Source organism: Microbulbifer variabilis ATCC 700307 (genome assembly GCF_000380565.1).
Lineage (GTDB): Bacteria > Pseudomonadota > Gammaproteobacteria > Pseudomonadales > Cellvibrionaceae > Microbulbifer > Microbulbifer variabilis.
The window spans coordinates 115059-172729 of record NZ_AQYJ01000022.1; the positions used below are offsets into that span (position 1 = coordinate 115059).

Genomic DNA, 57671 nt, shown 5'->3' on the forward strand with positions numbered 1-57671 from the left:
GCTGGGTCGATCGCCGTCGAGATCACGGCGGTGTGATCTTCATCGACCTGCGCGATCGCGAGGGTATTGTTCAAGTAGTATTTGATCCGGATGCTGCCGAGCATTTCGAAATGGCCGACCGCGTGCGCAGTGAATATGTGCTTAAGGTCACTGGGCGTGTGCGTGCCCGCGCTCCAGAGGCATTGAATCCAAATATGGATACAGGTGAAGTCGAGGTATATGGCACCGAGCTGGAAATTCTCAATGCAGCGGAAACCGTACCTTTCCAGTTGGATGAGCATACCGAAGTAGGTGAGGACGTACGTCTTAAGTACCGTTACCTGGATCTGCGCCGCAATGAGATGCAGAGCAATCTGTATTTCCGCTCCAAGTTGACCACTGCTATCCGCAATTACCTGGATGAACACGGCTTCCTCGATATTGAAACTCCAATCCTGACCCGTGCCACCCCGGAAGGCGCGAGGGATTATCTGGTCCCAAGCCGGACCCACGAAGGTAAATTCTTCGCCCTGCCGCAGTCTCCACAGCTGTTTAAGCAGTTGTTGATGGTTTCCGGCTTTGACCGCTACTACCAGATAGCCAAGTGTTTCCGAGACGAGGACCTGCGTGCGGACCGCCAGCCGGAATTTACCCAGATCGATATCGAGACTTCCTTCCTCGACGAGGAAGAGATCATGGCGATCACCGAAGGTATGGTCCGCAAGCTGTTTAAGGAATTGAAGGGCATTGAATTGGGCGAGTTCCCCCGCATGACCCACTATCAGGCCATGTTGCGCTACGGTTCCGACAAGCCGGATCTGCGTATTCCGCTGGAAATGGTAGAAATTAAAGACCTGATGACCGAAGTGGATTTCAAGGTATTTTCCGGACCGGCTAATGATCCTAAGGGCCGTGTGGCTGCGATCAAAGTACCTGGTGGCTGCGATAAGCTGACCCGCAAGCAGATCGATGACTACGGTAAGTTTGTCGGCATCTATGGCGCTAAGGGGTTGGCCTATGTGAAAGTCAACGATCGCGCTGACCTTGAAAACGGTCTGCAGTCTCCAATTGTTAAATTCCTGCCCCTGGAAACACGCGCGGCAATCCTCGACCGTTTGCAGGCGCAAGATGGAGATATTATTTTCTTCGGAGCGGATACGGCTAAGGTGGTTTCTGAAGCCCTGGGTGCATTGCGCTGCAAGCTGGGTGAAGACCTGGATCTCTATACCAGCGAGTGGGCTCCCTTATGGGTGGTGGCCTTCCCGATGTTTGAGGAAAATGATGACGGTAGCCTCACCGCATTGCACCACCCGTTTACTGCGCCCTCTTGCAGCCCGGAAGAGTTGGAGAAAAATCCGCTCGAAGCTTTGTCGCGCGCTTACGATATGGTGCTAAATGGCACTGAGCTGGGTGGTGGCTCTGTACGTATCCATGATCAAGAGATGCAGCAGGCGGTATTCCGCATTCTCGGCATTGATGAGGAAGAGCAGCGCGAGAAATTTGGCTTCCTGTTAGATGCGCTTAAATACGGTGCGCCCCCCCACGGTGGCCTTGCCTTTGGTTTGGATCGTCTGGTTATGCTAATGACCGGCAGCGACTCTATCCGCGATGTGATCGCTTTCCCAAAAACCCAGAGTGCGGCCTGTGTGATGACAGATGCACCGGGAACGGTGGACGCCAAGCAGCTGCGTGAATTAAGCATCCGCCTGCGCCAGAAAGAAGAACAAATCAGCTGATTTTCCCCGGTGGGCTATGCGAAGCGAGCCCGCGAAATCGTGTAGATGGACAACTCGCTTCGCTTACTGGTCCATCCCACGCACAGACTGAAGAGAGACGACAATGGCCGGACATAGTAAATGGGCCAATATCAAGCACCGCAAAGCGGCCCAAGATGCCAAGCGGGGCAAGGTTTTTACCAAGATTATTCGCGAATTGACGGTTGCAGCGAAAGCGGGGCCGAACCCAGATGATAACCCGACGTTAAGGGCTACCATTGATAAAGCTCTGGGCGCCAATATGAAGCGCGATACCATCGATAAGGCGATCGCCCGCGGGGCCGGAAATGCTGAGGGTGAAAACTACGAAGCGGTTGTATACGAAGGGTACGGTGTTGGTGGTGTAGCGGTGTTGGTAGAGTGCCTGACCGACAACCGCAACCGTACGGTGGCCGAAGTGCGCCACGCTTTTTCCAAGCGCGGTGGAAACCTGGGTACAGATGGCTCGGTAAGTTACCTGTTCACGCGTAAAGGTCAGATGTTCTACGAGACTGGGGTCGATGAGGATTCGCTGATGGAAGCGGCCCTGGAAGCGGGTGCTGAAGATATCGAGACCAATGACGATGGCAGCGTTGAAGTTACCACTGAATTCCAGGACTACCTGACAGTAAAAGACGCGCTGGTAGAAGCTGGTTTTACTCCGGATAGTGCCGAGATTGCGATGATCCCCTCCACCACAGTTCCCCTGGATAAAGAAGGTGCGGAGAAGGTGCTGGCGCTGGTCGAGATGCTGGAGGATCTCGATGATGTGCAAAACGTTTACACCAATGCGGATATTCCTGCAGAGGTCATGGAAGAGTTGGACTAACTCCCGCTCACTGCAGGGCAGGGAGCGTCCTGCCTTGCCCCATGAGATTTTCGATACGCTCCTCGCAAGCTCTCCCTTGACGCTTTCATCTCACCTTGGGACACTCCCACCACTATATAAACATACAGATACCTGGGGAGCTGCCTCTTGACCCGAATCTTAGGTATTGACCCCGGCTCGCGTAAAACGGGCTATGGAATTATCGATGTGGAGCGGGGTAAGGCTCGCTATGTGGCTAGTGGGGTTATTCGTATTCCCGAGGGACCTCTGCCGGAACGCCTCAAGCTGATTTTCGATGCGGTGTGCCAGATTGCACAGCAATACCAGCCTGCACAGATGGCAATTGAAAACGTATTTATGTCCAAGAGTGCAGGCTCCGCCCTAAAACTGGGGCAAGCCCGTGGTGCCGCTATTGTGGCTGGGACCAATAGCGGCCTCGAGGTTGCCGAGTATGAAGCGCGCAAGGTCAAACAGGCGGTGGTGGGCAATGGCGGTGCAGATAAATTGCAAGTTCAGCATATGGTAAAAACCCTGCTGTCGCTGCCAGCGGCGCCCCAGGAGGATGCCGCTGATGCGCTCGCGGTGGCGCTGTGTCATATGCATACAGAGCAGACATTGGCATTTACCGCTGGAGATGGGGGGGCGCGCAGTCGCTTCCGTCGCGGGCGTCTCAGTATGTGAATGGCTCCTGCCGCTCTCCCTCTTTCGTTGGGGCAGGTATAACAAATTTGGAATAACACATGATTGGACGATTGAGCGGCTCTCTGGCCGCAGTGCAGCCGCCGCTGCTATTGGTGGATGTGCAGGGAGTTGGCTACGAAGTGCTCGCTCCCATGACCACTATCTTTGAGCTCCCGGCCCTGGGTCAGCAGGTGCAGTTGCACACCCATTTGGCCGTTTCAGAGACTGCCCAGCAGTTGTATGGCTTTATCCGTGATGCCGATCGTAAGCTTTTTCGGACCCTGATAAAGGTAAGTGGTGTTGGACCCAAAATGGCACTGGCAATTCTGTCTGGACTCGACGGTGCGGCGTTGGCGCGCTGTGTTGCAGAAGACAATGTTGCAGCTCTGGTAAAAGTGCCTGGTGTGGGTAAGAAGACTGCTGAGCGTTTGATAGTGGAGCTGCGGGATAAGTTGACCCCGGACTTTGGTGATGCCAACGATATCCCCTTGATAGCCGCGACTGCCAGCCCCAGGGCAGATCATGCCGGAGAGGCTGAAAGTGCCCTGGCGGCATTGGGCTACAAGCCAACTGAAGCCAGTAAAATGGTTGCCCGCGCCAGCAAGGAGCAGCCTGATGCAGATAGTGCTACCTTGATTCGCTTGGCCCTGAAGGGCATGGCGCCCGCGTAAATTGAGTGCCCTGGAGTTGTTGCGATGATAGAAGCTGATCGCCTGGTAGCACCAGATCCGGTAGGCCCTGCAGGCCACGAAGAGCAGTATGACCGCGCTGTGCGCCCCAAGACTCTGTCGGACTATGTGGGTCAGCCGGTGGTGCGTGAACAGATGGAGATCTTTATCCAGGCCGCCAAACTGCGCAAAGAGGCCCTGGACCACACTCTGGTGTTTGGCCCGCCCGGCCTGGGTAAAACGACCCTTGCGAATATTATTTCTGCGGAGATGGGAGTGGCTATCAAGACCACTTCCGGGCCCGTGCTGGAAAAGGCGGGCGACCTGGCCGCCTTGATGACCAATTTAGAGCCGGGTGATGTGTTGTTTATCGATGAGATTCACCGCCTGAGCCCACATGTGGAGGAAGTCCTGTATCCGGCGATGGAGGACTACCAGCTGGATATCATGATTGGTGAAGGGCCTGCGGCACGCTCAATCAAACTGGATTTGCCACCTTTCACCCTGGTGGGCGCCACAACCAGGGCAGGCTTGCTCACCTCCCCCCTGCGCGATCGCTTCGGCATAGTTCAACGCCTTGAATTCTATAACGTGAAAGACCTCACCAGCATCGTGCGCCGCTCCGCGGGCCTTATGGGGGTGGATATGGATGAGGGGGGAGCCCTGGAGGTGGCGCGGCGCGCCCGCGGCACCCCGCGGATTGCAAACCGCCTGCTCCGCCGCGTCCGCGATTATGCCGATGTTAAGGGCAATGGCTCTGTGGATTCGGCCACCGCGGATGCCGCGCTCAATATGCTCAATGTGGATGCCCGCGGCTTCGACCAGCTCGACCGACGCATGTTGCTAGCCATGATTGAGAAGTTTGATGGCGGCCCTGTTGGGGTAGACAGCCTAGCAGCTGCGGTGAGTGAGGAGCGCGATACCCTGGAGGACGTAATTGAGCCCTACCTGATTCAACAGGGCTATATCGCTCGCACACCTCGCGGACGGGTGGTTACAGGGCTCGCCTATGAACATTTCGGCATACCAGCGCCGGATAAAAAGCAGTGAGAGGAAACGGGGTGAAGGGAGACTTCAGTATTCCCATGCGTGTGTATATCGAAGATACAGACGCGGGCGGCATTGTGTATTACGTGAATTATTTGAAATATATGGAGCGCGCGCGCACAGAACTGTTGCGCTCCCTCGGTTATGATAAGCCGGCGATGCCGGCGCAGGGACTCTTACTGGTGGTGCACTCCGCCGAGATCCAGTACCGCCGCTCCGCTCTACTCGATGATGCATTGCGCGCTACAGCGACGATTGGCAAACTGGGGCGAGCCGCAGTGACTTTCGAGCAAAAAATCTGGCGCGGCGATGAGCTAATTTGCGAAGGTGTGGTCAAAGTTGCCTGTGTCGCTGACGACAGCCGCAGGCCCTGTGCCCTGCCGGAACCTATTTATTCAGCATTAAAGGCAGTTATTTAAGAAGATGAACGCCGGTGAACAACTTTCTCTTTGGGGGCTAATCCAGAACGCCAGCCTGTTGGTACAGCTCGTGATGCTGTTGCTTTTATTGGCCTCTGTGGTGTCTTGGGTCATGATTATCCAGCGCGGGCTTTACCTGTCCCAGGCCAAGCGCGGCCTCAGTAGCTTTGAGCGTCGCTTCTGGTCCGGTGCGGACCTCAACAAGCTGTTTCGCGAGGGGAGTGAGCGCGCCGAAAAAGGCAAAACCGATGGGGTCGAATCCCTGTTTCGCGCCGGCTTTACCGAGTTTACCCGCCTGCGACAGCAGGGCAGCAGTGGCCCTGAAGCGGTTATGGAGGGTACTGAGCGGGCGATGCGCGTGGCCATGTCACGTGAGCAGGAAAAGGTGGAAATGAATCTGCCGTTTCTGGCTACTGTTGGCTCTGTCAGTCCCTATATCGGCCTGTTTGGCACCGTTTGGGGGATTATGAATTCTTTCCGCGGTCTCGCCACGATGCACCAAGCCACCATTGCCACGGTTGCCCCAGGTATCAGTGAGGCACTGGTGGCCACGGCTATGGGCCTATTTGCGGCAATACCTGCAGTGATGGCATACAACCGCTACTCGGCCAAAGCGGAGTGGCTGTTATCCAGCTACGAAACTTTTGCCGAGGAGTTTTCCTCGATCCTGCACCGCAAAGTGCACTCTGGCTGAGTAGTGAGTAGGCGAACCCTATGAGTGTGTTTCGCAAAGGAACCAAGAAGAAGCTGGTATCCGAAATCAATGTGGTGCCCTACATCGATGTGATGCTGGTGCTTCTAATTGTCTTTATGGTCACGGCACCATTATTGATGCAAGGGGTCAAAGTCGACCTGCCCAACGCGCCTTCGGCGCCGATGGAGGATACCGACGAGGAGCCGTTGATCGTGTCTGTACGATCCGACGGTACCTATTACCTGAACCTGGGATCAGAGGAAAAAGAAGCTAAGCCACTGTCTGAAATCAAGGAGACGGTGGGCAAGGTTTTGCGCCAAAAGCCAAAAACCCCGGTGTTGGTATGGGGCGATACCGATGCCAGGTATGGCCTGATCGTGAATGCCATGACTGAGCTGCAACAGGCGGGAGCGCCCAGTGTCGGTCTGGTGACAGAGCCACCGCAGGGGTAGTGTGTCGGTGAATAAAGGCTTTTATGCACTGGCGATTATAATCAGCCTCCTGTTGCACGGAGCGCTGATTGCTGCCATCACTTATGGCTGGGAAGCCAGCAGTATGCCCGAGCGCAAGGCTATGCCGAAGTTTGTGCAGGCCAAACTGGTGACTATCGAAGCAGCCACGCCGCAGAAAAAGCTGCCAAAGAAGGTGGATAAGATCCAGCAGCGCGCCCAGCGCGAGGCAGAGCAGAAGCGCAAGGCAGAGGTTGAGCGCAAGCGCCGCGCGGCCCTGGAGCAAAAGAAAAAGCTCGAGGCTGAAAAGAAACGCAAGGCCAAAGCTGAGGCCGATCGCAAGGCTAAGCAAGAGAAGGCCCGTCGCGAGAAAGAGCGTAAGGAAAAGGAGCGCAAAGAGAAAGAACTGAAGGAGCAGTTGGCTAAAGAGCGCCAGAGTTCTTTTGATGAAGCACTGGAGGAAGAGCAGGAGTTATTGGATGCCAATGAGGGGCAGCAGGCAGTAATGTCTGTTGGTCAGGCAATCCAGCAGCGTATTGAATCAGTATGGAGTCGCCCGCCGAGTGCTCGTAACGGTATGCTGACCAAAGTGAAAATTAATTTTGTCCCCACCGGTCGAGTAGTGGCAACTAATATCGTCGAGGGCAGCGGCAACGCCGCCCTGGACCGTTCGGTTCTTACAGCTATTCGTCGGGTAGAAGTTTTCCCTGAAGTGGCTGAGCTGGCCAGGGAAGAACCAGTAATTTTCGAGCGGGAAGTCCGCACTACTATTTTGAACTTTAAAGTCGAAGATCTGCGCCAATGATCAAGAGATTACTGAAAACAGTCGTCATTATTGCCATCGCCTCGGTGAGCCTGGGGGCTCGGGCCCAGCTGGTGGTAGATATCACAAGCGGTATCGATGATCCTACTCCTATTGCGATATCTCCTTTCAGCTGGTCCGGCAGCGGTGTGCTGAAAGAGGATGTCTCCGGGATTATTTCCGCAGATCTGCGCCGGAGCGGCCTATTCTCGCCGGTGCCCAAAGAGGACATGCTGTCTTTTCCTAAAACCCCGGAGGATGTGGTGTTTCGGGACTGGCGTATTCTCGGTACCGAATACATAGTGACTGGTAGAATCGAGCCCCAGGCTACCGGTTACCTGCTCACTTTTGACCTTGTTAATGTGTTCGGCCAGCACAAGATGTTTACCAAGCAAGTGCGCGGTGGCCAGACCCAGTTGCGGGATATCGCCCATCGCGCCGCCGATGAAATTTTTGAAGCCGTTACCGGTATTCGTGGTGCCTTCTCTACCGAAATGGTATACGTGCAGGAAGAAACCCGCGGCGGTAAACCCAGCTATGTGCTGATGCGCTCAGATATCGATGGCGCCCGCGCCAAGCAGATTCGCCGCTTTAATGCGCCGGTGATGTCTCCCATGTGGTCGCCAAATGGACAGGAGCTGGCTTATGTTTCTTTCGAGACCGGCCGCCCGGCGATATTCCGCGAGAACCTGCGCACCGGTGCGCGCAAGCAACTGACTAACTTCAAGGGCATCAATAGCTCGCCGACGTGGTCCCCCGATGGAACCAAGTTGGCCATGGTGCTCTCCAAGGACGGCAACCCGGAGATCTACGTACTGGATCTGGTGAGCAACAAGTTCACCCGTATGACCAGACACTTCTCCATTGATACCGAGCCAAACTGGATGCCTGATGGTAAATCGTTGGTTTTCACATCCGATAGGGGAGGAAAACCACAAATTTACCAATTGACTCTTGCCACTGGTCAAGTCGACCGCTTAACCTTCGATGGCGACTACAATGCGCGGCCGCGTGTTTCTCCTGATGGGAAGACGTTGGTCATGGTACATCGCAACCGGGGAACCTTTACCATCGCCACGATGGATATTAATTCGGGCAGAATGCGTGTCCTCACGGAGACCACACTGGACGAATCCCCTAGCATTGCACCGAATGGGGCAATGTTGATGTACGCAACCAAGCGCGGAGACAAAGGTATTCTGGCTGCGGTATCGCTGGATGCTGGGGTGAAGTACAACCTGCCCTCACAAAGAGGTGATGTCCGGGAACCGGCATGGTCGCCATACTTTGATTGAGGCGGGGGCCCGACGCGTTGATGCGTAGGGTGTTTAAAAGACCAATTTTAAAAATCTTTCAGGATTTTCGATAACACAAAAAAGCGGAGTAGCTTATGTTGAAATCAGTTAAAACAGGTTTTGGACTGGCCTGTGTATTTGCAGTAATGGCCGGTTGTAGCAGCACTGACAGTGAGCAGAGCGGTCAGGAAGTTGTAAACCAAACCGATATTGAAGCTCCGGTTGAGACCAATGTTGTAGACGATGGCGAGGCTCTGGCTCCTCTGGAAAACGTAGTTTACTTCGACTTCGACCAATCCCTTCTGAAGCCGGAAACCCGTGAGTTACTGATCCGCCATGCTGACCGTATGCGCAGCGCTTCTGGCTCTGTGCGTCTGGAAGGCCACGCTGATGAGCTGGGTACCCGTGAGTACAACCTGGCTCTGGGTGAGCGCCGTGCTAATGCTGTACGCGACTTTTTGGTACTGCAAGGCGTAGATGCAGCTACTCTGGAAGTGATCAGCTACGGTGAAGAGCGCCCGGCTCAAATGGGCTCTAACGAAGCTGCCCGTGCGATGAACCGTCGCGTTGTTATTAACTAATCGTCAAAATGGATGCCAATGGCTTTTACGATTAGAAAACTGGCGATTACCGCAGCATTAATGGCTGCGGCATCGCCCGTATTCTCCCAGGCTCCGATTGTGGATCTGTCTGCCAGCAGTCAGGAGCAGTCGATTTCCCCGAGCGATAGTGACGCTGCGGAAATGCAGCTCGCCCGTGCCGGAAGTCCGGCCCCGAAAGCCAAGACTAACCCCCAGGCCGAAGCCTACTACCAGATGCAAGTGCTGCAGCAGGAAGTACGTGAACTGAGGGGGACGGTCGAGGAGCTGCGCCACGAGATCAAACGTCTCAAGCAGCAGCGCACCGAGGACTATATGGACCTGGATCGGCGTATTGCCCGCCTCAGCGGTACAGAGCCCTCGTCTCAGCCGCCAGCCAATGCCGACGATGGCGGAGCAACTTCCGCTCAGGGCGGTAGCGCAATGCCTGTCAAGCCTCAGGGCCCAAAAGACGGCAAGAGTGAGCGCGATCGCTATCAGGCCAGTTTTGGCCTCGCTCGCAATGGCGACTACGGTGGTGCCAGCGCTGAGTTCAAGAGTCTGCTGCAAGACTTTCCCAATGGGCAGTACGCTCCCAATGCCAACTACTGGCTGGGTGAGATAGCACTAGTGCAGGGAAACCTGGAAGAGGCTCGAGAATGGTTTGTGGCACTGCTTGATGGCTACCCCAACTCCAATAAAGTCTGGGACGGTCGTTACAAGCTGGGTACTGTTTACCACCAGCTTGGTGACCAGCAGAAAGCCCGCAACCTGCTTGAGCAGGTTGCTGCCAGCGACGCCAGGGCATCAAACCTGGCGAAGAAGTATCTCCAGGAGAACTTTTAGTAGCGGATAATTCGTTACTCTCAAAGTACCATCGCTGGTTTTTTGAGCAGAAAAAGCCTATGATCCCGCGCCCGGATGGCATGTGCCCTCTGGGCGTTTTTGTGTCGGGTGTATATGTCCAGTCTGTCTAAAGAATCACTGAGAATTAGTGAAATTTTCTACTCCCTTCAGGGGGAAGCACGAGAAAGTGGCCTGCCAACAGTGTTTGTTCGCTTAACTGGCTGCCCGCTGCGCTGTACCTATTGCGACTCCGAATACGCTTTTTATGGTGGAGAGCGTATGACCCTGGAGCAGATATTACAGCAGGTAAAGAGCCATCCTGCGCGACATGTCTGTGTGACTGGCGGTGAGCCCCTGGCGCAACCCAATTGCCTGCCCTTGCTTGAGTCCTTGTGTGATGAGGGTTACTCAGTAAGCCTGGAGACCAGCGGGGCCATGCCTGTGGACCAGGTAGACCCGCGTGTCTCCCGGGTTGTGGATCTGAAGACACCAGCTTCTGGGGAGCAGCACCGCAACCGCATGGAAAATATGCAAGTGCTCACCCGCGATGACCAGATTAAATTTGTGATCTGCGATCGCGGCGATTACGAGTGGGCCAGATTTACGCTGGATCAGTACAGCTTGCCAGAGCGAGTAGGAGAAGTGCTCTTCTCGCCCAGTTATGAGCAGCTGCAGGCGCGGCAGCTAGCTGAGTGGATACTGGCGGATGGCCTGCCGGTGCGTATGCAGATGCAGCTACATAAGTTGCTCTGGGGAGATATTCCTGGGGTTTAATTCCATGCCCGGGTTTGCCGTCTGCTGCGTATAAATAAATGAGGAACTGATGACTGCAAAGAAAGCGGTAATTTTGCTATCTGGAGGCCTGGATTCAGCCACCGTACTCGCTATGGCGAATGCTGAGGGCTATGAATGCTACGCATTAGGGTTCGATTATGGTCAGCGCCATGAGGCCGAACTGTTAGCCGCGGAAAGGGTTGCCAAGGCCCAGGGTGCCCGTGAGCACAAGGTAGTCAAGCTGGACCTGCGCGCTATTGGCGGCTCTGCTCTGACCGATGACTCTATTGAGGTACCGGAAGAGGAAACTGCTGGCATCCCTGTCACCTATGTACCTGCACGAAATACGGTTTTCCTTTCTATTGCCCTCGGTTGGGCTGAGGTTCTGGGGGCGCAGGATATTTTCGTTGGTGTTAATGCGGTGGACTATTCTGGGTATCCCGACTGCCGCCCAGAATACATTGATGCCTATGAAAAAATGGCAAACCTTGCCACCCGTGCTGGCGTTGAGGGGCACAAGCTCTCAATCCGCGCGCCTCTGATGCAGATGAGTAAAGCGGATATTGTGCGTGAAGGGACGCGTCTTGGGGTGGACTACAGTTTGACGGTATCCTGTTACCAGGCGCGCCCGGATGGAGCCGCCTGTGGGCGTTGCGATAGTTGCCGTCTGCGCGCAGCGGGTTTTGCAGATGCAGGCCTTGAAGACCCTACAGTCTATGCACAGTGACCGGTACCTGGTGCCAAATTTCAAAGAAAATACCTAACTCCTTAAATTTGTTGGATTTTTTTTCGAATTAGGTATTGTCTTTTCGGAATAGATCCGTAAGATACGCAGCTCCTCACATTGAGGCACGGAAAAGGGTCGTTAGCTCAGTTGGTAGAGCAGTTGGCTTTTAACCAATTGGTCGCTGGTTCGAATCCAGCACGACCCACCATTTTCCACCGGGTAAGCACACAATTACCCAGTATGCTTTTTATATCTCCGCGCGAGAATAAAAGCTTCCTGAGTTGGGACATACCAAGATAGCCCAACGTTAAAGGGTCGTTAGCTCAGTTGGTAGAGCAGTTGGCTTTTAACCAATTGGTCGCTGGTTCGAATCCAGCACGACCCACCATCTCCAAAACCTCTCAGAATTCAGCGATTATGAGAGCATCTGAATTTCTCTACAGTCTCCTTCTGTCATCCGATTCCCGAGAGATTATTGCATAACTACATTTCGTCAACATGATTCCCCTCTTTGGCATAGTTTCCAATATTCTTATGGTGAAACTTAAATTCAGTTATGCCAGTGCGAATGTTGAAGTTGAATAGGGAAGTGGGCACAAATTTTTTTCCTATACTTTCAGTGCTTCTTTCTCATGGCGATATCCCTCTCGTTCAATAAAAATTAGCTCAGTGGTTGATCGGCCCAGGATCAGCCGATTTGAGAATAGTTTCTAAGTATTTAGCTTTTCTGTATCTCAATTGATTCAGTGCTATGGGGCGTAAGTCTCTCGTAGTCAGTTATCCACATTCCGATCTGTAATTCTTATCGCGCATTGACCTTAGTGAAAATCAGCGCTGTTTTATAGCTGTATTCTGCAAAGAGCGATTGCTTTGGCTTTTTGGGTGGTTAATAGTACCTGTTTAGGCCATGCAGAATTTAGTGATAAAACTTTAGTGGAATTTTATTGCCAGGAATTGTTTCCGGGTTCATGAGACTTACTGAAAAAATAAAAAATTCTATAGTCTGAGAATTATCATTGGGCCGGTTAAAGTTGTTGCGAACTGATTTGGAATTACCGGTAAAGTGCCGCTGGTAGACTGGAGCAAAGCCTAATGGCGACTGATATTCTGACTGAAAATCCAATGTAGAGTTGTGGTACGAATATTGGATCTATTATCCGGTCATTTCAGCCATATCTTTAGGGTAGGGGGTGAAATGAATGTTGCTGAGACCGAGCAGAATGCTATTAGCGGAGGTGCTGTAATGGTTAATCAACTAGGGGGTGACAATTTACAGTTTGCTTCCCAGACAAATGGCAGCCAAACCGCCCAGGTAACACAAAATGGCAGTGGAAATATGGGGAGCGTTTTCCAATAGATAAGCCAAAGAAGGCGCAGGATATTAAGTGGATATGATCTTGTGGAAGGGGTTGCTGTTCCATTTTACAGTGTGCAAAAAGAATTTCTGAGTGGGAACTTTCGTCAAGAAATTAAAAGATAATTGAGCAGTTATTCCCGGCTAAGATATTTTCCCATGGCTAGGGCAGCGAGTTCGCCGAGGTAAAGTGCAGAGGTTAAGCCGGGGGATTCAATACCAAAAAAGGCTAGCAACTGCAGGTTAGATGCCTGGCCTTTTTGATAGATGTAAAAATCGCCTGCAGGGGCACCTTTGGGGACCAGTTTTGGGCGTATTCCTGCGTAGTCAGCGTGTAAAGAGCCACTTGGTAGGCCGGGCCAATACCGGCGGATGTTTCGATAGAATTTTTCACCGCGCTTTGCGTCTATGCTGTAGTCAATCGCATTGACCCATTCTACATCAGGCCCAAATCGAGCATGGCCGGCTAAATCGAGAGTGAGATGTATACCCAGCCCACCTCGTTCAGGCAGGGGGTAAATCAAGTGTGAGAAAGGAGCCTTGCCGGATAGGGTAAAGTAGCTCCCCTTGGCCATATACAGTGGTGGGATTGCTCTGAGAGTGGCTTCATCTATGCCGGAAAGCAACTTATTGGTGTGGAGTCCTGCGGCTACTACCAGCCGGGGTGTCTTGAGCTGGTAGCCATCCTCCATTGTCAGCAGATAGTCGTGCCCAGTGAACGACAGGTTTGTGACTCTGGTTGATAGGGCTAGTTGGCCACCTTGATCTTCCAGGGCTCCCTGAAGAGCGAGTAGCAGGGCGTGGCTATCAAAAATGCCTGTCGTTGGGGAATAAATTGCAGCGCAGCACTCCAAATCGGGTTCCAGCTTTCGGACATCCTTTGCAGTAAGAATTTGCAGCCCCCCTGCGTTGTTTGCATCGCCTTGTACTTTCAACGCATGTAGTTGAGGCAATTGGTCCTCGCTGGTGGCCACGATTAACTTACCGATGCGCTTGTGCGCTACGGCATATTGCTCGCAGAACCTGTAGAGCCTGGACTTGCCTTCGACGCACGCGCGGGCTTTTAGGCTATTAGTCGGGTAGTAGATCCCTGCATGAATGACTTCGCTGCTGCGAGCGCTGATCTCCGTACCTATAGCATTGTGTTGCTCGAGTACTATAACCCGGCGACCAGAGCGGGCGAGTGCATTAGCACTGGCAAGACCCAGGGCTCCGGCCCCGATCACTATGCAATCAGCTGTATCCATAAATTCCTTTGGGGACGGTCAAAACCAGGAGGAATGCGCAGATACAAACTCCAGGCAGTCGGCGCTGTCCAATGGCGTAGTAACTATAGATGAGGTTGTGAAAGCACTGTGTTGGCGCTGCAATGCGCTATAATGCGCCCTTTTCGCGAGTAGTGGTAGTTAGCCATGACCCAAAAGTCCGTTGCCGCAGAAACGGTAGAATCCCGCTCACTGGTGCAGGCACACCTGGCGGAGCCGGTTGTGACTCAATACAGTGATGAGGAATTGCAAGGCTGGCGTGAACGTATCAAGCGCCTGTTAGAAGAGCAGAATGCCGTACTGGTGGCTCACTATTATACGGATCCACTGATCCAGGCTCTGGCTGAAGAGACGGGCGGCTGTGTATCTGACTCCTTGGAAATGGCCCGCTTTGGCGCTAGGCATAGCGCTGATACTCTCGTGGTGGCGGGGGTGAAATTTATGGGGGAGACGGCCAAGATCCTGACCCCGAACAAGCGTGTCCTGATGCCTACTCTGGAGGCCACCTGTTCCCTGGACCTGGGCTGTCCACCCGATGAATTTTCAGAATTCTGTGACCAGCATCCCGATCGCACAGTAGTGGTATATGCCAACACGTCCGCTGCGGTAAAGGCACGCGCGGATTGGGTGGTAACCTCCAGCATCGCCCTGGATGTGGTAGATCACCTAGATGCCAACGGTGAGAAAATCCTCTGGGCACCGGATAAGCATCTTGGTGGCTACGTTCAGCGCGAGACCGGCGCAGACGTCTTACTGTGGGATGGCTCCTGTATTGTGCATGAGGAGTTCAAGGCCAAGGGAGTGGAAGACCTGAAAGCCCTGTATCCAGATGCGGTGGTATTGGTACACCCGGAATCTCCCGCGTCGGTGGTTGCTTTGGCGGATGTCGTAGGCTCCACTTCGCAGATTATCAACGCGGCCAAAACCCGCCCGGAAAAGCGCTTTATCGTAGCCACCGATCAGGGCATCTTCTACAAAATGCAGCAGGAGTGTCCAGATAAGGAACTGATGGTTGCGCCTACTGCCGGTGCCGGTGCCACTTGTCGCAGCTGTGCCAACTGCCCTTGGATGGCGATGAACTCCCTGGAAAATCTCTGTGGGGTTTTGGAGCGCGGCGATAATGAAATTTTTGTAGATGCGGAGCTGGGCCGCAAGGCAATGATTCCCCTGCAGCGAATGTTGGATTTTCGCAGGGCCTGACGGGTTAATTTAGCCGTATAGCGATAAAAAGCGGCTGTTGGCCGCTTTTTATTTTGGGTTAAAGCTCTTTGGCTTTTTCCTGCATTTTGATCACATCCTTGAGGCGCTGCTCGAGAATGGCATTGGTCTGGTATTCGTTTTTAGTCATGCGAATACCGTGACGCAGGTGCTGAAGGGCTTTATCGAAGACGCCATTGAGAATGTAGTACTCGGCGCGGGCCTCATGCACTCCGACGATGTCCCCAGCGAGTCCATGGGTCTCCGCCAGCAGATACCATACGGAGGGGTCTTTCTTGCGTATGCGGCTATATTTGGCCAACAGGCGCTCCGCAGCCAGGTAATTGCCGGCTTTAAAGTGGGCATTGGCGAGGCCCATGATTAGGGCGTGATCACCAGGGTTGCGGTCAAGTGCATGCTGCAGACGCTGGGTGGCACTGGAATAATCTTCCCGCACCAGGTCGATGTCGGCTCGCGCCAGTACAAAGGCGGCCTTTGAAGGTTCTTTATCAAGCAGCGGCTGAAGGGTATCCAGGGCTGTATCTGGTTTACCCGCGGCAAGCTGCGCCAAGGCCAGGCCATAGCGTGCGGCGTCTTCATTGTCATTGATGCCGTTTAGCTCGGCATTGAAGCGTTTTACAGCTTGTTGGGGGGTTGGCTCCCCGGCCAGGCGAATACGGGCGCGCATCAGATGATAGTCCCGGCTATCACTCGGAGGTACTTTTGTCATGCGCTGGGAGCGGAGCTTGGCATCAGCGATACGTTTTTCTGTCACTGGGTGGGTGAGTAGGAATTCTGGTGGGCGGCGGTAGTAGCGGGTTGCCTTGAGCATTTGTTCGAACATTTCACCGGCGGCTTCCGGATCGCGCCCGGATTTGGCCAGGGTTTCGATGCCCACCCGGTCTGCTTCCTGCTCATTCTTGCGGCTGAAGCGTAGCTGGTTATCCAAAGCTGCAGCTTGGGTGGCAGTCATGGCAGCGAGGCCAGCTTCGCCGCCGGCAGTGGCGGCGAGTACCAGGGCGCCGAGCATGCCAGCCAGAGTGGGGATGGTACTGTTGCGCTGGGCTTCCAGTGATCGCGCGTAGTGCCGCTGACTGAGGTGCCCGAGTTCGTGGGCGATCACCGAGGCGAACTGGTCTTCATTTTCGGCAAATAGAAAGAGACCGGTATGGATACCCATAATCCCACCGGGAACCGCAAATGCGTTCATGGTTTCATTGCTCACCACGACCACATCGATATTCTTGTCTTCCAGTGGGCTGTATTCCGCCAGCCCCTTTACGGTTTGCTCTACATATTGTTGGAGCAGGGCATCAGAGGAGGTTTTCACTTGGCTGCGGAACATACGCAGCCACATTTGCCCCAGCTCTTTTTCCCGTTGGCGCGAAACTACCCCGCTAGTGCTGTCGCCCAGCTCCGGTAGACGTATTTCCTCGCTGTCTGCGGTGGTGGCGATCGGGGTGGCGCCGAGTAGCAGGCCTATACCCAGCGCCCTAAGGCCGGTGCGGAATCGCTGCGTTAGAGGCGCTTTGTTACAACGGCGAGGCAGGGTCTTGTGGGAATCAGTCATCTCAATTACTGCTCGGTCTGTCCGTGAAGGATCTATAGTCCAACTCTATACGCAACCCTATTGAACTGTCGAGGTTTGGACTCAGTGGAGCACAAATGGTTCAGCTTTGCGCCACGTAGAGGGTTAAAAAGGGTAAAGCTTTGTGGGTGTGTGGCGCAGATTACGCGCTATAATCCGCGGCAATTCAAAGCGTGTGACTGAATAGCCAATGGCAAAAATCCCCACTGAGACAGTGCGAGAACAACCGCTTCCAGATTGGGACGCGGCGGAGAGGGTGGATGCGCGGAATTTGCCGTGCCCCCAGCCCCTGTTGGCCATGCGTCGCGCCCTGCGCGAGTATGAGGTGGGAACTCTTTTGTGTGTGATAGCAACAGATGAAGCTTCCTGGCGCGATTTTCACAGCTTTGCCGCCTTGAGCGGTAGGTCGCTACTGCGCGCAGAGCGGCGTGATAATACCTTTCTATATTGGCTGTACGCTGGCAAATGATGAACCAATCCCGAGAATCCATGTTATCGATTGTTAAAGGCTGGGTGAATCGCTACTTCAGCCAGGAAGAAGTGGTGCTGCTGGTGCTGCTTCTTACTGTAGCTCTGGTGGTGCTGGCCACACTCGGGGTGGTATTAGCGCCTGTACTTACGGCTTTGGTAATAGCCTTTTTAATGCAGGGCATGGTGCAAAAGCTTAAATCCTGGCGGGTGCCCCACTGGATGGCAGTAACACTGGCTTGCCTGGTGCTGGTGGGCGCCATCGTTGCCTTACTGTTTGTAGTGCTACCAATTATCTGGCGCCAGCTAGTGCGGCTGGGTGCGGAGTTGCCGAATATGGTTCAGCGCGGGCAGGAACTTCTACTGCTGTTGCCTGAGCGATACCCACGCCTGATTTCAGCGGCGCAGATCGATGAGATTTTTAACTTACTGGGCAGTGAGTTGGGTGGCATAGGTCAGACCCTGCTAGCCTTCTCCCTGACCAACCTGCCAATTTTTGCCGGATTGTTGATTTATGTGGTGGTGGTGCCGATCCTGGTGTTTTTCTTCCTCAAGGATTCCGATCAATTGATCCGCTGGTGCACCTCCTTCTTGCCAAAGGAGCGTCCGATGATGCATCAGATCTGGCATGAGATGAACGACCAGGTGGCAAACTATGTGCGCGGTAAGGTGGTAGAGATTGGCATAGTGGCAGCGGTCAGCTATGCCGCTTTTCTACTGTTAGGGGTGAATTACGCCTTACTGCTCGCGGTAGCAGTAGGGTTCAGCGTGTTGATTCCCTATATCGGCGCTGCGGTAGTGACGATTCCAGTGGCGGCCATAGGCTTGTTTCAGTGGGGGTGGAGCAATGAGTTTTTCTACTTGATGATCACCTACGGCATTATCCAGCTGCTCGATGGTAATGTGTTGGTACCGTTGCTTTTTTCTGAAGCGGTCAACCTTCACCCAGTGGCAATTATTCTGGCAGTTTTGTTTTTTGGTGGCATCTGGGGGTTCTGGGGTGTCTTCTTTGCTATCCCTCTGGCGACTTTGCTTAAGGCCATTATGAGTGCCTGGCCTACCAGTGAGCACCAGGCTGAGTGGGAGGCGAGGCGAATATCGGATTAATTATCTGATTTGGGTATTTAATCGATATCTTTTCTTTGTCTGTAGGTCGCGGCATTTGCTAGAATGCCGCGCTTTCTTTTATTTGGTCCCTTCAAATAGGTGAGAGCCCATGAGCCTGGCTGACAAAGTCCTAGCGGTCAATAATGACCTGCCTATCCGCACTGACAAGCCCATCCACAGTGGCAAAGTTCGCTCCGTTTACTGGCTGACCGAGGCCGACAGCCGTCGCCTGATCGAGGAGAAAGGTTATCCGGTAGCGCCGGACGCGCCTCTCGCAGTGATGGTAATTTCTGATCGCATCTCTGCATTCGACTGCATCTGGACCGGTGAAGGCGGTATGCGTGGCGTGCCTGGCAAGGGCGCGGCATTGAACGCTATTTCCAACCACTGGTTCAAGTTGTTTAAAGAACAAGGCCTGGCCGATAGCCACATTCTGGATATCCCGCACCCGCTGGTGTGGATCGTACAGAAGGCACGCCCGGTTATGATCGAAGCGATCGCCCGCCAGTACATCACTGGCTCCATGTGGCGTTCCTATCAGAAGGGTGAGCGCGAGTTCTGCGGGATTGAAATCCCCGATGGTCTGCAAAAAGACCAGAAGCTGCCAGAGCTGCTAATTACTCCCTCCACGAAAGGTATTCTCAAGGGCATCCCCGGTGTGCCGGAAGCCGATGATGTAAATATCACCCGCAAGAATATTGAGGACAATGTCGAGGCATTTGACTTCCGCGATTCGGGAGACATTGACCTGTATGAAAAGCTGCTGAAAGAGGGCTTCGATGTAATTTCTACGGAGCTTGAAAAGCTTGACCAAGTCTTCGTCGACACCAAGTTTGAGTTCGGTTACGTGACCGATGCCAACGGTGAAGAAAAACTGATCTACATGGATGAGGTGGGCACCCCGGATTCCTCTCGTATCTGGGACGGTGAACAATACCGCGCTGGCAAGGTTGTGGAAAACTCCAAAGAGGGTTTCCGTCAGGCCCTGCTAAACCACTTCCCGGATTCCGATATCCTTCTGAACAAAGACCGTATGGGTGAGCGTCTGGCTCTGGCCCGTGATAACGAGTTGCCCGAGTCTATGCTGATGGATCTCTCCGCCACCTACGTGGGTATTGCCGAGAAAATTACCGGCAAGGAACTGGAGATTTCAGATAACCCCAAAGAAGAGCTGCTTGAAGTTCTGCGCAAGGATTACGGCCTGGTCGATTAATCCAGTTCTAGTTGAAAAAACCGGCGCTGGCGCCGGTTTTTTTGTTCCTGCAGTTCCGGCTTGGCTCTTAGGGCTTTGCAATTTTCTACCCGCCATAATTCGTCATTTTTGCTCCTTACTTTCGCCCGATTCGTTGCCGTGTTTCGCCTGCTTCCCTGTTTTTAATAACCCCAGTTAATTAAAAAGTGGAGGGAAGTTTGTGAACAGGGTGATGTTGTTCGGGCAACGCTTTCACAAAGATGATCTGATGCTGCCGACAGAGGAATACTATCGCCGTCGTCAGCGCAGCGGTGGTCTGGGCCGCTGGATATTGTTTATTGTGGTGGTATTGGCGGTAGTAATCGCGGCTATTGGTGCAGAGGTGAACGCGCAAGAACTGCCCGGTGAGGTGGACACTGATGCTGCCTTCTTGGAAACGGTTACCCTGGATGAGGTAAAGGCTGGTGACTTGTTATTTACCGGTGCTGAGATGGGCCGCTATATTCCCGCAGTACACCTAGCGAGCCAAGTCAAAATAGTTATTCGCGGACTGGTTGCAGATGTACAGCTACAGCAAAAATTTCAAAATACCAGCGATAATTGGCAGGAAGCCATTTATGCATTACCACTGCCAGAACAGACGGCCGTTGCCAGGTTACAAATCCAGTTAGGCGAGCGCTTGATTGTCGGAAAAGTACGTGAACGCAAGCAGGCGGCGAAGATTTATAAGGCTGCCCGTGCGGCGGGCAAGCGCGCAGCCTTACTGGAGCAACAACGGCCTAATTTGTTCACCAATAAGGTTGCCAATATTGCACCGGGAGAGGTAGTGCAGGTAAATATCCGCTACATCCAACCGGTGACTTACGATGGGGGTACGTTTTCCCTACGTATGCCTACTACGCTAACACCCCGTTATATCCCAGGTGAGTCTGTCCCTGTGCATGCGCTTGGTGGAGATGAGTTGAATCTGGTAACACAACATAATGGCTGGGCCCTACCGACAAATCAGGTACCGGATGCCCCGGCCATTACCCCACTAATGCAGCCGGCTGAGGAGCTTCACGCTATTGGCAGCCATAAGATGGCTATTGAAGTGGAGTTGCATAGCGGTCTGCCACTGGCACAAGTCAGCAGCCCCTATCACAAAATTGATGTTGAGGATCAAGAGGGCGGGCGCTACGACGTCCATCTGCGAGAAGGAGCGGTGAGTATGGATCGGGATTTTGTCCTGCGCTGGCAGCCGCATGCCTCGGCCCTGCCTCGCGCCGCCCTGTTCAGTGAGAGGATCGATGCTACTAGTGAGAAAGCTGGAACCTACTTACAGGTGATGTTACTGCCGCCCGATGACGGTATTCGCAGCCAGCGCCTGCAGCGGGAAGTGGTTTTTGTAATTGATACCTCTGGCTCCATGTCCGGCAATTCCATTCGTCAGGCTAAGGAAAGCCTGATACTGGCACTTGCTCGCCTGAGTGTGAATGATCGTTTTAATGTGATCGCATTTAACAGCGCTAGCCGTGCCCTTTTTCCACGCCCTGTAGTGGCAAGTGCGGAAAATATCCGTCGCGCACGGCAGGAAATAGAAATCTTGAATGCAGAAGGTGGCACAGAGATGGCACCGGCTCTGCGCCTGGCTTTGGAGCAGCAGTTACCGGGCGATATCAACCTGGTGCACCAGGTGGTTTTTATTACTGACGGGGCGGTAGGGAATGAACAAGCGCTGTTTGAGGTCATACACCAGCACTTAAATAACACCCGTCTTTTCACTGTGGGGATTGGCTCGGCACCCAACAATCATTTTATGCGCAAGGCTGCGCAGTTTGGGCGAGGTGCCTTTGTCACCATCGGAGATATTACTGAAGTGCGTGAGCGTATGCACGCCCTGTTCACCAAGCTTGAAAACCCCGTGGCCACTGACCTGCAGCTCAGCTGGCCCGAGGGGTTAGTAGCGGATGCTTACCCCAAGAGAATTCCGGATCTTTATCGTGGTGAACCCTTACAACTGGTGGCCAGGGTAGAGGGCGGTAATTTTCAGGGGGAAATCAAGCTACGTGGGCGTATGGCAGACAAACAGTTTGTGCGTAAGCTGGCTTTAAAAGTCGATGAATCTGGACATGGTGGCAGTCTTGGAAGCCTGTGGGCGCGCAGCAAAATTGAATCCTTGCGTGACCAGCAGATGCAGATCGGTGAGAGCAGTGATACTGGCCAAGTATTGCGTGAACAAATTTTGCAGCTAGCCCTGGCGCACCAGCTGGCTAGCCCTTATACCAGTTTTGTTGCTGTAGAGGAGAAAGTGGTTCGCAATGAAAAGGATAAACTCGCCCGCGGCCCGGTTACCAATGTGGTGCCTCGAGGGCAAGTGCTGCAGCGTCAGGCTTACCCCAGTACAGCGACTGGAGTCTATACCCAACTGCTTGCTGCCCTGGGATTATTCAGCTTTGCAGCATTGTTAAGTCGCGGGCGTAAGCTTCGCAGCAACATGGTGCATCAATTGCGCTACCTGTTGCGCAAGGTAATGCCGGATGTGCGCTGTACCCAAAATAGCTTTGAAGCCCGGCCTGGGGGAGTTCGTCCGTGATCCGCCCCCTGCTTTTCCTGGTGTGCTTCGTGGCGGGGTTATGGCAGCTGGGTTCCGCTGCCTGGTTGCTGGCAAAGGCACAGTTGGCTCAGCTACTGATTGTCAGCGCCTGGGAGGAGCAGTTGCAGGGTGGGGCTCCGCAAAAGCCCTGGCCCTGGGCGGATACTTGGCCTGTGGCCAAATTGAAGCTGGAAGGACAGTCGCCATTAATTGTTCTCGCCGGAGGCAGTGGGCAGGCGCTGGCTTTTGGCCCCGGCTTGTTGTCGGGTTCAGGGAGCCCAGGGGAAAACCGCACTACAGTGATTGCGGCTCATCGGGATACTCACTTTGCAGGATTGGACCGTGTCAGGCGAGGTACCTCCATTTATCTGCAAGATAAATACGGACGCTGGCATACTTACCGGGTTTCGGAGATGCGGATTGTGGATAGCGAGAGCGAACGCCTGCCGGTCTTTGCCGAGCGCGGGTTATTGCTGGTGACCTGTTACCCCTTCAATGCCCTGGCGGCGGGTGGTCCCCTGCGCTACTTGGTCTACGCTGAATATCAATCCGGCGGGGAGCTGGTTCGGCTGTGACCGAGACTATTATTTGGGACTCGATTTTGTAGTTCATTTTCTGAATCTTTCCATAAAATATTCCGGTAAAAGGACAAAATGGCAAATAATTGTTTTGCCCTTTTGTTTTATTTGTTACTAACCGTCCTATCTGGAAAATTTTTTGTAGTAATACTACAATCCTCTCCGCTAACAACCGGGAATGGGGTTTTGTCCGCCACTTTGCGCGGATCCCGGAGTAGATAATCACAGTCAAACTAGGCATTTGCGGTAGCAGATGGCGTCGCTTTTCCTCTCCGCCATATTCAAGTGAAGAAACACGCACTTTGCATTTGCGCCAACAAAGTTGGTGAATTGGCGGAACCAAGAAAAAAAGGAAGCTTTTTTTTGCCCGCGCTGTAGTTTGCCCGCGTACCGATTTTTGAGAAATAGACCGACTCGACGTCGCCTAATTCGCCGAGGAGCACTTGATGCACGAAGATACCGATAACCTCGAAACGCAGGAATGGCTGGATGCGCTGCAGGCGGTTATCCGCTACAGCGGCAAAGAACGCGCAGCCTTCCTTCTGAAGCAGTTGTCCGATCGCGCTACTGATGTAGGCGTACAGCTGCCCGCGGCTATCACCACACCCTACCGCAATACCATTCCGCCCAATGCGGAAAAACGCATGCCCGGCGATCTGTTTATGGAGCGCCGCATACGCTCTCTGATCCGCTGGAATGCCCTGGCGATGGTAGTGCGCGCTAACCAGAACAACGACCATCTCGGCGGCCATATCTCCAGCTTCTCTTCTGCGGCTACTCTCTACGATGTGGGCTTCAACTACTTCTTCCGTGGCAATGAAGGTGAAGAGCGCGGCGACCTGATTTTCTTCCAGGGTCACAGTGCGCCGGGCATTTATGCACGTTCCTACCTCGAGGGGCGCTTCGATGAAGAGCAGCTGGACAACTTCCGTCGCGAAGTAAACGGCAATGGCCTCTCCTCTTACCCGCACCCTTGGCTGATGCCGGAGTACTGGCAGTTCCCCACGGTTTCCATGGGATTGGGGCCGATCCAGGCGATTTACCAGGCACACATTATGCGCTACCTGTCTGCCCGCGGCCTGTCCCCGCGCGGCGATCGCAAGGTGTGGGCTTTCCTCGGTGACGGCGAGTGTGACGAGCCGGAAACCCTGGGCGCAATTTCCCTGGCGGGCCGAGAGCAACTGGAAAACCTGGTGTTTGTGGTCAACTGTAACCTGCAGCGCCTGGACGGCCCGGTTCGCGGCAACGGCAAAATCGTGCAGGAGCTGGAAGGCGTATTCCGCGGTGCCGGCTGGAACGTTGTCAAAGTGCTCTGGGGCCGCCTGTGGGATCCGCTGCTGGAGAAAGATGATAAAGGCCTGTTGCAGAAAGTCATGGACGAAGTGGTCGATGGCGAGATGCAGAACTTCAAGGCCAACGGTGGTGCCTATACCCGTGAACACTTCTTCGGCAAATACCCGGAGCTGTTGGAGCTGGTTAAGGATATGTCCGACGATGAGATTATGAAGCTCAATCGCGGCGGCCACGATCCTTACAAAGTTTACGCAGCCTACGCAGCGGCGATGGCCCACAAAGGGCAGCCCACTGTAATCCTGGCGCAAACGGTTAAAGGCTACGGCCTGGGCTCCGCCGGTGAAGCGGCGATGGATACTCACTCCGTGAAGAAGCTGGACCTGGATTCCCTCAAGCGTTTCCGCGACCGTTTTGCCATTCCGCTCACCGACAAAGAGTTGGAAGAAGTGCCTTACTACCGTCCATCTCCGGACAGCCCGGAAATGAAATATATGGCGGAGCGTCGCAAGGCCCTGGGTGGTCCGGTTCCCCGTCGCCCGGTTGAGTGCCCGAAATTGGAAATTCCCGGTCTCGACGCATTTAGCGCACTGACTAAAGGCTCCGGTGAGCGTGAAATCTCCACCACCATGGCATTCGTTCGCGCCATTGCCGCACTAGTAAAAGACAAGAATATCGGCAAGAACATCGCGCCGATCGTTCCCGATGAAGCCCGTACCTTTGGTATGGAAGGCCTGTTCCGCCAGCTGGGTATCTATTCCTCCCAGGGGCAGCGCTACACCCCGGTGGATCACGGCCAGATCATGTATTACAAGGAAGACAAGAAAGGCCAGGTGCTGGAAGAGGGCATCAACGAAGCTGGCGCTATGTCCGCCTGGATGGCGTTGGCCACTGCCTACAGCAACCACGGCGTGCCGATGGTGCCTTTCTATATTTACTATTCAATGTTTGGCTTCCAGCGCGTGGGCGACCTGGCCTGGGCCGCTGGAGATATGCAGGCACGCGGTTTTCTGATCGGCGCCACTGCCGGCCGCACCACCCTGAACGGTGAGGGTCTGCAGCACCAGGACGGTCACAGCCACGTGCTGTCCTCCACTATCCCCAACTGCCGCAGCTATGACCCAGCCTACGGTTACGAGCTGGCAGTGGTTATGCAGCGCGGCTTGAAAGAGATGTACGAGGAGCAGAAGAACCTCTTCTACTACATCACCATCGAGAACGAAAACTACCTGCAGCCGGAAATGCCCCAGGGTGTGGAAGAAGGCATTATTCGCGGTATCTACAAGCTGCAGTCCAACGTCAAGAAAGGCGCCAAGGGCAAAGCGGCGAAAAAGCATGTGCAGCTGATTGGTGGCGGTACTATTTTGCGCGAAGTACTGGCAGCGGCGGATATCCTCGCCGACCAGTTCGGTGTGACTTCTGACGTGTGGAGCCTCACCTCCGCCGTTGAAGCTGCCCGTGAAGGTCAGGATGCGGCGCGCTGGAATATGCTGCACCCAGAAGCTGAGCCGCGCAAAGCCTGGATCACTGAGCAGTTTGAAGGCAACACGTCTCCCGTTATCGCCTCTACCGACTACATCCGTTCCTACGTGGAGCCTCTGCGCGAATTTATCGACGGTGAACTGACTACCCTGGGCACCGATGGTTTTGGTCGTAGTGACAGCCGTGAGCAGCTGCGCCGCTTCTTCGAAGTGGATCGCAACTACGTGGTAATCGCCGCACTGAACGGCTTGGCCAAGCAGGGTGTTATTGATGCTAAAGAGGTTGCGGAAGCGATCGTGAAGCTCAATATCGACGCCGAAAAAGTTAACCCACGCATCAGCTAAGAGAAGGCAGAACTCCTATGGCAAAACAAGTCATTAAAGTGCCTGATCTCGGTGGTGCCGATCAGGTGGATGTGATTGAAATTACTGTTGCTGTCGGCGATACCGTCGCGCAAGAGGATTCACTGATTGTGGTGGAGGGCGATAAAGCCTCCATGGATGTCCCAGCCCCAGTGGCTGGCAAAATCCTCAGCATCAGCGTGAAAGAGGGCGATAAGGTCTCTGAAGGCGATGTGATTGGGGAGATCGAAACCGATGTAGCGGAAGCGCCGGCAGAGGAGCCCGCTGCGGCACCTGCCAAGGAAGAAACTGCACCGGCGGCCGAGCCCGCAGCTGAAGCCCCTGCGGCAGCAGTGAGCGGTGAGCCGAAAGAGGAAACGATCCAGGTCCCGGACCTGGGTGGTGCCGATGCAGTTGATGTGATCGAGATCAGTGTACAGCCCGGCGATGCGGTCGAAGAGGGCGACTCCCTGATTGTGGTGGAAGGCGATAAAGCCTCTATGGATGTGCCTTCCCCCAGCGCCGGTACTGTGGTCTCTATCGCCGTTAAGGAAGGTGATAAGGTTTCCACTGGCGATACCCTTGGTGTGTTGAAAGTAGTTGCCATAGGCGCCGCCGAGCCCGCGGCTACAGCTGCAGCCCCTGCAGCGACAGCGCCTGCCGAGAGCGCGCCACAGCAGGCATCTGCGTCTGTTGAGCCCCCGGCAGTGCCGCAAAAAGATCATCAGCTGGAACGAGATTTTACCGCCGCAGCCCAGGTTTACGCCGGTCCTGCCGTGCGCAAACTGGCGCGGGAGTTGGGCGTTACCTTGAACAAGGTGAAGCCCACGGGTCCCCGCAACCGGGTCTCCAAGGATGATCTGCACAACTATATCCGCGAACAGGTGAAGAAGGCTGAGAGCGGTGCCGTTGGCGTAGGCGGTGGAATCGGTATTGCCAAGATGCCGGATATCGACTTCAGCCAGTTTGGCCCGGTGAACGTGGAGCCGATGAGCAAGATCCACAAGATCACCGCTGCCAACATGTCGCGTAACTGGCTTAATGTGCCCCACGTCACCCAGTTTGATGATGCGGATATCACTGAGCTGGAAACCTTCCGCAAGTCCATGAAGGCCGAGGCGGAGAAGCGCGGAGTGAAGCTCACCCCAGTGCCTTTCCTGCTGAAAGCGGTAGCCGCAGCCCTGCGCGCAGAGCCCAGCTTTAATGTATCCCTGCACAATGATGGCGAGCACATTGTGCGCAAGGACTATGTACATGTGGGGATGGCAGTGGATACGCCAAAAGGCTTAATGGTGCCGGTTATCCGCAATGTGGATAAAAAAGGCTTGTACGAGCTGGCGGCCGAGGCCACTGAGATGGCCCTGAAAGCCCGTGATGGCAAGTTGAAACCCAACGAGATGCAGGGTGCTTGCTTCACTATCTCCAGCCTGGGGGCTATCGGCGGCACCGGATTTACCCCGATCGTCAATTCTCCGGAAGTAGGTATCCTCGGAGTATCCAAGCTGGCGATGAAGCCGGTGTGGAACGGTAAGGACTTTGAGCCCCGGCAGATGTTGCCCTTGGCGCTCTCCTACGATCACCGCGCGGTAAATGGCGGAGATGCCGGACGCTTTATGACTTATTTGGTCAGCGTGCTGGCAGACGTGCGTCGACTGTTGCTGTAAAGGTTCCAGAGTCATTACCCTAAAAAAGCGGCCTTTGGCCGCTTTTTTATTTTTCGAGCTGCCTTATGTAGCTATTGCTTTTAGGTATGCTCGCCTACGCAGTGGGGTGGAAGGAAAATGACGTTTAAATTCACTTAAAGATGAATTATGCGAATAAATGACTTGGCGCCAACTGGCTGGAAATTCCCTGGCAACTAGACTCAGAGAAAGACAACTATCAACGCAACACTGAAAATGTGGAGTGTCGGATCATGAGACCTTCAGGGAAATTCGCCTTTCCTGTCGTATCGGCACTGGTGATGCAGGGTTGCTTGTTTTTGCCGGCTGAGGAAGTGGAGGGTGAAGATCCATTCTTCTTTGAGACTGGCACAGCCAGGCAAGGCGAGAGTTTTGTTGATGCCGGCGCCCATCACTCCCGACTTCGGCCACCTATAACGGCCGGTTTTCAGTGTGAGGAGAGTTGCGAGGATAGAGTGTACGATTCCTCTAGTTGGTTTTTCCCGATACTGAGGGTGTATTAGCCTCTGTGGGAATCCGCATGGAGATCGCTACAGCATAACCCGGTCTTTTACCGAAGTACGCGAAGTCAATTTCGCGTGGTACCGATACGGAGAAGTGCCCATGCAAAAATCCCCGATAGTAATTTCATTGTTTACAACGAGCTTGTTATTGGCAGCTTGTGGAACACCAGATACACGCAATCAAGTGGTTTACCCTTACAGTCCACCTACACCGCGCCATCTGGATTACCGTGCTTATCCTGCCCCTTCGTCACACGTGCCCGCAGCGCCCCCATCACGTAAATCCAGTTATTCCAGTTGTCCCGGAGATTCTGAAGAGCTAGCGCCCGGTTCTATTTGTCCACCCAGTGCTCGTTGTATAGATATTTCTGGCGGAAGGCGATGTATCTCTTATGAAGAGTAAAATTATACTGCCTTTGATATTTGCGCAGTTGCTCGGCGGCTGCGCCGACGGCTTTTGGCAGGATTTGTGTGGCGACCCGGTTTATTACACTTATAAGCGCAGCCCAGTACCACCCGATGAAATTACGGCTTTCCCGCGTTTTTGTCTTGTGGGCGACCCCTACATGGGGGAACTTGAAAACTGCATTGCCGCCGGTGTGCACTGTTACCAACTAGATACTGGCGACTGGTGTGCGGGACCTTATTCGCCATTTGTATTGAGCTACAGTTTTTACTAGCACGGGATGCGTGCAGCTTTATTTGATTCAGGTTTGGGTGGTTTAAGAATACTTAAATATTAAGTTTACTCAGGCTATAGTAATTAGATTTTAAGCAAGGACTTTAAACTGTCTTTGATGGTCGTGCCAATATAGTGCTTTAATCCATTGAATGTATTCTTGATGTTAACCTCATGGTAATAATCATATCCTAGTTCTTTTAATAGTACGTGAATATTCTTTGTAACACCTATGGCGAACCAGCTGCAGGGAAAGGAAATAATGCAGGGCATCTCTTTATTTTTAAGCTGGATTTGCCCCTGGTCAATGCAATTTACCTGATTGAGAAGGTTAAAGCTTCCGTCTGAGAGGTCAAAGTTATAAAAGAGCCTGGACTTGCCGTCTATTCCAATGTGTTCAGGCGAATGGTGTGTGTAGTATTCCCTTATCATTTTTTGGTCATCGCTATAGTCGGGATACATCTCCTTAATGACTGAAAATAGATGACTTAATGTTTTTACTTTTCCTATAAATATACCCGTTGAAAATATGGTGTTTCCTGCAAAGTACTTTCGCTCGAAGAAACCCTGTGTTCCACTATGTTGGTGGTCATTTGAGAATACTATATCTCGGTCAAAAGAATAAAATTTACTCTCGAGTTGATGAATGGCCGGTAAGATTATTGAATCGAAACCATCAAAATAACAGAGGATATCTTCTTCCGGTAGAGTCTTGCAGAAAGGGAGAAGCAGATCGATTTTTGTGGAAAAATTTTCCCATGGTTGTTCTTGACCGAGTATGGTGAGTGAAACCCCATTGCGTTTGGCGGATTCCTGTAGAACAGGGAACATTCTTTCAGAGTGAGTGGCAATAGTGACGAGGTGTAACATTTCAGGAACAAGACTACCTGGGTTCCATGGCCTTAATCGTTGACTGGTGAATTCCAGCTGCTGAAGCAAGTCTAGTCCAAGGTTTGTGAACCGTTTGGAGGGACTGGTTTCCTCGCATAGTGTGACTCAACGCCTTGCCTATGAGGGCAAGAATTACTTTTGAGCAAATGGGGAAAGGGTTCCAGGCCGGTGCCCGCTATTGAAAAGACGAGCGTAAAAAGAAAAAGCCCCAGGCACAAATATGTGCCTGGGGGTAAGGGGCTTTAGCCGTTAGCAGGTTGTTCTAACGGCAAGGGGGTATCCTGGACTTGATGTGCGCTTACATTCTTTGACGTGGATATTTTACCGCCGGCAATTTTGCGTAGGGCAACATAAAACACGGGTGTCAGGAACAGGCCAAACAGTGTGACACCGATCATGCCGGTAAATACGGTAATGCCCATGGCATTGCGCACCTCAGCGCCAGCGCCGCCGGCCAATACCAGTGGAACAACACCGGCAATAAAGGCGACGGAAGTCATAATGATCGGACGAAGACGTAGGCGGCAGGCTTCCAAGGCAGCTTCTACCGGGCCCTTACCGTCCATTTCCAGTTCGCGGGCAAACTCCACAATCAGAATGGCGTTTTTACAGGCAAGTCCCATTAAAACAACCAGCCCGACTTGAACGAAAACATTGTTGTCGCCGCCAGTAGCCCAGACTCCGAATAGTGCAGCCAGCAGGCACATGGGCACGATCAGGATCACCGCCAGCGGCATAACCCAGCTCTCATAGAGTGCGGCCAGTACCAGGAATACCAGCAGTACTGCGAGTGGGAAAACCACCATAGCGGCATTGCCCTGGTTGACCTGCTGGAAGCTGAGGTCGGTCCACTGGATTTGCATGCCCGGTGGCAGGGCTTGGCTGGCAACCTGCTCAACCGCTGCCAGTGCCTCGGAAGAGGACAACATGCTGGGATCGGACTGCCCCATCAGGTCGGCTGCCGGATAGCCGTTGTAGCGGATCACCGGGTCTGGTCCGTAACTCTGGCGCAGGGTCACCATGGTGCTGATGGGCACCATCTCCCCATTCATATTGCGAGTGTAGAGATTATCGAGATCCTGCACTTCATCGCGGAAAGGCGCATCTGCCTGGGCAACCACCTGGTAGGTGCGACCGAACAAGTTGAAGTCGTTGATATACATGGAGCCGAAATACAGCTGCAGGGTGCCGAATAGATCGTCCATACGCACGCCCTGGGCTTTGGCCTGTAGGCGGTCTACCTCGGCGTCCATCTGCGGCACATTGGCCTGGTAGGAGCTGAAGGGGTAGCTGAGGCCGCTGGCTTGGCTCAGGGCCCCAGCCAGCATATTGGTAGCATTTTGCAGCTCACCGTAGCCGGCACCGCGACGGTCCTGGACATAGAGGGAGTAGCCGGACCCAGCACCCAGCCCGAAGATGGGCGGCGGCATAAAGGTCATGGCAAAGCCTTCCTTGATCTGTGAGATTTTGCCATTTAGCTCCGCAGCGATTTCCTGGGCACTGCGCTCACGTTCATCGAAATCGTCGAACAGGATAAATACCGTGCCCACGTTGGGGGTGTTGGTACTTTGCAGGGCATTGAAGCCGACAAAGGCCGCGGCGTTGGCAACCCCCTCAGTTTCCAAAGCCAATTCACTCACGCGGCGAGCAACTTCCTCGGTGCGGTCCAGGGAGGCACCTTCCGGCAGGCGAATACTACCCACCAGGTAAGTCTTATCCTGAACCGGAATAAAGCCGCCGGGCACCTGTTGGAACAGGGCGAAGGTACCGCCGAGCAATATCAGGTAGGCCCCAAATACGATACCGCGACGCTTGAGGCTATGGCCCACCACCCGCTGATAGCGCTCGGAGTTGCGCTGGAAGAAGCGGTTGAACGGGCGGAATAACCAGCCGAACAGGCGCTCGATAATGCGCGCGGGTATATCCGGCTTGGCACCGTGGGGCTTCAGCAGGGTTGCCGCCAGAGCCGGGGACAGAGTCAGGGAGTTGATCGCGGAGATAATGGTGGCGATGGCAATGGTGGTGGCGAACTGGCGGTAGAACTGACCGGTGATGCCGTCCAGGAAGGCCATGGGCACAAATACCGCACAGAGCACCAAACTGATGGCGACAATCGGACCGCTCACCTCGCGCATGGCCTGGTGGGCAGCGGCTAAAGGTGTCAGTCCCTCCTCGATATTGCGCTCGACGTTTTCCACCACCACGATGGCGTCATCCACCACAATACCGATGGCCAGTACCATGGCGAACAGGGTCAGGGTGTTGATCGAGAAGCCCAGCATCAACAGCACCGCAAAGGTGCCGACAATAGATACCGGCACGGCCAAGAGTGGAATCAGGGAGGCGCGCCAGGTCTGCAGGAACAGGATAACCACCAGCACTACCAGCAGCACCGCCTCCAGAAGGGTCTTGATCACAGAGCTGATGGAAGTGCTGACGAATACGGTTGGGTCGTAGGCAACTTTCCACTCCAGGCCTTCGGGGAACTGTTCTCCCAGTTCTGCCATCTTCTCGCGCACTGCAGCGGAGACTTCCAGGGAATTGGAGCCTGGAGACTGGAAAATCGGAATGGCAACCGCCTGGCGGCCGTTTAACAAGGCGCGTAGAGAGTCTTGAGATGAAGCCAGTTCAACCCGCGCCACGTCACGCAATCGGGTAATTTCACCATCGCTGCCGGTCTTCAGTACCACATTGCCAAACTCTTCCTCGCTTTGCAGGCGGCCCTTGGCGTTGATAGAGATCAGGAAATCAGAACCATTGGGCATCGGCGAGGCGCCGATCTGTCCGGCGGACACCTGTACATTTTGTTCACGCACTGAGCTGACGATATCCGCTGCAGTCACGCCCAGGGCCGCCGCTTTCTGCGGGTCCACCCACAGGCGCATGGCATAGTCTCCGGAGCCAAATACGGCGGCCAGGCCCACACCGGGAATGCGCGACAGCTCATCACGGATATGCAGTACGGCGTAGTTGCGAATATAGGTCGCATCGAGGCTGTCGTCTGGAGAGATCAGATGCACCGCCATCATCAGGTTGGGCGACTGCTTCTGCGTGGTTACCCCCTGGCGGCGTACATCTTCCGGTAGACGGGGTAGTGCCTGGGATACCCGGTTTTGTACCTGAACCTGGGCCTGGTCTGGATCGGTGCCCAGTTTAAAAGTGACATTTAAAGTGAGGGTGCCGTCACTGCCTGCTACCGACTTCATGTAGATCATGTTTTCTACACCATTGATGGCTTCCTCCAATGGTGTGGCAACAGTTTCGGAAATCGTTTTGGGGTTGGCTCCAGGGTAGCGAGCGCTAACTTGCACGCTGGGTGGTACAACTTCCGGATATTCACTAACCGGTAGCGATGGGATACTGATCAGACCCACCACAAAAATAATGATCGACAGCACCGATGCAAAAATAGGTCGGTCGACAAAGAAACGGGAAAAATTCATACACTGCTACCCCGTGAGCGGCAATATAAACGCTCGAATTCCATTGATATAACTCTTCCAGAGTGGATGCTGGCCATAGTAGGGCTGCCTTCTACCCGTTGTCTCAGTGGCCCGCTGCCTGGGCGCCACCACCCCGCACTTGCTGGGCAACCATTTCAGGCACCACGGGCATACCGGGGAAGAAAATTTTCTGCAGGCCGTTGACCACAATTCGTTCGCCAACTTGCAGGCCACTGCGAATTACCGTGCGCTCACCCTGGCGTGGCCCTACTTGAATTGGGCGACGTTCTGTCAGGTTCTCTTGAGTGACCACATAGACGTAGCGGCGGTCCTGATCGGTAAGTACGGCCTTGCTATCGATTAGTACTGCTTGATCCATTTCTTCAATGGGCATCTCCACACGGGCGAACTGTCCGGGCTTAAAAGTACCTTCGGTATTGGAAACCACTGCCCGGAACTGGATGGTGCCTGTGTGGCTATTGAGGCGATTATCGATAAAGTCCAGCTTGCCCTTATGGGGGTAGCCGTTTTCACCGGAGAGGCCGATATGTACTGGAGGCGCAGAATCGGCCTTGAGCAGGCGGCGGCTCTCGGCGAAAGTCTGTTCATCGCTTTCGAAGTAGACGTACATGGGGTCTACAGAGACCAGAGTGGTCAGCAAGGTGGCATCGGCATTAGCGAGATTACCTTTAGTGACTAGGGCGCGACTTACCTGACCACTAATTGGAGCCTTGACCTGAGTGTACTGGAGGTCGAGTCGGGCGTTTTCCACTGCTGCTTCTGCGGCGCTTAGGGCTGCGCGTTCCGCGTCCCTTGAGGCGATGCGACGGTCGTATTCCTCGCGGGAGATCGCTTTACTGTCCAGTAGCTGCTGAGCGCGGCCGGCCTGTTTTTCACTGAAGGACAGCTGGCTGCGCACTCGCTGTAAATCGGCCTCAGCAGCACGAAGACGGGCTTTATAGGGGCGTTGGTCGATGGTGAACAGGACATCGCCACGTTTTACTAGGGCACCTTCGGCAAAGGAAACCTGGTCGATATAGCCACTCACGCGGGGACGTAATTCCACGGTTTCGGGCGCTACAACTCGCCCGGTGAAACTGCGCCACAGGGTGGTAGGCTCAGAGCCGACTTTTGCAACTTCAACCGCAGGTGGCGGCGGCTGTTGTCCCGCAGGCTCGCCGGTGCCACAACCGGACAGAATCAGTGCGGACAGACCGAGTAAAGTGACTGTTAATTTCTTGACCATAACGCGTGTACTCCCTTTGCTACGGAAGAGGGAGGTGCTGAATGGCTCCTCTCCTACTAGGGCTGCAACTTTAATGATGAGCAAGATGATGAGGGTATCCGGTAACTATGGATTGATTGCCTATTCCTGCTTAAGGGGGAAAGTGATGTAGAAATGAGTGCCGCATGGGGGGAGTAATTGGAACTGGATATATAACTAGTTGTTTGTCAAATTGAATGAGATTTTACCGTGATTTGAGAGGTATGATTCGTCTGCGGTTATCTATTACTGCACGGTAATTGCCCATTCCTGCAAAAGAGTCGGGAGATTGCCTAAAACTCCGTATACTGTGAGCCACCTAGATTGATGTAGCCCGCTGGGATGCGGTCGAAAGGGGAACGTATGAGAACCGATGGCAGTGTGAATCAACAGTCTCCAACTTCTTTGCTGGAACCTACTCGCAAGAAGTTGGCCGGGACACTCCAGCGACTGGCACCCGAGCAGGGGCTAATAGAAACCTACTTGGATGGTTTGGCCCTAATCCGTTGTAACGAGCCGGTAGCTTGTGCCTCCTCTGTATATGCGCCATCTCTCAATTTTATTATTCAGGGAAGTAAAACTCTGGAGTTGGGAGACAGGGAAATTTCCTATATGCCTCTCAGCTATGTGGCGACTTCAGTACATCTTCCCATTCTTGGGCGAGTAGAGCGTGCTTCGGAGGACACCCCTTTCCTCGGTGTGAAGTTAACGATAGATCCCAAAGAAGTAGCTGACCTGGTATTGGAGCTGGGAGATAAGGCCCCGGGAGTGGAGGCGGGGTATGACTGCCCTGAAGTGAGTTGTGGCCTTTGTGTGACGCAGATGGATCAGGGAATGCTGGATGCATTGAGCCGGCTGGTACACCTGTTGGAAACTCCTGTGGATGCTCAGATATTGGCCCCCCTGGCGCGACGGGAGATTATCTATCGCGCCTTAATGGGTGAAATCGGTGCCCGTATGCGCAAGTTTGCTATGGCAGACAGTCAGGCAAATCGGGTATCCAGAGTCATTGAAGTATTGAAGGACCGCTACTCGGAGCCGCTACGCATTAGTGACTTGGCAGAGCAGGCGAATATGAGCGAGTCATCGCTGTATCACAGCTTCAAGCAAATCACCCGCATGTCGCCCCTGCAGTTTCAAAAGAAATTGCGCTTACATGAAGCCCGCCGCTTGATGCTCACTGAGGGCCTGGAGGCAGCTTCCGCCAGCTATAGGGTGGGCTATGAAAGTCCTTCACATTTTAGCCGTGAGTACAGCCGCATGTTTGGCCTCCCCCCACGTGCGGATGTGAGTAAGCTGCGTGGTGAGCAAAGGGTGCCAGCCTAGTCCGAGGTGGCATCACCCTGTTTGAGGACAAACAGGCTGCACCACCCCTCAGGACTGATTTCTCCTTCGACCACGATGCAGGCATTAGGCGGCTGGAAAAGCTGGCAGTCAACGCACTTCTTGCCATTATTTGGTGTGTCCTGATAATTCACGGCTTCTTTTTTTGCCTTGATCTGTGCGTTAGTGCGATCTGTGACAATAACTGCCGCCGGTAATATCGCTAGTGAGCAGCTGGAGATTTTGAGGAATTTTCTACGGGAGATAGTCTGTTTCCGGTCCATGCTAGAAAAGTGTCCAAATTAATTGGTTAGGGCTTCAAAAATTCAGAGTAGCTGGACGAGAGGTTTTTGCTGGGATTAACACTTTTTACAGAAGAAAAGAGAAGTAAGAATCAATCTTATTGTCATTTGAGGGTTCAATACACCTGTCTGTTCCCTGGTCAGCTGAAATCAGGCTTCGCACTAAATTAGCCGCTGGAGGAGCACTATTTATTCTGCCGTGATTTTGTTGGATAGGGTTGCTTTAGGTAGTTGTATAAAAGAAATTTTTGTTAAAGTTTTTTGCTCCCATAAATAGGGGGCCGCCTTGTTTAGCCAAAGCTGCTATAGGTCTGAATGACACTTAATTTATTGTATAACTTGCTATTTGAGCAGATAACCATTTGATGGTTTGCTTTTTGGGCAAGTTCCTCGTTAGTGAGATTCTTTAGCCCAGGGCAGCCATAAGGTAATTTGTAATCCTCCCTCAGGGCGGTTTAGCAGTTGAATGTGTCCTCCGTGGGCATCGACAATTTCTCTGCACAGCGCTAAGCCAAGGCCCACACCCTGTTCTTTGGTAGAAAAAAATGGAAGTAGTGCCTGTTGTAGAACTTTTTCACTCATGCCGCAGCCGCGATCCGCAATTACGAGTTTTTGTCCTAGGCCATCAGTGCTGATGGTAATTTTAATATCTTCATTACTGGAACCGGCCTCGTGGGAGTTTTTGATCAGGTTCAGTAGGGCTTGCTCGATTTGTACTGGGTCAAAATACCCCTGGCGCTCTGGTAAATCCCCCGACAAGGTGAATTCCTGCAAGGGGGCAATACGCTCGATAAGTGTCTGCCAATCCACAGTTTCGCAACTGGGGGCGGGCAGCTTCGCGAAACTGGCATAGCCCTGGGTAAATTCCGTCAGGTGTTTGCAGCGGTCGGCGATGATATCAAAAACTTTTTCCAGCGCCGCAGCTTTATCCGGCTTGGCGATAAGCATTTTGCCTGAGTGCGCCAGTGAGGATATGGGGGCCAAAGAATTATTGAGCTCATGGCTGATTAGGCGAATGACTTTTTTCCAAACTTCTACTTCAGCGCGGGTTAACTCTCTTGTCATCTCACGCAAAACAATCAAGCGGTGCTTTTGCGCATTGAGTACAAATGTACTATTACCGATGTGCATGGAGTGAGTTCCATTTGTATCGGTGTAGTTAAAAAGCCCGTTTTCCCAATTATTAATAGCATTTGCGATCTCCCCTGGGCTATTGGGGAGTAGTTTCTGTAAAAGCAGGCCCTGGATGGGCCTGCCGGCATTAAGTAGTTTTTTGGCACTGCTGTTGGAATAAATGATGTGATCGCTTTGATCGACAAGTAACAGCGCTTGCGGTGAGCTTTGGATCACAGTATCGAGGAGCAATTCGCGCTGATAAATATGAGCGCGCTCACGTCGCAGGTGCTCACCGATTTCGTTGTATAAATTTGTAATCTGGCGGAGCTCTATATCCCTGGGAGGGACCAGAGAGATCGAAAAATCACCATCGCGAAAATTAAGTAGTCCCCCCTGTAAGGATTTAAGGGTGGTCGTCAGGGGAGTGAGAACCTGACGCATCAGCCCCAGGATAATAATAATCCCGAGGAACAGCCCCGTAGCCCACGATAAGCGTGGATCCAGGCCTATATAAATACAAAGCCATGGGATAGCTGTACCTATAATCAATGCCAGAGTGGCTGTGGCAACGATGCGCCCCTCCAGGGAAAAATGTTTGGACATCAATAGGAAATACCATGTTTTTCCAAGCGACGATACAGCGCTTGACGGCTCATACCCAGCTCTCTTGCAGCCTGGGCAATAATACCATTGCAGCTGGCTAGGGTTTGCTGTAGTAGCTCCCTACTAGGCTCAAAACTCACATCAACTTTTTCAGTTACAGGCTGTTCGGGCAAGGCCAGCACCGCCTCATCAATGGTGTCCTCCTGGCACAGGACTGATGCACGCTGCATCACATTCTGTAATTCGCGTACATTGCCTGGCCACTGGTAGCGGGTCATTGCGGTCAGTGCCTGTGGGGAAAGTTTTTTGGGGTTACTGTTTTCACCTAAAAAGCTTATTGCCAGAGGTGCTATATCCTCGGGGCGTTCACAAAGAGGCGGTAGACGCAGCTCGATCACATTCAGGCGGTAGTATAAGTCCTGGCGGAAGTTGCCCTCAGTGATGGACTTGGGCAGGTTACTGTTGGTAGCGCTGATTACCCGTACTTTAACCTTCCGCGTTTGACTGCTGCCAAGACGCTGGAATTCTCCGGTTTGCAGCACACGTAGCAGTTTTACCTGGCCACTGGCAGAGAGTTCGCCGATCTCGTCGAGAAACAGGGTGCCTCCATCGGCCGCCTCAAAACGACCTTCACGGGCCTTATTTCCTGCTCCGGTGTAGGCTCCGGGTTCCGCGCCAAAGAGCTCCGCTTCCATCAGCTCCTCCGGCAGTGCTCCGACATTCACTTTGATAAAGGGGCCATCACGGAGTAGTGAGTTAGCTTGAACAATATCGGCTATTTTTTCTTTACCCGCCCCGTTGGGGCCTGTGATCAGCACAGGTACATCGGACTTGGCTACCTGGGTGGCCATTTCCAAAAGCTTTTGCATATTATCGCTACGGTAAATAATATCTCGTAGATCAAACTTTTCTCGCAGTTCGCTGCGGGCATTCATTGCCTGTTGTTGTGACGCACGCTGGCGCTTTTGTAGCTCGCCCAGCTCTAGTAAGTTGACAATCGTGGAGATCAGCTTGTTATCGTCCCAGGGTTTGCCCAGGTAATCGGCCGCTCCAGCGCGGACCAGCTCCACCGCCATTTCCAATTGCGTCCAGGCGGTCAAGAGGATAATGGGCAGATCCGGATTGATTTCGCGAATAGCAAAAAACAGTTCGCGCCCCTCTTCACCAGAGGTGGTGTCCGCAGTGAAGTTCATATCCTGAATCACCAGGCTGATATCCCGGTTCTCTCGTAATAATTGCAGACCTGCCTGGGGAGTAATGGCACAGAGGGGCTGCAAGTCATGTAATGACAACAGTATTTCCAGGGCCGAGACGATACCGCTGTTATCGTCAATAATGAGTATTTTATCCATAGGACCAAGAGCCAGCTTGTAAGCTGGCCATTATGCAATGAGTGAGTGGTTAGGGGGAACTGCTGCCGCTGGTGTTTAAATCCAGGCCGTAGGTTTGAACGTTAGTGTCAGAGGCTAATGACCATTGCTGGCAGGTTGGTGATCAAAACTCAATACTCTGGCGAGCTTCCACTGCCCATCCTCTTTTTTCCAGAGGTGGGTGAACTGTCCACTCTCGCGTAATACTTCGCTGTTATCAGCATTTATGCCATAAAATTTATGTGTACCGCTTTGAATGGCCCCGTAGTTGTTCATTGGGAAAACTCTAACACTATCGTTAATGAGTTCGCGGCGCGCTTTAATGTCACTGCCGGATTTTTGACGTTCACACATACTGCTAATACCATTGAGAAACTCTTGTGCTGAGCTTGCAGTTTTCCCCCACTTATCATGGTACATTTCAAAATCATCGGTGACGAGTTGACCCAGTTTTTTAATGTCGCAGCTGTTGAAAACAGCATCAAAAAGTTGTGAGTCCACAACGGTGATTTCCTTTTCTAATTTCTCCGTAGCTTGAGGGCCGGCAACGACGGGATGTTGCTCGGCAATTGCTGTGGGTATGAAAATTGATATGGCAGTAAAACCTAGAGCCATCAAATAATTTCGCATAATAAATTCTCCCTTTTTATTTACTATCTTACTTTTCGCCAAACTGGCGGTCAGCTAAAAAGCCCGACCACCAGTTTCAATTTGATTTTATACACTGCGCGTGGCGGTAGCCGGAGAGATATTGGCTGCACGCAGTGCTGGCGCTAGTGCAGCAGCGAGACTAACAACCAATACCAATAGAGCACAGATAAGGAGAGGTAGTAGGGTTAATACCGGCTGAGAGTAATCGCGTACCATATACTGATTAACGATTAGGGCTGCGGCACTACCCAGGGCGATACCGGTAACGGCAATCAGACTGTTTTCAATCAGGAAATAGCGGCTGATATTGCTGCGGCTAGCCCCTAGTGCCCGTCTAACACCTATTTGTTTGGCGCGTTGGTTAATCCAGAAGATTGTCAGCCCGACGATCCCCAGCGCTACGATAAAGCTGAGTGTGGCCGCAACAATAGATAACACTTTGACCATTAAGTTATCGCCTGCATAACTGCGAGCGACATACTCTGAGAGCACTCTGGTTTTAATGACTCTTTGAGGGTCCCTTTCAGACAGTTTATCTACCAAGGTTTTTAACACATCATCGCGCTTGCCTGGTTCGGCGCGTACTAAATAATTGACGTCCTGAGTATTTCTGACAATGGGGAAAAAGGCCACATTACCTGCTTTTGACCAGTCCACCCAGGCGCCCAGATGCCGTTCGATAACACCAATAATTTCTATTGGATGGGAAGTGTTGCCATCATAGAGGGGTTTTCCAATAGGATCTTGGTCTGGGTAAATTTTATCGGCGAACTGCTGGGTAATAACTGCGACATTGATATCCCGAATTTCACTTGGATCAAAATATTGCATTTCTGCATTGGTAAAATTTCGCCCCGCCACTAATTTTAAACCTAGGGTATTGATAAAGTTTGGGTCGGTGTTGTATCTGTTAGAGACCTCTCCGCCGACCTCCTGATTAGGTTGAGTGTAAAAAGTGCCCGCGGAGCCAGACCGCGATAAGGGGACTTGGTTGGTAATGGTTGCATCTTTGACGAAAGGCAGTTTTCGCAGTAACTCCAAATCAGAAGAAACGGCTCCAATCATGTCGTAGTTATTGGGAATTGCCATCACGTTGATGGCAATGATCTCCTCTACGGCAATACCGGTGGGCCTTTCTATCTTTGCAATACGATCTTTTACGATCACAACCGTGTTGCTGATGATTGCCAGTGTCAATGCAAGTTGAAGAGCGATCAGCAGGGCAGGCACTTTGTTACGCCAGAGGGCGGATAACATGGGTTTTAATTCAAGCATGACTCGTCCTTACTGGGTTTTCAGGTAAATGGAAGGGTTAGTGCGACTGATACGCCAAGCTGGGTAAAGCCCTGCCAGCAGGCTTGCGATTAGCGCGAGACCAATGGCTGCGATCACCATCACCCAATCCATCCTCGCGACCGTATCCTGTTGTCCCATAGCTAAATAACGGATTCCACTGATCCCCATAAAAGCAAGTAAAATACCGGCTATTCCACCGAGAATACCGATGGTTGAACTTTCAATGAGGTGCTGCGTGAAAATGGCATTGCGGCTGGCTCCAAGTGCCCGACGCACACCCGCTTCAGGCGCTTTGCGGAGAAACTTGGCGAGTAATAGAGCTACTGCGTTGATAACGCAAACTAACAGAAAAGCCAGGGATACCCAGCCCAATACGCGGTTGTCATCGCTGAGGACTTCGTTGAGAACCAGCCATTCGGAAGGTTTACTCAGGGCAAATTTCAATGGTCGCTCGAAGCGCCCTTGGTCCTTCTGCCCTTGAATATATGCGGTTAGAAAGTTTTCGTACTCGGTTTTTTGTTCTTTATTAGTGAGTTCCACCCAGTACTGAATCCAGACGCTCTCACTTTGTAGGAAACCCTCATAACCTTCGCCCTCTCCACTATCCCAGCCATTGGTATTCCCCCAGCTGTAAATTTCCAGCTTGCGGTGAAGACCAAAAGGCACGAAAAGGGATTCAACTTTCGTAAAGGAACCATTATTGACATCGTAAACTTTGGGTGAGGGTTCCCAGGTATCAATAACGCCAATGACGGTAAAAGGTTGGCTATTTAATATGACGGTTTCACCAACGCTGTCTTCTCCAGAGAATAACTTTTCATTGGTGGCCTTGGAGAGTATCACCACTTGCATGGGTGAGCTGTCGGCAGTCTTCTCCCAGGTGCCTCCATATATAAAAGGGATATCGAATAGGTTAAAGAAATCACGGGTGGTTACGCGGATGTCAGCGGTATAAGGCCGGATTGCTGACTCTTCCAGTTCCACGGTAAAACCATAGCGGTGCATGGCCACCTGATGAGTGGGGATGTCAGAGCGCAGTAGGGCTTGGGCATCTCTATAAGTCAACTGCCAGGGAATTTCATTGGTAGTATTTGCGGCTTCATTAACATCCCAGCTATCGAGTTGAACGGCAAAAAGAACATCGTCTTTATGCTCTAGCGCGTTCTGCGACATCATGTAGTTGAGGGTGAGTACTGTCATGGAGGCACCCACACCCACCGCGATAGCAGCGACCATCAACGCACTTAATGTCGGTGTACGACGCAGGCTTCGCAGTGCCAGGGAAATATAGTATCCAATCATTACTGCAGACTCCTTAAGCAGTAGCGGCTTCGGGTTGCTCTGTGACCGGGCGCAGGTCGCACACTTGCCCATCCACGATCTGGATATTGCGGTGCGCACGACGGGCCAGCTCCGGATCATGGGTAACCATTACGATGGTAGTTCCCCACTCATTGATAAATTCCAGTAGCTCCATTACTTGGCGTGCCATTAGGGAGTCGAGGTTTCCAGTGGGCTCATCTGCGAGCAGGAAACGTGGCTCCCCTGCCAGGGCCCGGGCAATAGCAATACGTTGTTGCTGTCCGCCGGAAAGCTGTGCAGGCAAGTGTTTTGCGCGGGCGGACAAGCCCACTTGCTCCAGTACTTTCTCAATACGCTTGCGGCGTTCTTTAGCGCTGAATCCACGGTAGCGAAGAGGGACATCAATATTGTCGAACAAGCTTAGATCCGGGATCAGGTTAAACCCTTGGAAAATAAACCCGATCTTTTCATTACGCAGGCGGGAGCGCTGGCGATCGTTCAGGTTACTTACATCCTCGCCATCCAGCAGGTACTGGCCGCCGGTTGGGGTTTCCAATAACCCTGCGATATTCAGAAAGGTCGTTTTTCCGGAGCCACTGGGGCCGGTGACAGAGACAAATTCCCCCTCCTTCACTTCTAGGCTGAAGTCACGCAGGGCGTGGGTTTCAATAGTGTCTGTGCGGAAACTCTTGCGGACGTTATGCATCTTAAGCATGGCGATGTTCCTTGTTTGTCACTGAATTTTTAAATCGTTGATAAATCGCGGAAACTGAGAGGGTGTAGCTTGCGCGTGTTGAATGTCTCGCTCGGTTTATTCTTTCAGGGCAACTAGCTGTGCCCTCTCCAATTCTTCGGAGGCGGAGATAATGATTTGATCTCCCTCTTGCAGGCCGGAAATGATTTCCACTTGTTTCAGTCCCAGCGCGCCAATTTGAATGGCAACGCGCTCTGCCTGTTGTTGATCGTTGAGGCGGAATGCAAAGCGGCCGCCGCTCTGATCCAGGAAACCACCACGTTTCACCAGCAGCACATCATTGCGATTCTCCAGTAGCACGCGGGCGGTGAGGCGCAGGTTTTGGCGCAAGTTTTGGGGTTGTCCCTCGCTAAAACGCACTCGGGCGATGACTTGGTTGTCGATGACTTCGGGGGATATCGCAGTGATTTCACCGGGTAGTTCACGCCCCCCTAGGTTGACGGCCACGGCCATATTCAAGCCGAGGTCGTCGGCGTAGTTCTCTGGCACTGCCGCCTCAAGCTCAAAACTGGTGAGGTCAACTACGGTGATCAAGGGGGCGTTAGCGGCAACGGCGCTGCGCTGGGATACGGCGAGACTGCCGATGGTGCCGCTGACAGGGGAGAGGATTTCTAATTCCCGAACGCGGCGCTCGAGTTCCTCTACCTGCAACTTCTGCTGGGACACTTGTAAATGAAGGGTTTGGGTATCAAAGCTCAGGGACTCTTTTTCCAGCTCGGCGTTTTGTACAGCCTGCTCATACTCCAGTTGTGCTCGGGCCATATCGTCCTTGCTCTTTTCAAAGTCGAGCAGGGAAATAATCTGCTTCTCCTTGGAAAGCTCAGCCCGTTTTAACTCCCGTTTGGCGGCGGTGAGGTTTACCCGGGCGAGATCGGCCTTTTGCTGGTTTTCCAACTGCTGGCGCTTGGCCTGTATTTTCTGCCGTTGCAATTCTACGGACAGTTTATTGAGTTGAGCTTCCTCCTGGGCGAGTTGGTTGGATAGCTCAGGGCTGTCAACCGAGGCGAGGACTTGCCCAGCTTTCACAGTATCTCCGGCTTTTACCGCAAACTTAACGATGCCCTGCGCAGGGCTATAAAGTGTGGGGCTGTTGGCTGCGACCACTTTGCCCTGAACCACCAAGTCTCGAATCAGGTCACCGCGCTCAACCTGGGCAATATTGATACGGGATAAGGACAGGGTGTTATCTACTGAGCCGGTCCTATGCCAGGCATTAACACCCCAGATCAAAAATGCGATGGTGAGGCCAAGCAAGGCGGCAGCCTTATAGGCTTTGGGGTTTTTCCAAAGCGGTAGGGCTTCGATTTGTGTATCTTGCCTGGAAGTATCTCTAATCATTGTTGCTTTCCACTTCTCTGTGCGATTGCTTCTGCTTTGTAATTTGGATGCAGTGCATTTCTGTTTCGGATGCAAATCAAAAAAATCTGCTCTGTGAGCTACTACGCAAACGCTGTGCCAACTTTTTTATGTCTGTAACTTACTGATATTTATTGATATTTTTCTTTTATGGGGATCTGCACAATCACAGGGGTGTCCGCTAAAAGTGTCCGCTGTCCGCCCTGTCCGGGAGATGGACCGGGCACTGTAAGCTGCATATTTCCGCCGGAAGAGGGGCGGATACCGAACTTTGCTTGCGGTTTCACGAGAGTGGTTGTCATGCGGGGGGACGGCGGTTTGTGGTAGAGTGCGCGGCCTTTTTTTGATCAATTCAAATTTATTTGCGTTTATGTTCCTTCCATCGCTGCTCTCTTCGACCAAAGCCGACTGGTTCGGCAATATACGTCGCGACGTACTCGCCGGCCTGGTAGTGGCCCTGGCACTGATTCCCGAAGCCATCGCTTTCTCGATTATCGCGGGAGTTGATCCCCGAGTTGGCCTCTACGCCTCTTTCTGTATTGCTGTGGTCATTGCCTTTGTGGGCGGTCGGCCGGGGATGATTTCCGCCGCTACTGGCGCAATGGCCCTTCTGATGGTGACCCTGGTGAAGGAGCACGGACTGCAATATCTGCTCGCAGCCACATTGCTCACCGGGGTGTTGCAGATCATCGCTGGCTATCTGAAGCTGGGTAGTTTGATGAGCTTTGTCTCACGGGCGGTGGTCACGGGGTTTGTGAATGCCCTGGCGATCCTTATCTTCCTGGCGCAAATGCCCGAGTTGATTGGTGGTACCTGGGAGGTCTATGCCATGACAGCTGCGGGTCTGGGGGTCATTTACCTATTCCCCTATGTCCCGGTGATTGGTAAAGCTGTGCCTTCACCGCTGGTATGTATCCTGTTGCTGACGGCAGTGGCTGTCACCATGGGGATGGATATCCGTACCGTGGGGGATATGGGCGAGTTGCCGGATACTCTGCCTATTTTCCTCTGGCCCGAGGTTCCGCTGAATTTCGAAACCCTACAGATTATTTTCCCCTACTCCGCTGGTCTGGCAGTGGTAGGTCTGCTGGAATCCCTGATGACAGCAACGATTGTGGACGACTTGACCGATACTCCGAGTGATAAGAACCGCGAGTGTAAAGGTCAGGGGATCGCCAATATCGCGGCCGGCTCCCTGGGGGGGATGGCCGGTTGCGCCATGATTGGCCAGTCTGTCATCAATGTGAAGTCCGGTGGCCGAGGTCGGCTCTCAACTCTGGTAGCTGGCGTTGGCCTGCTGACCCTGGTGGTGTTTCTCAGTGACTGGGTTGCGGTAATTCCTATGGCAGCACTAGTTGCGGTCATGATTATGGTTTCCATAGGTACTTTTGACTGGAGTTCTATCCGCAACCTGAAACGCTACCCGCTCTCCACAAATTTGGTGATGTTGGCTACTGTGGTTGTGGTAGTGTGGACCCATAACCTGGCCTATGGTGTATTTGTTGGTGTGTTACTGGCCTCGCTGTTCTTTGCCAATAAGGTTAGCCACTTTATGTACGTGAGCAGCTCTCTCGAAGAAGCTCAGAGCCGCCGAACCTACAAGGTCATTGGACAGGTCTTCTTCAACTCCGCCGATAAGTTCATGGCCTCTTTCGATTTTAAGGAAGTGGTGGATACTGTAGTGATCGATCTCAATCGCGCGCATTTCTGGGATATTTCCGGAGTAAATGCGCTGGACAAGGTGGTGCTCAAGTTCCGTCGTGAGGGTGCAGAAGTGGAGCTGGTAGGGTTGAACGAAGCTAGTGAAACCATCGTCGACCGGTTCGGCGTACACGATAAGCCCGAGGAAATTGAGCGGGTTCTTGGAGGACATTGATGGCCGTAAGCAGCAGCGAAAATAACAATAAAGAGACACATAATGGTGGGTCTTTACCAGTGGTACTTTCCTGTATTGATGGTTCCCAATACACCGGCGCCGTCTGTGATTACTCCGCTTGGCTGGCTGCCAAGCTGGACGCACCGCTAAAGCTGTTGCATAACATTGAGCGCAGTAGTGTACCTGCGGTCACCGATTTTACCGGCAGTATCGGCTTAGGCAGCCAGGAAGAGCTGCTGGAAGAACTGACGGCGCTTGAGCAACAGCGTGCGCAATTGCTGGTGAAGCAGGGCAAGCTCATGCTGCAGGCGGCACGAAATCGCGCTGAGGATGCCGGCGTTGGACAGGTCATTACCTGCCAGCGCCACGACACCCTGACAGAATCTGTGGTGGAGCTGGAAGACTGCATTCGTGTTCTGGTACTCGGTATTCGCGGTGAGGAGCATGGCGAGTCAGAGCAGGGGCTGGGCGCACAGTTGGAAACTGTAGTCCGCTCCCTGCACAAACCGATACTGGTGGTTAATCGGGAATTTCAGCAGCCGCAGAGGATTATGCTTGCCTATGACGGTAGTGAGGCGGCGTGCAAGGCCCTGGGCCTGATAGCTGGTAGCCCGCTGTTCCGCGACCTGTCCTGCCACCTGGTAAATGTAGGACCGGCGCAAGTGGCGGAAAAGCTGTTAGCTGAGGCCAGTGCCGAATTGGACAAGGCCGGCCTCGCAGTAACGGCCAGTAATCTGGAGGGTAATACAGTTGAGGCCTTGATCACCTATCAGGAGGAGCACCAGATTGACCTCACTGTGATGGGGGCGTTCAGTCACAATCGTCTGCGCGATTTGTTGATGGGCAGTATCACAGCGAAGATGCTACTCAAGACCCGCCAGCCTCTGCTGCTATTGCGATAACTTTCCTAGAGCGCGAGTACTGCGTCCCGGGGGCTGACAAACCAACGCAAAGCCTCCGCATCCTCGGGAAGCGGTAGATCGTAGAATTTTGCATTGCGTGGTTTGCGGCAAAGCTCCCGCTCGGCAATGGCCAGGTACTCCTCTAGAGGAAGTAATGACACCTCCTGCTCGCTTTTACTGGAAGGGCAATTGCTGAAGTTCAATTGCGCCAGGCTGGCTGCGGACTCTGGTTTTTTGCCTTGATAGCGCCAGACTCCCTGATCCTGGTCGAAATAATAATACGGCAGTAGTCTCCAGCCGTGGCGCGCTACCAGAGCCACGGCTTCAAGCAGATATTCGAATACTGTCTCACTGATGAAGTAATTGAAATTCAGGCGTACCCAGCCCGGACGCATTAATTTTTGCCCTTTGAGTATCTGTCCCTCCAGCGCCCGGCTATAGGCCATATCGATATCCAGAAGGGTATGCCCATAGGGGCCTGCGCAGGAACAGCCACCGCGGGCCTGGATTCCGAAAAGGTCATTGAGTAGTGCTACTACAAAGCCGTAGTGCAAATCCTTCCCGCGCCATTTGATGCGCAGCGAGACAATTGAAAGACGCGGTATATCAAGGCTACCGAGAACCTCGATGTTCTCTTCCTTTGACCAGCGCTCGAGAGCATGGCCGATCAGCCGCTTCTCCCTCTGGGTTATTTCATTGATACCCACAGTTTGCTGGAGTTTAAAGACCATGCCTGCGCGAATGGACTCGACTATCGCCGGGGTGCCGCCTTCCTCGCTGCGCTCCGGGTCTTCGAGGTAACGGTGATCCTCAGGAGTGACATAGAGCACCGTGCCACCGCCGGGTGCTGCAGGGACGGCGTTTTGCAGTAGCTGCTCTTTCACCACCAGAATTCCTGGAGTGCCGGGGCCACCGACAAATTTATGCGGAGAGATAAATACAGCGTCTTTTGAACTATCGCCCCGGGGGTCTTGCTCACCGCGCACATCAATTGCCATATAGGGGGCGGCCGCGGCGTAGTCCCAGAAAGACAGGGCACCGTACTGGTGAAGTAGGCGGGTGACAGCTTCTACTTCGGTCACGATGCCGGTGACATTAGAGGCGGCGGAAAAGCTGCCGATCCGCAGGGGGCGGTCAGCGTACGCACGCAGCTGATTTTCGAGCGTATCAAGATCCAATGTGCCGGTGCTATTCAACGGAATAGACACTAGTTCGGCAATGCTTTCCCGCCAGGGCAATTCATTGGAGTGGTGTTCATAGGGCCCAATAAATACGACAGGACGCTGGCTGGCAGAAATACTGTCACTGAAGCGACGCTGCAGGTTCAAGTCCACCGGAGGACGCAACTTTAGAATATCGATCAGCTTGTTAATGGCGGCAGTGGCACCGGAGCCACAGAATATGATTTTGTGCTCCTCGCTCCCGTTGACTGCACGCCGGATCTCTTTCCTCGCCTCCTCTCTGAATCCTGTGGTTTGAGCACCGGTGTAAGACGTTTCGCTATGGGTGTTGGCATAGTAAGGCAACACCTTTTGGCGAATAGAGTCTTCGATGAAAGATAGTGAGCGGCCGGATGCAGTGTAATCAGCGTACACCAGTGGTCGCTGTCCGAAGGGGGTGGCAATGGGCTGCATATCGCCAATAACTGAGTCACGGATGTATTTGATGAGAGCTGTCACGAGTTCCATTTCCTGTATTTTTCATGGAAATTACTCTAGTGCTTTAACACCGAAACAATGTCCCTGTTTGTCTTTTTTAATTGGTAAATTTCGAAACATTGTGCCGTTTTATTTTATTTTTAGGTACGTTAATACTTTAAAAAGGTATGGTGGAAACACTGGTAATTATTATGAATGTTTTAAAGGAGGGGCTTTAATGGCGGCGCGGCTAAACAGGCAAGACAAACAAATTCTGGAGCTGTTACAGGGGGATGCGACGCTGTCTGTTGGGGAAATTGCTGAGCGAGTGGGTGTGTCAAAATCCGCTTGCTGGAGGCGCATTCACAAGATGGAAGAGGAAGGGATTATCGCTGATAGAGTGACCTTGCTAAACCAGCATAAGTTAAATTTGCCCCTGACTGTATATATCTCTATCCGTACCAACCAACACAATGACCAGTGGGCAGCCCAGTTTGCCGAATTGGTGCAGGGGGTTGCTGAGATTCTGGAGGTACACCGGATGAGTGGGGATCTGGATTACCTGATCAAGGCGGTGGTGACCGATATGCCTGGTTACGACCGCCTGTATAAAGAACTAATTAAGGCCGACCTATTTGATGTCAGTTCCAGCTTCGTAATGGAGACCATGAAACAGACGACCCGTTTACCTCTCACATACGCTGTTGATAAGTAAGCTTCAGTGGCTGTGGCGCTTGCGTAACCATTGGCGGAGTTTTGCCTCGCCAAGAGCCCTGTCTCCATGTGGTACTTTGAGGCTATTGCGGATTTCCCGCCAGGCATTGGAGTTGAGCCAGAGATTCAAGGCCAGTACGACCAGCATCACCAGGATGGAGCCCAGCCCCGCCAGCAGCATGTCCTTTTGCGCGTCCCAGATATCGCCCTGGGAGCCGAGGAACGCGATTCCCAGCTCCGGAGAAACTGTCCGTGCTGCCAACCATTCAATAATTTCGTAAATAGAAGAGAGGGCAAACGTCACATCTACTGGGAAGAAGTAGGCCCAGAATCCACGCAGACCAGCCAGGCGTATTAATATTTCCCGCACTGGGTAGGCGAGCAGCAACCCAAAACTAAAGTGCACCAGGCGATCGTACATATTGCGCTCGGCGCCAAGCCATTCCTGCAGAGTGTAACCAAAGGGCACTTCTGCATAGGTGTAGTGGGAGCCAAACACATGCAGGCACATAAACACGGTGATCAGCGTATAAGAGACGTTGGAGAGCGGGAGCATACGTATGCTGATCAAAATTACCGGCAGCGCCGCAAAGACCAGGTAATTTTCTAATAACCAGTCATCCGGATGCAGCGGCTGCCAGGCTGACCAGCCCCATGCGACTGAGAAAATAGCCAGTAATAACAGGCGGTACCAGTGTTTTCGAATAGCGGACATAACTGTAAAACCCACTGCAAAAAAAGTATATCTGCGCCAGGATACACCATTGACCGCCGTTGTGGATTGGGCCAAATGCCCCCTGGTATGAATAGCTAATGCAGGGCCGGCCGGTAGGGAAGGGCGGCAATAATCCTGGCTTCCTCATTCAGCAAATGGGCAAGGCGACTCTCCACCGCCTCACGGGGGAAATACTCCAAGGCCAACTCAACAAACAGTTCATGGTGGCGGGCCTCACTTTCTGTAATGACCTTATAGAAAGTTTGTAATGATCCCGCTGGAAGGGCCTCAGCGACCAAACCAAAACGCTCACAGCCTCGCGCTTCAATAATTGCTGCGGTGAGCAGGCGGTCTATCAGGTACTCTTCCGGACCGCGGCGAATCAGCTTGCGCAGGGCATGAATATAGGGATCTTTCTCATCTGGTGCCTGATAGATCCCCCGCTCATGCATAATCCTGATCACTTGGCGGAAATGGTTCATCTCCTCTAAAGCCAGATTCACCATGGCCTCGACCAGTAGAGGTTTATCGGGATAGTGAGAGAACATGGACACTGCCATACCAGAGGCTTTCTTTTCCGCTGCGGCATGATCCTGCAGGAAGCGGTTAAAGTCACTGAGAACGACTTGGGCCCAGTCTTTCGGGGTCTTGTAATACAGTTGGAACATGGTGAATGGCGGTGACGCAAAAACGCCATTATACCGCCATCGATAGGATTGACCTGCTGGCCCTGTTGAAAAAGGTTTTAGCTCGCCAGGCGGCGTTCGCGTACTTCCCGATCGCGCTGAGTAGCAATTCGCGCCTGCTCCAGGGACATGCCGGCTTTAGCATGGGGGGTTGGCCTGCCATTAGCACCCAAAGCTACGAAGACTATTTGCTCGACTTGCACAATCAACTCCTGGCTCTGCTTGTTGCGAACCTCACAGTGCACGGTGAGTGAACTCTGGCCAATGCCGATCACTTCAAACCCAAACTCTACTACGTCTCCGCAGCAGGCTGGGCTGACAAAATCGATCTCTGACATTAGCTTGGTTACCAGCATTGGTGTACCCATCTGACAGCCGGCAAAAATGGCAGCCTCTTCATCAATCCAGGCGAGTAACTGGCCGCCAAACAGGCGCTGGGCGGGGTTCAGGTCGCCGGGCTTTACACAGTGACGCGAATAGTATTTCACACTGACCTTCCTAACTAACTGTGGAATGAACAATTGGTGAGCTACTGGTGGCGAATTTGCCAGAAGTAATCCTCGGCAAATTTCGCAACAGAGATTAAATCGATACTCACATAGGGAGTTACTGCATACAGCGTGCCAAGGCAAAAAAAGTGTAGCCGAGGAAAAAGGTTGTAAAGAGTGTCACGGAGTTTAAGGCAAGCACATATTTGGCGCGATTAGGCACCTGAGAGCACATAAATAGTGCGATAAGTCACAATAGATGGGTTTGGTGGCTGCTTTGGCCGCTGGGTGGGATATTCTGGACAATCTGCTCGCCAGCCTGGAAATGTCGCTATGGGACTCACCAGCCACAACCAGTAGAATGGCCGGGAATATGTCCCAAGTGTCTTTATTCTTGGGGCCGTCAGTGTTTTCCCGATGCGCTGTAAGCGTATCTGTGATCACATAACCACGATTCCCCAAGTGCAAAGGGAGAGACAGTAAGGATGATCATCCAGCCGAAAGTACGCGGATTTATTTGTACCAATGCCCACCCGCAGGGCTGTGCAGCCAATGTGCGTGAACAGATTGAGTACATCAAGTCTCAGCCAGCAATTGAGAATGGCCCCAAGCGGGTTCTGGTTGTAGGTGCCTCCACCGGTTACGGCCTCGCTTCGCGTATCACTGCCGCTTTTGGTTGTGGCGCCAAGACCCTGGGGGTGTTCTTTGAGAAGCCACCCACAGAAAAGCGCACCGCTTCTGCCGGTTATTACAACTCGGCTGCGTTCGAGGACGAAGCGTATAAGGCGGGCCTGTACGCCAAGAGTATTAATGGGGATGCCTTCTCTGATGAGGTGAAGGCCCAGGCGATTCAGATGATTCAAGAGGATCTGGGGCAGGTAGACCTGGTGGTCTACAGCTTGGCATCTCCGCGTCGTACCGACCCCAAGACTGGTGAACTTTACAGTTCTGTATTGAAGCCGATCGGTGAGTCTTACACCGCCAGGAACCTCAATACCGACAAGCTGGAAATCTCGGACATCACAGTTGATCCTGCCAGTGAGGAAGAGATTTCCAATACCGTGAAGGTTATGGGCGGTGAGGATTGGGAACTGTGGATGCAGGCTTTAGGCGATGCCGGCGTATTGTCAGATACCTGCAAGACAGTTGCTTACACCTATATCGGTGAAAAGTTAACTTGGCCTATTTACGGTCATGCGACTATTGGTAAGGCGAAGGAGGACCTGGATCGGGCGGCCAGAGCCATTACTGAAAGTGGTCAGGCGGCGGCAAATGTCGCGGTACTGAAAGCACTGGTCACTCAGTCGAGCTCTGCAATTCCAGTGATGCCACTATATATCTCCCTGGTCTACAAGGTGATGAAAGAAGAGGGCACCCACGAAGGCTGTATCGAGCAGTTGTACCGCTTGTATACCGAGGGTCTGTACACCGATAGCCCGCGCCTCGATAGTGATAACCGCCTGCGTATGGATGACAAGGAGTTGCGCGAGGAGACCCAGGCTAAGATTGAAAAATTGTGGCCAGAGGTGACCAAAGAAAATCTTTTTGAGTTGACTGATTACAAAGGTTATCAGGCCGATTTTCTCAAGCTGTTTGGTTTTGGCGTAACCGGTGTTGATTACGACGCAGACACCAGCCCACAGGTAGAAGCTGAATTCAGCTGATCACGCTGAACCAGTCCCGACTGCAATTTTGCATTCTAGAAGGAGCGGCATGGCCGCTCCTTGATCCAACCCCACCCAGGTCTTCTATCTACTCTCTCAAGTCCCAAAACGGCATAATTCCTGTTTCGCCTTTTTGTGGAGAGAGGACGCCATGAATTACCGCCAGCTTGGCACCAGCAATCTCAAAGTCAGCCAGATTTGTCTGGGCACAATGACTTTTGGTGAGCAAAATACAGCTGCTGATGCGGCTAAACAGCTGGATTATGTCTTTGATCAAGGGGTAAATTTTATCGATTGTGCCGAGATGTATCCGGTGCCGCCGCGCCCTGAGACTCAGGGGCTCACCGAGGAATATATCGGTAAATGGCTGTCGGCCCGTGGCGGTCGTGACAAGGTAATTATTGCCACAAAAGTGGCGGGGCGCGGTGAGGCTAATCCGGGGGTTAGGCACCTGCGTTCTGGACCGCGCCTCAGCCGAGATCATGTACTGAAAGCTTGTGATGAGTCCCTAAAAAGGCTGGGCACCGATTACCTCGATCTCTATCAGGTCCATTGGCCGGAACGCCAAACCAACTTTTTTGGTTGTCTAGGGTACCAGCATGGAGGTGATGATGGCATTACTATTGCCGAGACACTCAATGCACTGGAGGAGTTGGTCAAGGCAGGCAAGGTGCGTTATATCGGTATTTCTAACGAGACGCCTTGGGGCATGCATGAATACCTAAGAGAGTCCGTTGTTTATGGTAAGCCGCGTATCGTTTCCATTCAGAATCCATACAATCTGCTCAACCGGAGCTTTGAAGTGGGCTGTGCGGAGATCTCCATCCGGGAGCAATGTGGCCTTCTGGCATATTCGCCACTTGCCTTTGGTGTCTTGTCCGGCAAGTACCTTGGCGGCGCAAGGCCTGCAGGGGCACGCCTGACTTTGTATGAGCGTTTTCAACGCTACACAAACGATCGCAGTGCAACAGCTACCGGTGCTTATGTGGAGTTGGCCCGCCAGTTTGGTCTAGACCCTGCGCAGATGGCTCTGGCATTCGTCAACCAGCAGCCGTTTGTGACTAGCAATATCATCGGCGCAACCACCATGGAGCAGTTGCGTAGCAATATTGCCAGCACTGAATTATTTTTGGATAACGAACAGCTAGCTGCGATTGAAGCTATTCATCAGTACAACCCAAATCCGGCTCCGTAATAGGTGGCTCTGCTATCTATAATGGGGAACACAAACCGCTAAATCGGTACCAATACATCACGTGAGCACGAGAGAGGCAGCTCCCATGGAAACGACCGGGCATCACACGCTCAACGATCTCTTTGCCCAGCTGGGGATGTCGTCGGAAGATGCGGCGATTCATGAGTTTCTGATTACTCACTATTTGCATAGGCATGAGAAATTATCTTCCGCATCATTTTGGACTGAGGGGCAGAGGGAGTTTCTTCGGAGCGCCATAGAGGAAGATTCTGACTGGTGCGTCGCTGTTGATGAGCTGGATTCCCTCCTGCGCCATTAAGTTGTAACACTACTGCGGCTGCTGTCCATTCCAGCCTGTATCCCATGGGTTATACTACGCCGAATTCAACCGATTAAGCTGGTGACTATTCGCCGGCAGCGTAGCGATACCCGATGGAAAAACCCCGATTTCGAGTTGCCTTACTGCACCCCCGGCACTGGCTGACCTGGTTGCTCTTTGCTTTTTGGTTCCTGCTGGCCCAGCTGCCTTTTCGTTGGCAGTTGTCTATAGGGCGTGGTGTGGGCAAGGTGATGATGAGGCTAGCCCCAAGCCGGCGCACTATTGCCGAGCGCAACCTTGCCCTGTGTTTTCCTGAGTTCAGTAAGGCTGAACGCTCACAACTTCTTCGTCGAAATTTCGAGTCCAGCGGAATTGCCCTAATGGAAACCGGCATGGCCTGGTTTCGCTCTGCGCGCTGGCTGCGTAAGCGTGTCTCTATAGAGGGGCTGGAAGCCTTGCAGGATATCCAGGCTGAGGGGCAAGGTGTGCTGCTAATGGCTATGCACTTTACCACCCTGGAATTGGGGGCGGCTCTTATGGGGATGAGCATTACCCTTGATGGTATGTACCGGCCGCACAAAAACCCTGTATATGACTATATGCAGCGTAAAGGGCGTGAGCGCCATACTGGTGATGGTAGTGTCTACCAGCGTAAGGATGTTCGTGGGGTATTGCGCGCCCTGCAGCAGGGGCGTGCCGTCTGGTATGCTCCAGACCAGGATTATGGAATTAAGCAGGGCGTCTTTGCCCCGTTTTTTTCCAATCCTGCGGCAACGGTGACAGGCACATCGCGATTTGCCCGGGTAGGACGCGCCAAGGTAGTACCCTATGTGCTGACCCGTTTGGAGGATTGCTCCGGTTACCGCCTGAAGGTGTACCCACCTATCGAGGAGATTCCCTCTGGAGACGAACTGCAGGATGCCATCCTGGTCAACCAGTTCATTGAAGCTCGTATTCGAGAGGCACCAGAACAGTATATGTGGGTGCATCGACGTTTTAAGACCCGGCCGGAAGGCGCCAATAATGTGTACGAAGGAGTCCGCAAGAAGAAAAAGAAGCGCAGGAAAGTGGCGAGCTAGTCACACTGGCATAGACACTGCGCCCTAAGTAACATACAGGTTCGATTCTGGCGGTGCTATTCCAGGCCGAGCGCGAAAATTAAGGAGAGAGAATGTTTACCGGCAGTATGGTGGCCTTGGCTACCCCAATGTACGCAGACGGAAGCCTGGATTGGGACAGTCTGCGCAATTTGGTTGAGTGGCATATAGAACAAGGCACCCGCGCATTGGTTGCAGTAGGTACTACCGGCGAATCAGCCACTCTGGATGTGAATGAACACATTGAGGTCATCCGGCGCGTGGTAGATCAGGTTGCGGGGCGCGTTCCAGTGATTGCAGGAACGGGTGCCAACTCAACTACTGAAGCGATTGAACTGACAGAAAATGCCGCTCGTTGTGGCGCCGATGCCTGTTTATTGGTGACCCCTTATTACAATAAGCCTTCCCAGGAGGGCTTGTATCAACACCATCGCGCTATCGCCAAAGCGGTGGCCATTCCGCAGATCCTGTATAACGTGCCTGGGCGCACAGCTGTGGATATGTTGCCCGAGACTGTGCAACGTTTGGCTGCCATTGGCAATATTGTTGGAATCAAGGAAGCGACTGGAGACCTGGAGCGGGCTAAAGTTCTATTAGAAACTCTTCCCCAGGGTTTCGCCGTTTACTCCGGCGATGACTGCACTGCGATGGAGTTGATCCTGATGGGGGGGCAAGGTGATATCAGCGTCACCGCCAATGTCGCCCCAGCTGCTGTTGCGCAAATGTGTGAAGCTGCTCTGGCCGGAGATGCTGCGACTGCACGGGCAATTGATCAGCGTATCCAAATATTGCACAAAGTGCTGTTTTTGGAGTCCAACCCGATACCGGTGAAATGGGCTCTGCGGGAAATGGGGCGTATAGACGGGGGGATTCGCCTGCCGCTGACCAGCCTTTCCCCTGAGCATCATGCTACAGTGCGCGAAGCTTTGCGCAGTGCCGGCGTACTGTGAGTCCGCGAACAGAGAATTAACCAGGAAAGCTTTGATGAATAAATTGACCGTTGGAGCCGCGCTCTGTATTTCCAGTCTTACCCTGGCAGGTTGTGGTGTGTTCGGCAACGATGGCTATTTCCGCGATCGCAGCAATGATTACCAACAGGCCGACAGCTTGGCACCGCTGCAGATACCGGAAGGCATCAACGCCAAGCACCAGGAGGAGCTCTATGAGATCCCCCAGATTGCAGGAAATGAACTGGAGCAGAGTGACTTCGAGGTTCCGCGGCCTCAAGCATTATCTGTCAATGCTGGAACGGAACGGGTAAAGATACAAAAGCTGGGTAGCAACCGTTGGGTGCTGGTATCCCAACCACCGGCAGAGGTTTGGCCTCAGCTGCATTATTTCTTGCGCTCCTCGGGCTTACACGTGGAGATGTCTGATGCCAGCACCGGTATTATGGAAACGGCCTGGATGACATTTAACGAGAGCCCGGAAACCAAAGATAAGTACCGCCTGCAGATTGAAACCGGTGTGCAGCCCGACACTACCGAGATCCACGTGCGTCACCTGTCGGTTGCCGCGGATGCTCCGGTGGGAGGCTCCGTCAACTGGCCACAGCGTTCCAGTAGCCCTGAACGCGAAGGTTGGATGATCGATGAAATGTCCACATCCCTGGCAACCGAATCCACTGGTGCTTCTGCTTCATTGGTGGCCCAAGCTATCGGTGGCAGTACTGTGAAGGTTCAGTTGCGCGAGCCGGTAGGCCATGAGCCCTATATCTCTATGGGGCTGGAGATGGAGCGCGCTTGGGCGACAGTCGCTCATGCGGTGAATGCGGGAGGTTATCGTCTGCATCGTGAAGATTCTGATATCGGCCTTTTCTACGTCACTTACGATGAGGAGCGCGAGTTGGCCGATAGTGAGGATG

General features: G+C 53.0%; 53 protein-coding genes and 2 tRNA genes (2 of these 55 cut by a window edge). 38 read left to right on the top strand and 17 right to left on the bottom strand.

The window, feature by feature from the left end; translation table 11 throughout:
- The 17 genes from aspS to G367_RS26005 all read left to right on the top strand — a co-directional run.
- Positions 1-1715, top strand: the 3' portion of a protein-coding gene (gene aspS, locus G367_RS0104705) for an aspartate--tRNA ligase (protein WP_020411954.1). 64 nt of this gene lie to the left of the window's left edge; 1715 of the gene's 1779 nt are visible here — the last part of the coding sequence; its start codon lies off the left edge, out of view; its stop codon occupies positions 1713-1715.
- Between the two features lie 103 nt (positions 1716-1818).
- Positions 1819-2562 carry a YebC/PmpR family DNA-binding transcriptional regulator gene (locus G367_RS0104710; RefSeq protein WP_020411955.1) on the top strand — a complete coding sequence of 248 codons (744 nt, stop codon included), beginning with the start codon at positions 1819-1821 and terminating at the stop codon, positions 2560-2562.
- A 147-nt stretch (positions 2563-2709) separates the two neighbouring features.
- Entirely contained in the window at positions 2710-3243 is a 534-nt protein-coding gene (gene ruvC / locus G367_RS0104715) for a crossover junction endodeoxyribonuclease RuvC (protein ID WP_020411956.1), read from the top strand.
- A gap of 59 nt (positions 3244-3302) precedes the next feature.
- Positions 3303-3914 carry a Holliday junction branch migration protein RuvA gene (gene ruvA / locus G367_RS0104720; RefSeq protein ID WP_020411957.1) on the top strand — a complete coding sequence of 204 codons (612 nt, stop codon included), beginning with the start codon at positions 3303-3305 and terminating at the stop codon, positions 3912-3914.
- Positions 3915-3938: 24 nt separating this feature from the next.
- A complete protein-coding gene (ruvB, locus tag G367_RS0104725) occupies positions 3939-4961 on the top strand; it encodes a Holliday junction branch migration DNA helicase RuvB (protein ID WP_020411958.1) in 1023 nt (340 codons plus the stop codon).
- Positions 4962-4996: 35 nt separating this feature from the next.
- Positions 4997-5377: a YbgC/FadM family acyl-CoA thioesterase gene (locus G367_RS0104730; RefSeq protein ID WP_051089473.1), complete on the top strand. Its 381-nt coding sequence runs from the start codon at positions 4997-4999 to the stop codon at positions 5375-5377.
- A 4-nt stretch (positions 5378-5381) separates the two neighbouring features.
- Positions 5382-6071 (top strand): protein TolQ, encoded by a 690-nt coding sequence (tolQ, locus tag G367_RS0104735; RefSeq protein WP_020411960.1) that lies wholly within the window; start codon positions 5382-5384, stop codon positions 6069-6071.
- 20 nt (positions 6072-6091) lie between these two features.
- Positions 6092-6523, top strand: coding sequence for a protein TolR (gene tolR / locus G367_RS0104740; protein ID WP_020411961.1), 432 nt, complete (start codon positions 6092-6094; stop codon positions 6521-6523).
- A 1-nt stretch (position 6524) separates the two neighbouring features.
- A complete protein-coding gene (gene tolA / locus G367_RS0104745; RefSeq protein WP_245556656.1) occupies positions 6525-7325 on the top strand; it encodes a cell envelope integrity protein TolA in 801 nt (266 codons plus the stop codon).
- Positions 7322-8617 (top strand): Tol-Pal system beta propeller repeat protein TolB, encoded by a 1296-nt coding sequence (tolB, locus tag G367_RS0104750; RefSeq protein WP_020411963.1) that lies wholly within the window; start codon positions 7322-7324, stop codon positions 8615-8617. Before tolA ends, tolB begins: the two co-directional genes overlap by 4 nt.
- A gap of 95 nt (positions 8618-8712) precedes the next feature.
- Complete coding sequence (locus tag G367_RS0104755; RefSeq protein WP_020411964.1) at positions 8713-9198, top strand: OmpA family protein; 486 nt, start codon at positions 8713-8715, stop codon at positions 9196-9198.
- Positions 9199-9216: 18 nt separating this feature from the next.
- Complete coding sequence (ybgF, locus tag G367_RS0104760; RefSeq protein ID WP_020411965.1) at positions 9217-10041, top strand: tol-pal system protein YbgF; 825 nt, start codon at positions 9217-9219, stop codon at positions 10039-10041.
- Between the two features lie 114 nt (positions 10042-10155).
- Positions 10156-10815 carry a 7-carboxy-7-deazaguanine synthase QueE gene (queE, locus tag G367_RS0104765; RefSeq protein WP_020411966.1) on the top strand — a complete coding sequence of 220 codons (660 nt, stop codon included), beginning with the start codon at positions 10156-10158 and terminating at the stop codon, positions 10813-10815.
- 49 nt (positions 10816-10864) lie between these two features.
- The gene (gene queC, locus G367_RS0104770) at positions 10865-11542 is read left to right on the top strand and encodes a 7-cyano-7-deazaguanine synthase QueC (RefSeq protein WP_020411967.1); all 678 of its coding nucleotides are present in this window, start codon (positions 10865-10867) and stop codon (positions 11540-11542) included.
- A gap of 132 nt (positions 11543-11674) precedes the next feature.
- A tRNA-Lys gene (locus G367_RS0104775) sits at positions 11675-11750 on the top strand.
- 104 nt (positions 11751-11854) lie between these two features.
- A tRNA-Lys gene (locus G367_RS0104780) sits at positions 11855-11930 on the top strand.
- Between the two features lie 807 nt (positions 11931-12737).
- Positions 12738-12899, top strand: a complete 162-nt coding sequence (locus G367_RS26005) for a hypothetical protein (protein WP_020411969.1) — start codon at positions 12738-12740, stop codon at positions 12897-12899.
- A gap of 131 nt (positions 12900-13030) precedes the next feature.
- Here the strand turns inward: G367_RS26005 and G367_RS0104790 are convergent, their stop codons facing one another.
- The gene (locus tag G367_RS0104790) at positions 13031-14143 is read right to left on the bottom strand and encodes an NAD(P)/FAD-dependent oxidoreductase (RefSeq protein WP_020411970.1); all 1113 of its coding nucleotides are present in this window, start codon (positions 14141-14143) and stop codon (positions 13031-13033) included.
- A 165-nt stretch (positions 14144-14308) separates the two neighbouring features.
- Here G367_RS0104790 and nadA point away from each other — a divergent pair, with 165 nt between their 5' ends.
- On the top strand, positions 14309-15361 hold the full coding sequence (gene nadA / locus G367_RS0104795; protein ID WP_020411971.1) for a quinolinate synthase NadA: 1053 nt from the start codon (positions 14309-14311) through the stop codon (positions 15359-15361).
- A gap of 58 nt (positions 15362-15419) precedes the next feature.
- On the opposite strand, the gene G367_RS0104800 is transcribed toward nadA, so the two are convergent.
- Positions 15420-16928 carry a M48 family metalloprotease gene (locus tag G367_RS0104800; RefSeq protein ID WP_020411972.1) on the bottom strand — a complete coding sequence of 503 codons (1509 nt, stop codon included), beginning with the start codon at positions 16926-16928 and terminating at the stop codon, positions 15420-15422.
- Positions 16929-17136: 208 nt separating this feature from the next.
- On the opposite strand from G367_RS0104800, the gene G367_RS0104805 reads away from it, so the two are divergent.
- From G367_RS0104805 to G367_RS0104845, 10 genes are all read left to right on the top strand, one after another.
- Positions 17137-17415, top strand: coding sequence for a sulfurtransferase TusA family protein (locus G367_RS0104805; RefSeq protein WP_020411973.1), 279 nt, complete (start codon positions 17137-17139; stop codon positions 17413-17415).
- 20 nt (positions 17416-17435) lie between these two features.
- Positions 17436-18521, top strand: coding sequence for an AI-2E family transporter (locus G367_RS0104810; RefSeq protein ID WP_040628242.1), 1086 nt, complete (start codon positions 17436-17438; stop codon positions 18519-18521).
- Positions 18522-18630: 109 nt separating this feature from the next.
- Positions 18631-19734 (top strand): phosphoribosylaminoimidazolesuccinocarboxamide synthase, encoded by a 1104-nt coding sequence (locus tag G367_RS0104815; protein ID WP_020411975.1) that lies wholly within the window; start codon positions 18631-18633, stop codon positions 19732-19734.
- A 199-nt stretch (positions 19735-19933) separates the two neighbouring features.
- Positions 19934-22288: a marine proteobacterial sortase target protein gene (locus G367_RS23100; RefSeq protein ID WP_157533341.1), complete on the top strand. Its 2355-nt coding sequence runs from the start codon at positions 19934-19936 to the stop codon at positions 22286-22288.
- Complete coding sequence (locus G367_RS0104825) at positions 22285-22863, top strand: class GN sortase (protein WP_020411977.1); 579 nt, start codon at positions 22285-22287, stop codon at positions 22861-22863. Before G367_RS23100 ends, G367_RS0104825 begins: the two co-directional genes overlap by 4 nt.
- 449 nt (positions 22864-23312) lie before the next feature.
- The gene (aceE, locus tag G367_RS0104830; protein ID WP_020411978.1) at positions 23313-25982 is read left to right on the top strand and encodes a pyruvate dehydrogenase (acetyl-transferring), homodimeric type; all 2670 of its coding nucleotides are present in this window, start codon (positions 23313-23315) and stop codon (positions 25980-25982) included.
- A gap of 17 nt (positions 25983-25999) precedes the next feature.
- A complete protein-coding gene (aceF, locus tag G367_RS0104835) occupies positions 26000-27643 on the top strand; it encodes a dihydrolipoyllysine-residue acetyltransferase (protein WP_020411979.1) in 1644 nt (547 codons plus the stop codon).
- 251 nt (positions 27644-27894) lie between these two features.
- Positions 27895-28164, top strand: coding sequence for a hypothetical protein (locus G367_RS0104840; RefSeq protein ID WP_020411980.1), 270 nt, complete (start codon positions 27895-27897; stop codon positions 28162-28164).
- A 100-nt stretch (positions 28165-28264) separates the two neighbouring features.
- A complete protein-coding gene (locus tag G367_RS26010) occupies positions 28265-28567 on the top strand; it encodes a hypothetical protein (RefSeq protein WP_157533342.1) in 303 nt (100 codons plus the stop codon).
- A complete protein-coding gene (locus G367_RS0104845; protein WP_020411981.1) occupies positions 28557-28844 on the top strand; it encodes a hypothetical protein in 288 nt (95 codons plus the stop codon). The genes G367_RS26010 and G367_RS0104845 overlap by 11 nt, the downstream gene beginning before the upstream one ends.
- Positions 28845-28927: 83 nt before the next feature.
- Here G367_RS0104845 and G367_RS0104850 read toward each other — a convergent pair whose 3' ends face one another.
- The 3 genes from G367_RS0104850 to G367_RS0104860 all read right to left on the bottom strand — a co-directional run bounded on the left by G367_RS0104850 (position 28928) and on the right by G367_RS0104860 (position 34423).
- Complete coding sequence (locus G367_RS0104850) at positions 28928-29782, bottom strand: glycosyltransferase domain-containing protein (protein ID WP_157533343.1); 855 nt, start codon at positions 29780-29782, stop codon at positions 28928-28930.
- Positions 29783-29976: 194 nt separating this feature from the next.
- Positions 29977-33177, bottom strand: a complete 3201-nt coding sequence (locus G367_RS0104855) for an efflux RND transporter permease subunit (protein WP_020411983.1) — start codon at positions 33175-33177, stop codon at positions 29977-29979.
- 103 nt (positions 33178-33280) lie between these two features.
- Positions 33281-34423 carry an efflux RND transporter periplasmic adaptor subunit gene (locus tag G367_RS0104860; RefSeq protein WP_020411984.1) on the bottom strand — a complete coding sequence of 381 codons (1143 nt, stop codon included), beginning with the start codon at positions 34421-34423 and terminating at the stop codon, positions 33281-33283.
- A gap of 381 nt (positions 34424-34804) precedes the next feature.
- Between G367_RS0104860 and G367_RS23105 the strand changes: the two genes are divergently transcribed.
- Positions 34805-35767 carry an AraC family transcriptional regulator gene (locus tag G367_RS23105; RefSeq protein WP_020411985.1) on the top strand — a complete coding sequence of 321 codons (963 nt, stop codon included), beginning with the start codon at positions 34805-34807 and terminating at the stop codon, positions 35765-35767.
- Here the strand turns inward: G367_RS23105 and G367_RS0104870 are convergent.
- The 8 genes from G367_RS0104870 to G367_RS0104905 all read right to left on the bottom strand — a co-directional run bounded on the left by G367_RS0104870 (position 35764) and on the right by G367_RS0104905 (position 44496).
- The gene (locus tag G367_RS0104870) at positions 35764-36048 is read right to left on the bottom strand and encodes a high-potential iron-sulfur protein (RefSeq protein ID WP_020411986.1); all 285 of its coding nucleotides are present in this window, start codon (positions 36046-36048) and stop codon (positions 35764-35766) included. The genes G367_RS23105 and G367_RS0104870 overlap by 4 nt on opposite strands.
- Before the next feature lie 411 nt (positions 36049-36459).
- The gene (locus G367_RS0104875) at positions 36460-37785 is read right to left on the bottom strand and encodes a sensor histidine kinase (protein WP_020411987.1); all 1326 of its coding nucleotides are present in this window, start codon (positions 37783-37785) and stop codon (positions 36460-36462) included.
- Positions 37785-39137 carry a sigma-54-dependent transcriptional regulator gene (locus G367_RS0104880; RefSeq protein WP_020411988.1) on the bottom strand — a complete coding sequence of 451 codons (1353 nt, stop codon included), beginning with the start codon at positions 39135-39137 and terminating at the stop codon, positions 37785-37787. The genes G367_RS0104875 and G367_RS0104880 overlap by 1 nt, the downstream gene beginning before the upstream one ends.
- A 114-nt stretch (positions 39138-39251) precedes the next feature.
- Entirely contained in the window at positions 39252-39785 is a 534-nt protein-coding gene (locus tag G367_RS23110) for a nuclear transport factor 2 family protein (protein WP_020411989.1), read from the bottom strand.
- An 87-nt stretch (positions 39786-39872) separates the two neighbouring features.
- Positions 39873-41081, bottom strand: a complete 1209-nt coding sequence (locus tag G367_RS0104890; RefSeq protein WP_020411990.1) for an FtsX-like permease family protein — start codon at positions 41079-41081, stop codon at positions 39873-39875.
- A 9-nt stretch (positions 41082-41090) separates the two neighbouring features.
- Positions 41091-42404: an ABC transporter permease gene (locus G367_RS0104895; RefSeq protein WP_020411991.1), complete on the bottom strand. Its 1314-nt coding sequence runs from the start codon at positions 42402-42404 to the stop codon at positions 41091-41093.
- Between the two features lie 13 nt (positions 42405-42417).
- Positions 42418-43119, bottom strand: coding sequence for an ABC transporter ATP-binding protein (locus tag G367_RS0104900; protein ID WP_020411992.1), 702 nt, complete (start codon positions 43117-43119; stop codon positions 42418-42420).
- A gap of 96 nt (positions 43120-43215) precedes the next feature.
- Positions 43216-44496, bottom strand: a complete 1281-nt coding sequence (locus G367_RS0104905) for an efflux RND transporter periplasmic adaptor subunit (RefSeq protein WP_020411993.1) — start codon at positions 44494-44496, stop codon at positions 43216-43218.
- 388 nt (positions 44497-44884) lie between these two features.
- Here G367_RS0104905 and G367_RS0104910 point away from each other — a divergent pair, with 388 nt between their 5' ends.
- Both G367_RS0104910 and G367_RS0104915 read left to right on the top strand, forming a co-directional pair.
- Positions 44885-46390, top strand: coding sequence for a SulP family inorganic anion transporter (locus tag G367_RS0104910; RefSeq protein ID WP_040628253.1), 1506 nt, complete (start codon positions 44885-44887; stop codon positions 46388-46390).
- Complete coding sequence (locus G367_RS0104915; RefSeq protein WP_020411995.1) at positions 46390-47292, top strand: universal stress protein; 903 nt, start codon at positions 46390-46392, stop codon at positions 47290-47292. The genes G367_RS0104910 and G367_RS0104915 overlap by 1 nt, the downstream gene beginning before the upstream one ends.
- 5 nt (positions 47293-47297) lie before the next feature.
- Here G367_RS0104915 and G367_RS0104920 read toward each other — a convergent pair whose 3' ends face one another.
- The gene (locus tag G367_RS0104920; RefSeq protein WP_040628202.1) at positions 47298-48980 is read right to left on the bottom strand and encodes an aminotransferase class V-fold PLP-dependent enzyme; all 1683 of its coding nucleotides are present in this window, start codon (positions 48978-48980) and stop codon (positions 47298-47300) included.
- A 187-nt stretch (positions 48981-49167) separates the two neighbouring features.
- On the opposite strand from G367_RS0104920, the gene G367_RS0104925 reads away from it, so the two are divergent.
- On the top strand, positions 49168-49644 hold the full coding sequence (locus G367_RS0104925; protein WP_020411997.1) for an Lrp/AsnC family transcriptional regulator: 477 nt from the start codon (positions 49168-49170) through the stop codon (positions 49642-49644).
- Positions 49645-49647: 3 nt separating this feature from the next.
- Here G367_RS0104925 and G367_RS0104930 read toward each other — a convergent pair whose 3' ends face one another.
- The 3 genes from G367_RS0104930 to G367_RS0104940 form a co-directional block, all read right to left on the bottom strand.
- The gene (locus tag G367_RS0104930; RefSeq protein ID WP_040628256.1) at positions 49648-50358 is read right to left on the bottom strand and encodes a DUF2238 domain-containing protein; all 711 of its coding nucleotides are present in this window, start codon (positions 50356-50358) and stop codon (positions 49648-49650) included.
- Between the two features lie 95 nt (positions 50359-50453).
- Positions 50454-51026: a tRNA-(ms[2]io[6]A)-hydroxylase gene (locus tag G367_RS0104935; RefSeq protein WP_020411999.1), complete on the bottom strand. Its 573-nt coding sequence runs from the start codon at positions 51024-51026 to the stop codon at positions 50454-50456.
- Between the two features lie 77 nt (positions 51027-51103).
- Positions 51104-51532 carry an acyl-CoA thioesterase gene (locus tag G367_RS0104940; RefSeq protein ID WP_020412000.1) on the bottom strand — a complete coding sequence of 143 codons (429 nt, stop codon included), beginning with the start codon at positions 51530-51532 and terminating at the stop codon, positions 51104-51106.
- 485 nt (positions 51533-52017) lie between these two features.
- Here G367_RS0104940 and fabV point away from each other — a divergent pair, with 485 nt between their 5' ends.
- The 6 genes from fabV to bamC all read left to right on the top strand — a co-directional run.
- Positions 52018-53196, top strand: coding sequence for an enoyl-ACP reductase FabV (gene fabV, locus G367_RS0104945; protein WP_020412001.1), 1179 nt, complete (start codon positions 52018-52020; stop codon positions 53194-53196).
- A gap of 151 nt (positions 53197-53347) precedes the next feature.
- The gene (locus G367_RS0104950) at positions 53348-54391 is read left to right on the top strand and encodes an NADP(H)-dependent aldo-keto reductase (RefSeq protein ID WP_020412002.1); all 1044 of its coding nucleotides are present in this window, start codon (positions 53348-53350) and stop codon (positions 54389-54391) included.
- Positions 54392-54476: 85 nt separating this feature from the next.
- Positions 54477-54710: a DUF2789 family protein gene (locus tag G367_RS0104955; RefSeq protein ID WP_020412003.1), complete on the top strand. Its 234-nt coding sequence runs from the start codon at positions 54477-54479 to the stop codon at positions 54708-54710.
- A gap of 113 nt (positions 54711-54823) precedes the next feature.
- Positions 54824-55789: an LpxL/LpxP family Kdo(2)-lipid IV(A) lauroyl/palmitoleoyl acyltransferase gene (gene lpxL / locus G367_RS0104960; RefSeq protein ID WP_020412004.1), complete on the top strand. Its 966-nt coding sequence runs from the start codon at positions 54824-54826 to the stop codon at positions 55787-55789.
- 92 nt (positions 55790-55881) lie between these two features.
- Complete coding sequence (dapA, locus tag G367_RS0104965) at positions 55882-56757, top strand: 4-hydroxy-tetrahydrodipicolinate synthase (protein ID WP_020412005.1); 876 nt, start codon at positions 55882-55884, stop codon at positions 56755-56757.
- Positions 56758-56791: 34 nt separating this feature from the next.
- Positions 56792-57671, top strand: the 5' portion of a protein-coding gene (gene bamC / locus G367_RS0104970; RefSeq protein WP_020412006.1) for an NlpB/DapX family lipoprotein. The gene runs 308 nt beyond the window's last position; 880 of the gene's 1188 nt are visible here — the first part of the coding sequence; the start codon lies at positions 56792-56794; its stop codon lies off the right edge, out of view.

What these genes read in the sequence shown, in the direction of transcription:
- G367_RS0104710 (WP_020411955.1), top strand. Translation starts at nt 1,819, where the DNA reads ATGGCCGGACATAGTAAATGGGCCAATATCAAGCACCGCAAAGCGGCC.
- ruvA (WP_020411957.1), top strand. Translation starts at nt 3,303, where the DNA reads ATGATTGGACGATTGAGCGGCTCTCTGGCCGCAGTGCAGCCGCCGCTG.
- ruvB (WP_020411958.1), top strand. Translation starts at nt 3,939, where the DNA reads ATGATAGAAGCTGATCGCCTGGTAGCACCAGATCCGGTAGGCCCTGCA.
- G367_RS0104730 (WP_051089473.1), top strand. Translation starts at nt 4,997, where the DNA reads ATGCGTGTGTATATCGAAGATACAGACGCGGGCGGCATTGTGTATTAC.
- tolQ (WP_020411960.1), top strand. Translation starts at nt 5,382, where the DNA reads ATGAACGCCGGTGAACAACTTTCTCTTTGGGGGCTAATCCAGAACGCC.
- tolR (WP_020411961.1), top strand. Translation starts at nt 6,092, where the DNA reads ATGAGTGTGTTTCGCAAAGGAACCAAGAAGAAGCTGGTATCCGAAATC.
- tolB (WP_020411963.1), top strand. Translation starts at nt 7,322, where the DNA reads ATGATCAAGAGATTACTGAAAACAGTCGTCATTATTGCCATCGCCTCG.
- G367_RS0104755 (WP_020411964.1), top strand. Translation starts at nt 8,713, where the DNA reads ATGTTGAAATCAGTTAAAACAGGTTTTGGACTGGCCTGTGTATTTGCA.
- ybgF (WP_020411965.1), top strand. Translation starts at nt 9,217, where the DNA reads ATGGCTTTTACGATTAGAAAACTGGCGATTACCGCAGCATTAATGGCT.
- queE (WP_020411966.1), top strand. Translation starts at nt 10,156, where the DNA reads ATGTCCAGTCTGTCTAAAGAATCACTGAGAATTAGTGAAATTTTCTAC.
- queC (WP_020411967.1), top strand. Translation starts at nt 10,865, where the DNA reads ATGACTGCAAAGAAAGCGGTAATTTTGCTATCTGGAGGCCTGGATTCA.
- G367_RS26005 (WP_020411969.1), top strand. Translation starts at nt 12,738, where the DNA reads ATGAATGTTGCTGAGACCGAGCAGAATGCTATTAGCGGAGGTGCTGTA.
- G367_RS0104790 (WP_020411970.1), bottom strand. Translation starts at nt 14,143, where the DNA reads ATGGATACAGCTGATTGCATAGTGATCGGGGCCGGAGCCCTGGGTCTT.
- nadA (WP_020411971.1), top strand. Translation starts at nt 14,309, where the DNA reads ATGACCCAAAAGTCCGTTGCCGCAGAAACGGTAGAATCCCGCTCACTG.
- G367_RS0104800 (WP_020411972.1), bottom strand. Translation starts at nt 16,928, where the DNA reads ATGACTGATTCCCACAAGACCCTGCCTCGCCGTTGTAACAAAGCGCCT.
- G367_RS0104805 (WP_020411973.1), top strand. Translation starts at nt 17,137, where the DNA reads ATGGCAAAAATCCCCACTGAGACAGTGCGAGAACAACCGCTTCCAGAT.
- G367_RS0104810 (WP_040628242.1), top strand. Translation starts at nt 17,436, where the DNA reads ATGTTATCGATTGTTAAAGGCTGGGTGAATCGCTACTTCAGCCAGGAA.
- G367_RS0104815 (WP_020411975.1), top strand. Translation starts at nt 18,631, where the DNA reads ATGAGCCTGGCTGACAAAGTCCTAGCGGTCAATAATGACCTGCCTATC.
- aceE (WP_020411978.1), top strand. Translation starts at nt 23,313, where the DNA reads ATGCACGAAGATACCGATAACCTCGAAACGCAGGAATGGCTGGATGCG.
- aceF (WP_020411979.1), top strand. Translation starts at nt 26,000, where the DNA reads ATGGCAAAACAAGTCATTAAAGTGCCTGATCTCGGTGGTGCCGATCAG.
- G367_RS0104840 (WP_020411980.1), top strand. Translation starts at nt 27,895, where the DNA reads ATGAGACCTTCAGGGAAATTCGCCTTTCCTGTCGTATCGGCACTGGTG.
- G367_RS26010 (WP_157533342.1), top strand. Translation starts at nt 28,265, where the DNA reads ATGCAAAAATCCCCGATAGTAATTTCATTGTTTACAACGAGCTTGTTA.
- G367_RS0104845 (WP_020411981.1), top strand. Translation starts at nt 28,557, where the DNA reads ATGAAGAGTAAAATTATACTGCCTTTGATATTTGCGCAGTTGCTCGGC.
- G367_RS0104855 (WP_020411983.1), bottom strand. Translation starts at nt 33,177, where the DNA reads ATGAATTTTTCCCGTTTCTTTGTCGACCGACCTATTTTTGCATCGGTG.
- G367_RS0104860 (WP_020411984.1), bottom strand. Translation starts at nt 34,423, where the DNA reads ATGGTCAAGAAATTAACAGTCACTTTACTCGGTCTGTCCGCACTGATT.
- G367_RS23105 (WP_020411985.1), top strand. Translation starts at nt 34,805, where the DNA reads ATGAGAACCGATGGCAGTGTGAATCAACAGTCTCCAACTTCTTTGCTG.
- G367_RS0104870 (WP_020411986.1), bottom strand. Translation starts at nt 36,048, where the DNA reads ATGGACCGGAAACAGACTATCTCCCGTAGAAAATTCCTCAAAATCTCC.
- G367_RS0104875 (WP_020411987.1), bottom strand. Translation starts at nt 37,785, where the DNA reads ATGTCCAAACATTTTTCCCTGGAGGGGCGCATCGTTGCCACAGCCACT.
- G367_RS0104880 (WP_020411988.1), bottom strand. Translation starts at nt 39,137, where the DNA reads ATGGATAAAATACTCATTATTGACGATAACAGCGGTATCGTCTCGGCC.
- G367_RS23110 (WP_020411989.1), bottom strand. Translation starts at nt 39,785, where the DNA reads ATGCGAAATTATTTGATGGCTCTAGGTTTTACTGCCATATCAATTTTC.
- G367_RS0104890 (WP_020411990.1), bottom strand. Translation starts at nt 41,081, where the DNA reads ATGCTTGAATTAAAACCCATGTTATCCGCCCTCTGGCGTAACAAAGTG.
- G367_RS0104895 (WP_020411991.1), bottom strand. Translation starts at nt 42,404, where the DNA reads ATGATTGGATACTATATTTCCCTGGCACTGCGAAGCCTGCGTCGTACA.
- G367_RS0104900 (WP_020411992.1), bottom strand. Translation starts at nt 43,119, where the DNA reads ATGCTTAAGATGCATAACGTCCGCAAGAGTTTCCGCACAGACACTATT.
- G367_RS0104905 (WP_020411993.1), bottom strand. Translation starts at nt 44,496, where the DNA reads ATGATTAGAGATACTTCCAGGCAAGATACACAAATCGAAGCCCTACCG.
- G367_RS0104910 (WP_040628253.1), top strand. Translation starts at nt 44,885, where the DNA reads ATGTTCCTTCCATCGCTGCTCTCTTCGACCAAAGCCGACTGGTTCGGC.
- G367_RS0104915 (WP_020411995.1), top strand. Translation starts at nt 46,390, where the DNA reads ATGGCCGTAAGCAGCAGCGAAAATAACAATAAAGAGACACATAATGGT.
- G367_RS0104920 (WP_040628202.1), bottom strand. Translation starts at nt 48,980, where the DNA reads ATGGAACTCGTGACAGCTCTCATCAAATACATCCGTGACTCAGTTATT.
- G367_RS0104925 (WP_020411997.1), top strand. Translation starts at nt 49,168, where the DNA reads ATGGCGGCGCGGCTAAACAGGCAAGACAAACAAATTCTGGAGCTGTTA.
- G367_RS0104930 (WP_040628256.1), bottom strand. Translation starts at nt 50,358, where the DNA reads ATGTCCGCTATTCGAAAACACTGGTACCGCCTGTTATTACTGGCTATT.
- G367_RS0104935 (WP_020411999.1), bottom strand. Translation starts at nt 51,026, where the DNA reads ATGTTCCAACTGTATTACAAGACCCCGAAAGACTGGGCCCAAGTCGTT.
- fabV (WP_020412001.1), top strand. Translation starts at nt 52,018, where the DNA reads ATGATCATCCAGCCGAAAGTACGCGGATTTATTTGTACCAATGCCCAC.
- G367_RS0104950 (WP_020412002.1), top strand. Translation starts at nt 53,348, where the DNA reads ATGAATTACCGCCAGCTTGGCACCAGCAATCTCAAAGTCAGCCAGATT.
- G367_RS0104955 (WP_020412003.1), top strand. Translation starts at nt 54,477, where the DNA reads ATGGAAACGACCGGGCATCACACGCTCAACGATCTCTTTGCCCAGCTG.
- lpxL (WP_020412004.1), top strand. Translation starts at nt 54,824, where the DNA reads ATGGAAAAACCCCGATTTCGAGTTGCCTTACTGCACCCCCGGCACTGG.
- dapA (WP_020412005.1), top strand. Translation starts at nt 55,882, where the DNA reads ATGTTTACCGGCAGTATGGTGGCCTTGGCTACCCCAATGTACGCAGAC.